Source organism: Hymenobacter terrestris (assembly GCF_013377905.1).
Classification (GTDB): Bacteria; Bacteroidota; Bacteroidia; order Cytophagales; family Hymenobacteraceae; genus Hymenobacter; species Hymenobacter terrestris.
This window is the reverse complement of record NZ_JABKAV010000014.1, coordinates 1-57,671: the sequence shown is the minus strand read 5'-3', so window position 1 is coordinate 57,671 and position 57,671 is coordinate 1. Positions and strand designations below refer to the sequence as shown.

48 protein-coding genes, 1 tRNA gene and 1 pseudogene (1 of these 50 running past the window's edge) are annotated in these 57,671 nt (G+C 60.6%); 25 read left to right on the top strand and 25 right to left on the bottom strand.

Annotated features, from left to right (window positions below; all coding sequences use genetic code 11):
- The 4 genes from HW556_RS07275 to atpD form a co-directional block, all read right to left on the bottom strand.
- Positions 1-145: the start of a DUF2147 domain-containing protein gene (locus HW556_RS07275; protein ID WP_176899360.1), read on the bottom strand. It extends 308 nt beyond the left edge of the window; the window shows 145 of its 453 coding nt (coding positions 1-145); its start codon is at positions 143-145; its stop codon lies off the left edge, out of view.
- Positions 146-430: 285 nt separating this feature from the next.
- Positions 431-1,564 carry a trans-sulfuration enzyme family protein gene (locus HW556_RS07270; protein WP_176899359.1) on the bottom strand — a complete coding sequence of 378 codons (1,134 nt, stop codon included), beginning with the start codon at positions 1,562-1,564 and terminating at the stop codon, positions 431-433.
- Positions 1,565-1,644: 80 nt separating this feature from the next.
- Positions 1,645-1,884, bottom strand: a complete 240-nt coding sequence (atpC, locus tag HW556_RS07265) for an ATP synthase F1 subunit epsilon (RefSeq protein ID WP_176899358.1) — start codon at positions 1,882-1,884, stop codon at positions 1,645-1,647.
- A 93-nt stretch (positions 1,885-1,977) separates the two neighbouring features.
- Positions 1,978-3,483 carry a F0F1 ATP synthase subunit beta gene (gene atpD / locus HW556_RS07260; protein WP_176899357.1) on the bottom strand — a complete coding sequence of 502 codons (1,506 nt, stop codon included), beginning with the start codon at positions 3,481-3,483 and terminating at the stop codon, positions 1,978-1,980.
- A 268-nt stretch (positions 3,484-3,751) separates the two neighbouring features.
- On the opposite strand from atpD, the gene HW556_RS07255 reads away from it, so the two are divergent.
- The 4 genes from HW556_RS07255 to pth all read left to right on the top strand — a co-directional run bounded on the left by HW556_RS07255 (position 3,752) and on the right by pth (position 6,576).
- A tRNA-Gln gene (locus tag HW556_RS07255) sits at positions 3,752-3,824 on the top strand.
- Between the two features lie 287 nt (positions 3,825-4,111).
- Entirely contained in the window at positions 4,112-5,041 is a 930-nt protein-coding gene (locus tag HW556_RS07250; RefSeq protein ID WP_176899356.1) for a ribose-phosphate pyrophosphokinase, read from the top strand.
- Between the two features lie 151 nt (positions 5,042-5,192).
- Positions 5,193-5,765 carry a 50S ribosomal protein L25/general stress protein Ctc gene (locus tag HW556_RS07245; protein WP_176899355.1) on the top strand — a complete coding sequence of 191 codons (573 nt, stop codon included), beginning with the start codon at positions 5,193-5,195 and terminating at the stop codon, positions 5,763-5,765.
- A 238-nt stretch (positions 5,766-6,003) separates the two neighbouring features.
- Positions 6,004-6,576: an aminoacyl-tRNA hydrolase gene (pth, locus tag HW556_RS07240; RefSeq protein ID WP_176899354.1), complete on the top strand. Its 573-nt coding sequence runs from the start codon at positions 6,004-6,006 to the stop codon at positions 6,574-6,576.
- Positions 6,577-6,823: 247 nt separating this feature from the next.
- Here the strand turns inward: pth and metG are convergent, their stop codons facing one another.
- Positions 6,824-8,869: a methionine--tRNA ligase gene (metG, locus tag HW556_RS07235; RefSeq protein WP_176899353.1), complete on the bottom strand. Its 2,046-nt coding sequence runs from the start codon at positions 8,867-8,869 to the stop codon at positions 6,824-6,826.
- Positions 8,870-9,080: 211 nt separating this feature from the next.
- Here metG and HW556_RS07230 point away from each other — a divergent pair, with 211 nt between their 5' ends.
- Positions 9,081-9,758, top strand: coding sequence for a hypothetical protein (locus HW556_RS07230; RefSeq protein ID WP_176899352.1), 678 nt, complete (start codon positions 9,081-9,083; stop codon positions 9,756-9,758).
- An 86-nt stretch (positions 9,759-9,844) separates the two neighbouring features.
- On the opposite strand, the gene HW556_RS07225 is transcribed toward HW556_RS07230, so the two are convergent.
- The 3 genes from HW556_RS07225 to msrB all read right to left on the bottom strand — a co-directional run bounded on the left by HW556_RS07225 (position 9,845) and on the right by msrB (position 11,786).
- The gene (locus HW556_RS07225; RefSeq protein ID WP_176899351.1) at positions 9,845-10,189 is read right to left on the bottom strand and encodes a hypothetical protein; all 345 of its coding nucleotides are present in this window, start codon (positions 10,187-10,189) and stop codon (positions 9,845-9,847) included.
- An 88-nt stretch (positions 10,190-10,277) separates the two neighbouring features.
- Complete coding sequence (locus tag HW556_RS07220) at positions 10,278-11,057, bottom strand: DUF3050 domain-containing protein (protein ID WP_176899350.1); 780 nt, start codon at positions 11,055-11,057, stop codon at positions 10,278-10,280.
- Positions 11,058-11,213: 156 nt separating this feature from the next.
- On the bottom strand, positions 11,214-11,786 hold the full coding sequence (msrB, locus tag HW556_RS07215) for a peptide-methionine (R)-S-oxide reductase MsrB (protein WP_218136879.1): 573 nt from the start codon (positions 11,784-11,786) through the stop codon (positions 11,214-11,216).
- A 241-nt stretch (positions 11,787-12,027) separates the two neighbouring features.
- On the opposite strand from msrB, the gene typA reads away from it, so the two are divergent.
- Entirely contained in the window at positions 12,028-13,836 is a 1,809-nt protein-coding gene (gene typA / locus HW556_RS07210) for a translational GTPase TypA (protein WP_176899349.1), read from the top strand.
- Positions 13,837-13,958: 122 nt separating this feature from the next.
- The gene (locus HW556_RS07205) at positions 13,959-14,471 is read left to right on the top strand and encodes a DUF6630 family protein (RefSeq protein ID WP_176899348.1); all 513 of its coding nucleotides are present in this window, start codon (positions 13,959-13,961) and stop codon (positions 14,469-14,471) included.
- 54 nt (positions 14,472-14,525) lie between these two features.
- Here the strand turns inward: HW556_RS07205 and HW556_RS07200 are convergent, their stop codons facing one another.
- Positions 14,526-15,329 (bottom strand): class I SAM-dependent methyltransferase, encoded by an 804-nt coding sequence (locus HW556_RS07200; protein WP_176899347.1) that lies wholly within the window; start codon positions 15,327-15,329, stop codon positions 14,526-14,528.
- Between the two features lie 172 nt (positions 15,330-15,501).
- Between HW556_RS07200 and HW556_RS07195 the strand changes: the two genes are divergently transcribed.
- Positions 15,502-16,248 carry a YqjF family protein gene (locus tag HW556_RS07195; RefSeq protein ID WP_176899346.1) on the top strand — a complete coding sequence of 249 codons (747 nt, stop codon included), beginning with the start codon at positions 15,502-15,504 and terminating at the stop codon, positions 16,246-16,248.
- Between the two features lie 10 nt (positions 16,249-16,258).
- On the opposite strand, the gene HW556_RS07190 is transcribed toward HW556_RS07195, so the two are convergent.
- Positions 16,259-16,537, bottom strand: coding sequence for an acylphosphatase (locus HW556_RS07190; protein WP_176899345.1), 279 nt, complete (start codon positions 16,535-16,537; stop codon positions 16,259-16,261).
- A gap of 196 nt (positions 16,538-16,733) precedes the next feature.
- Positions 16,734-17,543: a TrmH family RNA methyltransferase gene (locus tag HW556_RS07185; protein ID WP_176899344.1), complete on the bottom strand. Its 810-nt coding sequence runs from the start codon at positions 17,541-17,543 to the stop codon at positions 16,734-16,736.
- A gap of 221 nt (positions 17,544-17,764) precedes the next feature.
- On the opposite strand from HW556_RS07185, the gene HW556_RS07180 reads away from it, so the two are divergent.
- The 4 genes from HW556_RS07180 to HW556_RS07165 all read left to right on the top strand — a co-directional run bounded on the left by HW556_RS07180 (position 17,765) and on the right by HW556_RS07165 (position 20,160).
- A complete protein-coding gene (locus tag HW556_RS07180; protein ID WP_176899343.1) occupies positions 17,765-18,640 on the top strand; it encodes a hypothetical protein in 876 nt (291 codons plus the stop codon).
- Between the two features lie 187 nt (positions 18,641-18,827).
- Positions 18,828-19,595: an endonuclease III domain-containing protein gene (locus tag HW556_RS07175; protein WP_317170485.1), complete on the top strand. Its 768-nt coding sequence runs from the start codon at positions 18,828-18,830 to the stop codon at positions 19,593-19,595.
- 79 nt (positions 19,596-19,674) lie between these two features.
- Positions 19,675-19,875 carry a hypothetical protein gene (locus HW556_RS07170; RefSeq protein WP_176899342.1) on the top strand — a complete coding sequence of 67 codons (201 nt, stop codon included), beginning with the start codon at positions 19,675-19,677 and terminating at the stop codon, positions 19,873-19,875.
- Positions 19,876-19,878: 3 nt separating this feature from the next.
- Positions 19,879-20,160 carry a DUF167 domain-containing protein gene (locus HW556_RS07165; RefSeq protein WP_176899341.1) on the top strand — a complete coding sequence of 94 codons (282 nt, stop codon included), beginning with the start codon at positions 19,879-19,881 and terminating at the stop codon, positions 20,158-20,160.
- A gap of 1 nt (position 20,161) precedes the next feature.
- Here the strand turns inward: HW556_RS07165 and HW556_RS07160 are convergent, their stop codons facing one another.
- From HW556_RS07160 to HW556_RS07150, 3 genes are all read right to left on the bottom strand, one after another.
- A complete protein-coding gene (locus HW556_RS07160; protein ID WP_176899340.1) occupies positions 20,162-21,592 on the bottom strand; it encodes an ammonium transporter in 1,431 nt (476 codons plus the stop codon).
- A gap of 439 nt (positions 21,593-22,031) precedes the next feature.
- The gene (locus tag HW556_RS07155; protein WP_176899339.1) at positions 22,032-23,234 is read right to left on the bottom strand and encodes a threonine synthase; all 1,203 of its coding nucleotides are present in this window, start codon (positions 23,232-23,234) and stop codon (positions 22,032-22,034) included.
- Positions 23,235-23,478: 244 nt separating this feature from the next.
- Positions 23,479-24,387 (bottom strand): LysR family transcriptional regulator, encoded by a 909-nt coding sequence (locus HW556_RS07150; RefSeq protein ID WP_176899338.1) that lies wholly within the window; start codon positions 24,385-24,387, stop codon positions 23,479-23,481.
- A gap of 99 nt (positions 24,388-24,486) precedes the next feature.
- Here HW556_RS07150 and HW556_RS07145 point away from each other — a divergent pair, with 99 nt between their 5' ends.
- On the top strand, positions 24,487-25,530 hold the full coding sequence (locus HW556_RS07145) for an alkane 1-monooxygenase (RefSeq protein WP_176899337.1): 1,044 nt from the start codon (positions 24,487-24,489) through the stop codon (positions 25,528-25,530).
- Between the two features lie 202 nt (positions 25,531-25,732).
- Positions 25,733-28,819 (top strand): T9SS-dependent choice-of-anchor J family protein, encoded by a 3,087-nt coding sequence (locus HW556_RS07140; protein WP_176899336.1) that lies wholly within the window; start codon positions 25,733-25,735, stop codon positions 28,817-28,819.
- A 179-nt stretch (positions 28,820-28,998) separates the two neighbouring features.
- On the opposite strand, the gene HW556_RS07135 is transcribed toward HW556_RS07140, so the two are convergent.
- Positions 28,999-29,547, bottom strand: coding sequence for an RBBP9/YdeN family alpha/beta hydrolase (locus HW556_RS07135; RefSeq protein ID WP_176899335.1), 549 nt, complete (start codon positions 29,545-29,547; stop codon positions 28,999-29,001).
- A gap of 179 nt (positions 29,548-29,726) precedes the next feature.
- Here HW556_RS07135 and HW556_RS07130 point away from each other — a divergent pair, with 179 nt between their 5' ends.
- From HW556_RS07130 to HW556_RS07120, 3 genes are all read left to right on the top strand, one after another.
- Complete coding sequence (locus HW556_RS07130; RefSeq protein WP_176899334.1) at positions 29,727-35,375, top strand: alpha-2-macroglobulin family protein; 5,649 nt, start codon at positions 29,727-29,729, stop codon at positions 35,373-35,375.
- 311 nt (positions 35,376-35,686) lie between these two features.
- A complete protein-coding gene (locus HW556_RS07125; RefSeq protein WP_176899333.1) occupies positions 35,687-35,986 on the top strand; it encodes a hypothetical protein in 300 nt (99 codons plus the stop codon).
- Between the two features lie 48 nt (positions 35,987-36,034).
- Positions 36,035-36,913: a hypothetical protein gene (locus tag HW556_RS07120; RefSeq protein WP_176899332.1), complete on the top strand. Its 879-nt coding sequence runs from the start codon at positions 36,035-36,037 to the stop codon at positions 36,911-36,913.
- Positions 36,914-36,927: 14 nt separating this feature from the next.
- Here the strand turns inward: HW556_RS07120 and HW556_RS07115 are convergent, their stop codons facing one another.
- Complete coding sequence (locus HW556_RS07115) at positions 36,928-37,524, bottom strand: Uma2 family endonuclease (RefSeq protein ID WP_176899331.1); 597 nt, start codon at positions 37,522-37,524, stop codon at positions 36,928-36,930.
- Positions 37,525-37,603: 79 nt separating this feature from the next.
- On the opposite strand from HW556_RS07115, the gene pbpC reads away from it, so the two are divergent.
- The 4 genes from pbpC to HW556_RS07095 all read left to right on the top strand — a co-directional run bounded on the left by pbpC (position 37,604) and on the right by HW556_RS07095 (position 46,215).
- A complete protein-coding gene (pbpC, locus tag HW556_RS07110; protein ID WP_176899330.1) occupies positions 37,604-39,925 on the top strand; it encodes a penicillin-binding protein 1C in 2,322 nt (773 codons plus the stop codon).
- Between the two features lie 299 nt (positions 39,926-40,224).
- Complete coding sequence (locus tag HW556_RS07105; RefSeq protein ID WP_176899329.1) at positions 40,225-41,601, top strand: TolC family protein; 1,377 nt, start codon at positions 40,225-40,227, stop codon at positions 41,599-41,601.
- 173 nt (positions 41,602-41,774) lie between these two features.
- Positions 41,775-42,875 carry an efflux RND transporter periplasmic adaptor subunit gene (locus HW556_RS07100; RefSeq protein ID WP_176899328.1) on the top strand — a complete coding sequence of 367 codons (1,101 nt, stop codon included), beginning with the start codon at positions 41,775-41,777 and terminating at the stop codon, positions 42,873-42,875.
- A 127-nt stretch (positions 42,876-43,002) separates the two neighbouring features.
- Positions 43,003-46,215 (top strand): efflux RND transporter permease subunit, encoded by a 3,213-nt coding sequence (locus HW556_RS07095; RefSeq protein WP_176899327.1) that lies wholly within the window; start codon positions 43,003-43,005, stop codon positions 46,213-46,215.
- Positions 46,216-46,293: 78 nt separating this feature from the next.
- Here the strand turns inward: HW556_RS07095 and HW556_RS07090 are convergent, their stop codons facing one another.
- The gene (locus tag HW556_RS07090) at positions 46,294-46,572 is read right to left on the bottom strand and encodes a hypothetical protein (RefSeq protein WP_176899326.1); all 279 of its coding nucleotides are present in this window, start codon (positions 46,570-46,572) and stop codon (positions 46,294-46,296) included.
- A gap of 196 nt (positions 46,573-46,768) precedes the next feature.
- Here HW556_RS07090 and HW556_RS07085 point away from each other — a divergent pair, with 196 nt between their 5' ends.
- The gene (locus HW556_RS07085) at positions 46,769-47,287 is read left to right on the top strand and encodes a hypothetical protein (protein WP_176899325.1); all 519 of its coding nucleotides are present in this window, start codon (positions 46,769-46,771) and stop codon (positions 47,285-47,287) included.
- 109 nt (positions 47,288-47,396) lie between these two features.
- The gene (locus HW556_RS07080) at positions 47,397-47,861 is read left to right on the top strand and encodes a YybH family protein (RefSeq protein WP_176899324.1); all 465 of its coding nucleotides are present in this window, start codon (positions 47,397-47,399) and stop codon (positions 47,859-47,861) included.
- An 81-nt stretch (positions 47,862-47,942) separates the two neighbouring features.
- On the opposite strand, the gene HW556_RS07075 is transcribed toward HW556_RS07080, so the two are convergent.
- The 3 genes from HW556_RS07075 to HW556_RS07065 form a co-directional block, all read right to left on the bottom strand.
- Positions 47,943-48,359, bottom strand: coding sequence for a DUF779 domain-containing protein (locus HW556_RS07075; protein ID WP_176899323.1), 417 nt, complete (start codon positions 48,357-48,359; stop codon positions 47,943-47,945).
- Between the two features lie 37 nt (positions 48,360-48,396).
- The gene (locus HW556_RS07070; RefSeq protein ID WP_176899322.1) at positions 48,397-48,768 is read right to left on the bottom strand and encodes a hypothetical protein; all 372 of its coding nucleotides are present in this window, start codon (positions 48,766-48,768) and stop codon (positions 48,397-48,399) included.
- Positions 48,769-48,907: 139 nt separating this feature from the next.
- Positions 48,908-50,434, bottom strand: a complete 1,527-nt coding sequence (locus HW556_RS07065) for an aldehyde dehydrogenase family protein (RefSeq protein WP_176899321.1) — start codon at positions 50,432-50,434, stop codon at positions 48,908-48,910.
- Positions 50,435-50,719: 285 nt separating this feature from the next.
- On the opposite strand from HW556_RS07065, the gene HW556_RS07060 reads away from it, so the two are divergent.
- Positions 50,720-51,952 (top strand): MFS transporter, encoded by a 1,233-nt coding sequence (locus HW556_RS07060; protein WP_246289555.1) that lies wholly within the window; start codon positions 50,720-50,722, stop codon positions 51,950-51,952.
- Here the strand turns inward: HW556_RS07060 and HW556_RS07055 are convergent.
- The 5 genes from HW556_RS07055 to HW556_RS07035 all read right to left on the bottom strand — a co-directional run bounded on the left by HW556_RS07055 (position 51,949) and on the right by HW556_RS07035 (position 55,994).
- The gene (locus HW556_RS07055; protein ID WP_176899320.1) at positions 51,949-52,362 is read right to left on the bottom strand and encodes a hypothetical protein; all 414 of its coding nucleotides are present in this window, start codon (positions 52,360-52,362) and stop codon (positions 51,949-51,951) included. The two genes, HW556_RS07060 and HW556_RS07055, sit on opposite strands and share 4 nt — an antisense overlap.
- Before the next feature lie 131 nt (positions 52,363-52,493).
- Positions 52,494-53,351, bottom strand: coding sequence for a dTDP-4-dehydrorhamnose reductase (gene rfbD / locus HW556_RS07050; protein ID WP_176899319.1), 858 nt, complete (start codon positions 53,349-53,351; stop codon positions 52,494-52,496).
- Positions 53,352-53,400: 49 nt separating this feature from the next.
- On the bottom strand, positions 53,401-54,348 hold the full coding sequence (locus tag HW556_RS07045; RefSeq protein WP_176899318.1) for a TIGR03915 family putative DNA repair protein: 948 nt from the start codon (positions 54,346-54,348) through the stop codon (positions 53,401-53,403).
- A 99-nt stretch (positions 54,349-54,447) separates the two neighbouring features.
- Complete coding sequence (locus tag HW556_RS07040; protein WP_176899316.1) at positions 54,448-54,642, bottom strand: hypothetical protein; 195 nt, start codon at positions 54,640-54,642, stop codon at positions 54,448-54,450.
- An 83-nt stretch (positions 54,643-54,725) separates the two neighbouring features.
- Entirely contained in the window at positions 54,726-55,994 is a 1,269-nt protein-coding gene (locus HW556_RS07035; RefSeq protein WP_176899314.1) for a putative DNA modification/repair radical SAM protein, read from the bottom strand.
- A 385-nt stretch (positions 55,995-56,379) separates the two neighbouring features.
- Here HW556_RS07035 and HW556_RS07030 point away from each other — a divergent pair.
- A pseudogene (locus tag HW556_RS07030) lies at positions 56,380-57,671 on the top strand (hypothetical protein); the annotation flags it as partial.

Sequence of the window (57,671 nt, the reverse complement as noted above, 5' to 3'; positions counted from 1 at the left end):
CGCCGCTTTTGTAAATCTGAATCATACCCGTGCCCTCCCCGTTTTTCCACACGCCCACTACGGCATCGGGATTATTAGCCAGAGCCGCAACGGCGCTAAACAGGCAGACAAACAGAATCAACAGGCTCTTTTTTAACTGGTTCATGGGGATTGGGAAATGAGATAGAACAGTTAAAAGTATGATGCACAAACCCAAGATCAAAGCAATGCTATCGTCAAAAGCAGTTTTAATACTATTTTAATCTACAACTTTCCCCTTGAAGTGTGAATGCATCGAAGGGAAGGTTGACTAATAGAAGATTGGGATTCGATTCAAGAGAGAAAAGCCACTGCACGACAGTGTTTACGCTGGCTGTCAATAGCAAAAAAAAAGGCAGATGGGTACGCTCACCTGCCTCTTTCTGTAGCCCGCACTTACTGATGCAGCCGCTTAAAGTGCGGCCAGAGCCTGCTGCAAATCGGCCAGCAACTCCTCAACCGACTCGATACCCACGCTTAAGCGTACCAGCCCGGCCGTAATGCCCAACTGCTGCCGTTCTTCCTCAGCAAGGGCCCGATGTGAGGTGCCGGCCGGGTACGAAAGCGAAGAGTCGACGCCCGCCAGCGAAGGCGCGAACGGGAACCGCTGGCAGGCCCGCATGAAGCGGCTCACGGCCTCCGTCGTATCGTCGGCCAGCCGGAACGAAACCATACCCCCAAAGCGGCCGCCGCCCTGGCCGGCAGCCAGCTTGTGCTGCGGATGCCCCGGCAGGCCCGGATAAAATACCTCCCCTACCGCCGGGTGGCCTGCCAGCAGCTCGGCTACGGCCTGCGCGTTGCGGGAGTGCGCTTCTATGCGCAGGCGCAGGGTTTTAAGGCCCCGTACGGCCAGCCAGCTTTCCATGGGGCTTAGCGTTAGCCCAAACAGCGTCCCGACTTGCCGGAGCCGGGCGGCGTATTCGGGTGTGCGAGCTACTACCGCGCCAGCCGTCACGTCGGAGTGCCCGGCCAGGTATTTCGTTACGCTGTGCATCACCATATCGGCCCCATACTCCAATGGCCGGGTAAGTACAGGCGAGGCGAACGTATTATCCACCACCAGCTTCACGCCCAGCGCGTGGGCAGCATCTGCCGCGGCCCGCAGGTCGACGACGCGCAGCAGTGGGTTGCTAATAGTTTCGCAGAGCAACAGCCGGGTGCGGGGCTGCGCGTGGGCGGCCAGGTTGGTTGTCAGGTCGGCAAAGGGCACGTAGCTAACTGTAATGCCCAGCCGGCTTAGCTCCTGGCTCAACAGCGCCGATGAGCCGCCGTAGATATCAGCCGCGCACAGCACATGGTCGCCAGCCTCGCAACAGGCCATAATGGCCGCAAAAATCGCCGCCATGCCCGATCCGGTAGCCACCGCTCCGGCACCACCTTCCAGCTGCGTTACGGCCGCCGCCAGCTCGTCGGAGTTGGGGTTGCCGTTGCGCGAGTACAGGTAGCGGCTGCCCGGCTCCCCGAAATACAGCTCCAGTTCGTTGAGGTCCTCAAACTTAAAAACCGAAGTCTGATAAATCGGGGTGATTTTGGGGTGGATTTCCATGAATCGTTAACTCGGGCTGAAAAAGCAGAAAAGCCTTTCCTGCAAAGGAAAGGCTTTTCAATGTAAGCTGAAACCGAAGGTTACGCCGAAGCGCCCTCGGCCAGCACGATAACGTTGTTGCGCAACACTTCTACTACGCCGCCTTCTACCTGGAAGCGACTGGCACCGCCGTTGATGACGATTTCACCGGCTTTCAGCGCCGAAATAAGCGGGGCGTGGCCATTGAGAACTTCGAAAAGGCCATCGGCTCCCGGAAACCGGGCCGAGTTAACTTCGCCTTCGAACACCTTGCGGTCGGGCGTGATGATTTCCAGATACATAGTTTCTGAGCTGTTGGCTGTTGGCTGTTAGCTGATGACCGAAGTCAGCAATAGGCAGCTAACAGCTAATGGCCATCAGCTAACAACTCAAAATTACTTGGCTTCGGCAATCAGACGCTCGCCTTTGGCTACGGCATCCTCGATGTTGCCAACAAGGTTGAACGACGCCTCGGGGAGGTGGTCGTGCTTGCCGTCGATGATTTCGTTGAAGCCTCTGATGGTGTCCTTGATATCAACCAGCACCCCTTTAAGGCCGGTGAACTGCTCAGCCACGAAGAAGGGCTGCGACAGGAAACGCTGCACCCGACGGGCGCGGTTTACTACCTGCTTGTCCTCTTCGCTCAGCTCATCCATGCCCAGAATGGCAATAATGTCTTGGAGTTCCTTGTAGCGCTGAAGCAACTCTTTCACGCGCTGGGCGGTGTTGTAGTGCTCGTCGCCCAAGATGTCGGCCGACAGGATGCGCGAAGTGGAGTCGAGTGGGTCAACGGCCGGGTAGATACCCAGCTCGGCAATTTTGCGGCTTAGTACCGTCGTGGCATCCAAGTGGGCAAAAGTGTTAGCCGGAGCCGGGTCAGTCAAGTCATCGGCGGGCACATATACGGCCTGCACCGACGTAATGGAACCGCGCTTGGTGGAGGTAATCCGCTCCTGCATGGCACCCATCTCGGTGGCCAGCGTGGGCTGATAACCTACGGCTGATGGCATACGGCCCAGCAGTGCCGAAACCTCGGAGCCGGCCTGCGTGAAGCGGAAGATGTTGTCGATGAAGAACAGGATGTCGCGGCCGGCACCGGTGCCGTCGCCATCGCGGAAGCTTTCGGCAATGGTGAGACCCGAGAGGGCTACGCGAGCACGGGCTCCGGGGGGCTCGTTCATCTGGCCGAACACCAGCGTGGCCTGCGACTTCTCCATCTCAGCCATGTCCACCTTGCTCAGGTCCCAGCCGCCTTCTTCCATCGAGTGCTTGAACGCCTCGCCGTAGCGGATGATGTTGGCTTCGATGAATTCACGCAACAAGTCGTTGCCCTCACGGGTACGCTCACCTACGCCGGCAAACACCGACAGGCCTTCGTAGGCCTTGGCTACGTTGTTGATGAGCTCCTGGATGAGTACGGTTTTGCCTACGCCGGCACCGCCGAACAGACCAATTTTACCGCCCTTCACATAAGGAGCCAGCAAGTCGATTACTTTGATGCCGGTGAAGAACACTTCCGACGACGTCGCCAGCTCTTCAAAGGCCGGGGCCGAACGGTGAATGGACAGCGCGCCGTCGCTCTTGGGCTGCGGAATGCCATCGATAGCCTCGCCAATTACGTTGAACAGACGGCCCTTTACACCTTCGCCCGTAGGCATGGAGATGGGCGCGCCCAAGTCGCGTACGCCGGCACCACGGGTCAGACCCTCGGTCGAGTCCATGGCGATGGTACGAACCCGGTCTTCGCCTAGGTGCTGCTGCACCTCCAGCACGATCGTCTGACCGTTGCCTTTGGTTACTTCGAGAGCGTCGAGAATATTGGGAAGCTTGGAGTTTTCACCCGCGAAGCTCACGTCCACGACGGGACCGATAACCTGGGTGATTTTGCCGGTATTCGCCATTGCTATGTATAGGTTGGGATTGGGTGCAACGATTCAGGCCGCAAAACTACGGCTTAATCGTGGCATTGCCAAAGCCAGCGGCTACGGGCTTTGGTCAACTTTTTTTTCAGCGTCTGAAACCCTGATTTTCAGTCCTGAAAGCTCCCTCACTGCCCACTCCTTCCTAGATTCGGGTAAATTTTTTTCATTGGAAATTTGCCTTCAATAAAAGCCTCTGTACATTTGCACAACCAAACGGCACCGCTTACCCGGAAAGCCGCCCGGAAATTGTCCGATGGTGTAACTGGCAACACGCTTGATTTTGATTCAAGAAAGTCCAGGTTCGAGCCCTGGTCGGACAACTGACACAGCCAACGCGAAAGGCGCTGATTCTTCCTCCCCCGGAAGAGTCGGCGCCTTTCGCGCTTTAAATCACAGCTATCGCAAATGGTTAAATGCCGAAGCTGCCGACGGCCCCGTTGAGCCAGGCAGCGTAGCGCGGCGCTTCGTTCCTGACGAAAATCCAGTACCCCCGGCCGCTTCATTTGGCTGCATTTCCACGCTTGCCCAATTCTCCCCTCGCGCTGAACCGTCAGCCGGCGGGAGAATTTTTCATTTCCACCCCTTACCCTTTTAACACCTCTTTCTCATGGCTCAGCAAGTCAAGATTTTCGCCGGTAACGCCTCCCACGAGCTAGGCCAGAAAATTGCCGAAGCGTTCGGTCAGCCGCTCGGCGACCTGAGCATCCAGCGTTTCGCCGATACCGAACTCGGGCCCAGCTTCAACGAGAGCATCCGGGGTTGCGCCGTGTTCCTGATTCAGAGCACCAACCCGCCGGCCGAAAACCTGATGGAGCTCATGCTGATGGTAGACGCCGCCAAGCGCGCCTCGGCTGCCTCGGTAACCGTGGTGATGCCCTACTACGGCTACGCCCGCCAGGACCGTAAGGACAAGCCGCGCGTGAGCATCGGCGCTAAAGTAGTGGCCGATTTCGTGCAGAGCGTGGGCACCGACCGCCTGATGACCTGCGACTTGCACGCCGGCCAGATTCAGGGCTTCTTCGATATTCCCGTCGACCACCTCGACGGCGCCACCGTAATAGCGCCCTACATTCAGTCGCTGGGCCTCGATGATTTGATTTTCGCTTCGCCCGACGTGGGCGGCGTGGTGCGTACCCGGGCCTTCGCCAAGAAGTTCGGGGCCGAAATTGTGGTCTGCGACAAGATGCGTCTGCGGGCTAACGAAATTGCCTCGATGCAGGTAATCGGCGACGTAACGGGCATGAACGTGGTGCTCGTGGACGACATTGTGGACACGGCCGGCACCATCTGCAAAGCCGCCGAGCTGCTTATGGAGCGCGGGGCCAAATCGGTGCGGGCGGTGATTACGCACGGCGTGCTTTCGGGTCCGGCGCACGAACGAATCCGTACCTCGATGCTCGAGGAGTTGGTCATTACCGACACGATTCCGCTGCAGCAGGAAAACGCTAAAATTCGGGTTATCACGCTGGCTCCGCTGTTTGCCCAAGCCATCCGCAACGTAGTTACCCACGAGTCCATCAGCTCGTTGTTTATTTAAATTGAGGAAAGAAATCAACTGGCAAAAGGGTGTCATGCTGAGCATGACACCCTTTTTTGGCTTTTGCTCAGCTATTGCCAAACAATCCGCCTATCTTTGCGGCCCGTTTGCCTGCTGTGGGTGAGCGGATTTTCCTCCAAAGCACACTTTTATGAAAAGCCTCGAGATTGTAGGGTTTAAAAGAGCGAATCTCGGTAAGAAGGACGCCAAAGCGGTCCGCCTCGATTCGTACGTACCATGCGTACTATACGGCGGCGCCGAGCAGGTTCACTTCTCCGTTCCTGCCATTCTGTTCCGCGAGCTGCTGTACACCCCCGAGGTACACATCGTCGACCTCAACATTGAGGGCACCATGTACCGCGCCATCGTGCAGGATTCGCAGTTCCACCCCGTGAACGAAATGCTGCTGCACGTTGACTTCCTGGAGCTGCAGGAAGGCAAAGAAGTGAAAATGGAGGTTCCCGTGAAGTATGTTGGCGTATCGCCGGGCGTACTGGCCGGTGGCAAGCTGGTAAGCAAGCTGCGCAAAATCAAGGTAAAGGCCTCGCCTGAAAACCTGCCTGATTCGGTAGAAGTGAACATTTCGGAGTTGGCTCTGGGCAAGTCTATCAAAGTGAGTGCCGTGGAAGCCAAAGGCTATACCATCCTCAGCAGCCCCCAGGCTCCTATTGCTACCGTGGCCATCCCACGTGCTCTCAAAGGCACGCTGAACGCCGACAAATAAAGACATCGGGTTGGCCCAGATTCAACGGATTCCACATGTTTTGTGGACCATCCACTGAAACCGAGCTATCTAATGAAAACCAAAAGAGCCACCCTGACAACGGGGTGGCTCTTTTGGTTTTCGGTTATGCGGCCGGCATTGCGCAACTACGCCTACTTTTGCACCGGGAACTTACCACGGATTCCCGGCCGCAGCCAACTAAAAAATCCGTGTAATCCGTTAAAATCCGAGCTAATCTGTGGTCTTTTTGATTTTATGTCTGGGCAATATCGGGCCCGAATACGCCGACACGCGACATAACGTGGGCTTTATGGTGGCTGACTGGCTGGCCCGCAAGCACGAGGCCGCGCCTTGGCAACTGGGCCGCCACGCGTTCAGCACTGAGTTCAAGCACAAGGGCCGCCGGTTCGTGCTCGTGAAGCCCACCACCTACATGAACCTGAGCGGCAAGGCCGCCGCCCACTGGCTCAGCGCCCTCAAGCTCGAAAAGGCGCAGCTGCTGGTGGTCACCGACGACTTGGCCCTACCCTTCGGCAAGCTGCGGTTGAAGGCCAAGGGCTCGGCTGGGGGCCAGAACGGCCTCAAGCACATCCAGGAAACGCTGGGCACCGACGAATACGCCCGCCTGCGCTTCGGCATCGACTCCAGCTTCGGCCGCGGCCGCCAAGTGGATTACGTACTCAGCCCATTTTCGGAAGACGAGAGGATTGATTTGGAGGGACGGTTGGAGAAGGCCGGCGAGGCTGTGCTGGCCTTCGGGATGCAGGGCGTGGAGCGCGCCATGAACGTGGTTAATGTGAAGGAAGGATAGAAAAAAAGGCTCTTCCTATTTGATATAGGAAGGGCCTTTTTCTTTTCATAAGACACTGCTGCCAATGGCTAATAGAGCGGCAATCAGCAAAATCACATAAAAGCTGTTGTAGTCAATGTCGTCCTCCAACAGCTTTTTGTAGGGAACTTTGCCTCTGTGCCAAAGCCACCGGATACCGGCACCGGGATAAGAAAACATGAGGTCAACCAGAAGCTCAACGATAGATTCCACCAGCAAAAAAGGAGCTTTACGCCACCAGGCTACCCGGCCGTACGGCGCTGCTGGGCTGCATGAGGCTGAGCACGCCATCGGCGTTTTCGGCCATTAGCAGCATGCCCTGGCTCTGGATGCCCTTGATTTCGCGGGGGGCGAGGTTGAGCAGCACTTGCACCTGCTGGCCCACCAACGCTTCGGGCAGGAAGTGCTCGGCAATGCCCGATACAATGGTGCGGGGCTCGTCGAAACCTAAGTCCACGCTCAGCTTGAGCAGCTTTTTAGTTTTGGCGACCTTCTCGGCGGCTACAATGGTGCCGATGCGTAAGTCCATCGTCTGGAACTGCTCGAAGCTAATATCGTCCTTGGCGGGGGCCGAAACGGCGGCGGCCAGCTCGTTGGCTTTCTTCGTGTCGAGCAGCTTCTGGACCTGAGCTTCCACGGTGGCATCTTCGATTTTGGTGAATAACAGGGCGGCTTCGGCCAGCTGGTGGCCGGTGGCCAGCGCATTGGGGCGTCCGGCTGCTGTCCAAGAGCCTTTCTCGGTGTTCAGCATGCGGCCCAGGCGGGCGGCGGCTTCGGGCAGGAAGGGTTCGAGCAGCGTGACGAAGGCGGCCGTCAGTTGCAGCGAAACGTGCAGCACGGTGCCGGTGCGGGCTTCGTCGGTTTTGATGAGCTTCCAGGGCTCCTGGTCGGCCAGGTACTTGTTGCCAAGGCGCGAGAGGTTCATCAGCTCGTTCAGGGCGTCGCGGAAGCGGTAGTTTTCCAGCAGCTCGCCAATGCGGGCCGGGAACTCGCTCATTTGGCGCAGCACTTCCTTATCTTCGGTCGTGAAGCCGGCGCTGGCCGGTACCTGGCCACCGAAGAACTTGTGGGTGAGCACCACGGCCCGATTCACAAAGTTGCCCAGGTTGGCCACCAGCTCGTTGTTGTTACGGGCCTGAAAGTCTTTCCAGGTGAAGTCGTTGTCCTTGTTTTCGGGGGCATTGGCGCAGAGCACGTAGCGTAGCACATCGGCCTGGCCGGGGAAATCCTGCAGGTACTCGTGCAGCCACACAGCCCAGTTGCGGCTGGTGCTGATTTTGTCGCCTTCTAAGTTCAGGAACTCGTTAGCGGGCACATTATCGGGCAGGATATAGTCGCCGTGGGCCTTGAGCATCGTGGGGAAGATGATGCAGTGGAACACGATGTTGTCCTTACCGATGAAGTGCACGAGCTTCGTGCCGGCATCTTTCCAGTAGGTTTCCCAGGTATCGGGCAGCAGTTCTTTGGTAGCCGAAATGTAGCCGATGGGCGCATCGAACCACACGTAGAGCACCTTGCCCTCGCCGCCGGGCACCGGCACGGGCACGCCCCAGTCGAGGTCGCGCGTCACGGCGCGGGGCAGCAGGCCCTGGTCAATCCAGCTTTTGCACTGGCCGTACACGTTGGCTTTCCAGTCGTGCTTGTGGCCTTCCACAATCCACTCGCGCAGCCAAGGCTCGTACTGATCCAGGGGCAAGTACCAGTGCTTGGTTTCGCGCAACACCGGCTGGTTACCGCTCAGCATGGAGCGCGGGTTGATGAGCTCGGTAGGGCTCAGCGAGGTCCCGCACTTCTCGCACTGGTCGCCGTAGGCGTTGTCGTTGCCGCAGTTGGGGCAGGTGCCCACGATATAGCGGTCGGCCAGAAACTGGTCGGCCTGCTCATCATAGTACTGCTCGGAAACCTGCTCGATGAACTTGCCCTCGGCATGCAGCTTGCGGAAAAAGTTGCTGGCCGTTTCGGCGTGGACTTTCGAGGAAGTGCGCGAGTAGATATCGAACGATACGCCAAAGTCGCGAAATGAGTCGCCGATGAGTGCGTGATACTTATCCACGACCTGCTGCGGGGTTGTGCCTTCCTTCTGAGCCCGGATGGTGATGGGCACGCCGTGCTCATCGGAGCCGCAGATGAACTTCACGTCGCGGCCCTGGGCGCGCAGGTAGCGCGTGTAGATGTCGGCGGGCAGGTACACGCCGGCCAGGTGGCCGATGTGGACGGGGCCGTTGGCATAGGGCAGCGCGGCGGTTACAGTATAGCGTTGGGGCAGAGCAGACATATTCGGGAGCAGGAAATCAACTAAAAAAGCGGCCGGCCGGCCGCGGGAGTGCAAAGGAACGAGTAAAACCAGGAACCATGGCGGCCAGCGCCCCAGCACGAGGCATGCGTCGGCGGGCATTGGCAATAAGAAATGCGGTTAGGCAAACCGGCGGGGCAACGGGCCGTATCTATACTTATTCCTTTCTTTTTCAACATTTTCCGATCCAGTCATGAGCAAGTCCTCCAAAGAAAAGTCAGCTAAAAAAGAGAAGCCGAAAAAAGAGAAGTCGGCCAAAAAAGGCAAAACACCCAAAGCTGTTAAGGCGCCTAAAGCGTCGGATGACTCCGCTGAAAAGGCGCAAGCCAAAGCCGCTAAAGCACCGGCGAAAGAAAATAAGTCGGCTTCGAAAAGCTTAAGCGCTCAGCAGGCGAGCAAAAAAGGCAGCCAGAAAAAGGCGCTCAAGGAAGCCGCTAAGCAGCTGCAGAAAGAGTTGGACGGCCGCATCAACGAAGTAGTAAAGCGTATTCGGAAGGATACTAAAGCCAAGCTGCAGGAGGTGGTGAAAGATGCCACTCGTCGCCTTGACACCGATGTGGAACACCTTTTCGAGCAGGCGCTGCACACAATAGTACGCGGCCAGGAAACGGGAACATCCGCCGCTTCCAACAGCATCTCGGCCCTTACCGACTCAGCCGCAGCGCCTGCTACTGAAACGCCTGCCAAGGCAGCCCCAACCACCACGCGCCGCCGCACTACCAGCACAGCTGCCAACAAACCGGAGGCCAAATCGGCTACTAAACCAGCGGCTTCTAAGGCCTCGGGCACTACAGCAAGCCGCTCGCGTGCCGCCCGCAAGCCAGCAGCGGCAAGTCCTGCTACTGACTCAACAACTGAAACGGGTTCGTAAGCGTCACCAGTTGATTGCAGAATGCCCAACGGCTCGCTACTGCATTGTAGCGAGCCGTTGGGCATTCTGCAATCAACTGGTGACGCTTACGGAAGGCGCAGTGTGTCGGCCGGGGCTCCTTTCACCCGACGCAGGCGCGTTTCGGGCGTAGCCGTGTTGTTGATATCGGTGTTGAGAGTCTCAGGATTTTTCTGCGAGTTGATGCCGCTGGCCTGCTCGCCTAGCCTAACCCGGCCGGGCGTGGCATCGGGTGTGGCCCCACTGTAGCCGGCGTTGCTGTTGTAGGCGGCCTGCCGGTCAGCATCGGTCACGATTCGGCTCGGCACGCGCCGCACACTGGCTTCCTCGCTCACTGTTTCCTGCGAAGTGGTACACCCGGCGAGTAGCAGGGCAGCTGGCAGTAGAAGGCGAAACACAACGGCAGTATGCATGAGTGCAGGAAAAAGGAGCCGGCCCGGAATGGGGCGGCTCCTTTTCTAACGACTGTACGGAGGTGAAGTTGGTTTGACGAGAACCTTTTTACAGTGCGGCCCGGATTCCGTCCCACAGGGCCACCCGGGCACTCATGCAGCTCACGGCCGTTGCCTCGGCCTCGGCCCACCGTTGGGGCGAATCGTTGCATAAGTCGCGCACCATCTGCTGGGCAAGGGGTGTATGCACTTCCTCATCAAGCTGAATATGGCGGTCGAGGTAGTAGGTGAACGTGTCGAGCTGGCCGGGGAAACGCTGGCGCAAATCGTGTACGAGGTGGCGAAACATATCAGGTATCACATCTTCGCGCCCAAACGTAAAGGCGGCGGCCACCGCGTGCGGCTGTCCCGCCTCAATCAGGCGGAAAGTACCGAGTACGAACTCACGCACTGAAGCCGGCGCCTCAGCCGCGGCCAGTGCCTCGGCCACCGGCGCGCCGCCAGCCAGGGCAGCCAGCAGCCGCTCTACTGGCTTGGTATCGGCACCGCACTCGCGCATGGCCCGCAGATACAATTCAAAGTGGCTGGTAGGACGGCCTTCGGGGTCGAGGTCGGTTTCCTCTTCCAGCACGATGTCGTTGATGAGGCGGCGCGTAGCGGGGTTGCCACGCGGCACCCAGGGCAGCTCCACACAGGTCAGCTCCCGCTGCAGCGCCTTCAACAGCGACATAAAGTCCCAGACGGCAAAAACGTGGTGCTCCATAAACGTACGCAGATCGGCCAGCGAATGCAGCGACTGATACACACCATGGGCTACCAGCTGTGCCCGGGCCGGGGCCAGCGCAGCTTGCAGGTCAGAAATTGGATCGGTTTGAACTTGGACAGACATGTAACTGATGATTTGGAAATGGGCAAAAAGCGGCTTTCACTCCGAACAAGGCGGAAAACCAAGCTGGAATGGGTGTGTAAACCCATGTGATAATATCAACCCAGCCTGCTTGATTTGGTTGGACTGATAGCTTTATATCTCAGCGAAGCCCGGAACCTACTCGGCTTTCTTGAACGTCATGCCGTACGAATCCATGCAGTAGCGCAGTCCGGTAGGCTTGGGGCCGTCGTTGAAGACGTGGCCCAGGTGGCCGCCACACTTGGCGCACATCAGCCCGTCGCGGCTCATTCCGTAGCTGTTATCAACAACTATTTTCAGGCTGCTGTTGGCCGCGGGAGCCCAGAAACTAGGCCAGCCGGTACCCGACTCAAACTTGGTTTCCGACGAGAACAGCAGGTTACCGTCGGCGGCACAATAGTAGTTGCCCTTTTCATGGTTGTCCCAGAACGGATTGGCAAAAGGCTTCTCGGTGCCATGCTCGCGCAGGATAAAATATTGCTCAGCCGTGAGCTGCTTTTTCCACTCGGCATCCGTTTTCTGAACCGGGAATTCGCCGGGCTTGCCTGTGGCGGGCTGAGGCTTTGGGTACTCCTTACCCGCGGGTGCTGCGGCCGTGGTTGGACGGGCCGAATCGGCGGCATCCATCTTACTGTCGCGGGAGGTGGCCTGCGAGCAGGCAGTGTTGAAAGTGGCGGCCGAAAGCAGCAGCACTAGCAAAGAGAAACGCATGGGGAAGATTTTTTTTCTGTGGAGGTAAATCGGCGATGATAGCCGACACTTGCACAACATACGCAGGCCGCGTACGGTTCGGTTCGGGCCTGAAGCTGCCTGAAGGCCTATTCATGCGACTAGCAGCGGCTCAATGGGTTGACCGCCAGCGCCGGCTTATTTTTCTCGCTTCCGCTCGATTAGCGGGCCGGCTGAATTTACGCTCATTGTTTCGTACATTTGCACCCGCAAAAACCCCTGTATGCAGAACATTCGGAATATCGCCATCATCGCCCACGTTGACCACGGCAAGACGACGCTCGTGGACAAGATTATCCACGCCTCAAAGTTGTTCGACGAACACCAGCAGTTCGACGACCTCATTCTCGATAACAACGACCTGGAGCGTGAGCGGGGCATTACTATCGTCTCGAAAAACGTATCGGTTCGGTACAAAGACGTTAAGATCAACATCATCGACACCCCTGGTCACGCCGACTTCGGCGGCGAGGTGGAGCGCGTACTGAAGATGGCCGACGGCGTACTGCTACTCGTCGATGCTTTCGAAGGTGCCATGCCCCAGACCCGCTTCGTGCTGGGCAAAGCCATCGACCTGGGCCTGAAGCCCATCGTGGTTGTCAATAAAGTAGACAAGGAAAACTGCCGGCCCGATGAGGTGCACGAGCAGGTTTTCGACCTCATGTTCAACCTCGGCGCAAGCGAAGACCAGCTGGACTTCGTGACGCTGTACGGCTCTTCGAAGCAGGGCTGGATGAGCACCGACTGGAAAGAAAAAACCGACAGCATCATCCCGCTGCTCGACGCCGTTGTGGCTTCCATTCCGCCCGCTCCTACCCTGGAGGGCACGCCCCAGATGCAGATTACCTCGCTCGACTACTCGTCGTTCGTGGGCCGCATCGGCATCGGCCGCGTACACCGCGGTACGCTGAAGGAAGGCGCCAACATGAGCCTCGTGAAGCGTGACGGCACGATCAAGAAAGTTAAAATCAAAGAGCTGCAGGTGTTCGAAGGCTTGGGCCGCACCAAGGTTTCGGAAGTTAGCTCGGGCGAAATCTGCGCCGTAACGGGCATCGAAGGCTTCGACATCGGCGATACGCTGGCCGACGCCGAAAACCCCGAGGGCCTGTCGGTTATCAGCATCGACGAGCCAACGATGAACATGCTGTTCACCATCAACAACTCGCCCTTCTTTGGTAAGGAAGGCAAGTTTGTGACCTCGCGCCACCTGCGCGACCGTCTGTTCAAAGAAACCGAGAAAAACCTGGCCCTGCGCGTGAAGGAAACCGACCGTGAGGACAGCTTCCTGGTGTACGGCCGCGGTATTCTTCACTTGTCAGTACTCATCGAAACGATGCGTCGCGAAGGTTTCGAGCTGCAGGTAGGTCAGCCTCAGGTATTGTTCCAGGAAGACGAGAAAGGCAACCGTTTGGAGCCAATTGAGCACTTGGTAGTTGACGTACCCGAGACGACGGCCGGCAAGGTAATCGAACTGGTAACGATGCGTAAGGGTGAGCTGACCATCATGGAGCCTAAGGGCGACCTGCAGCACCTGGAGTTCAACATCCCGGCCCGTGGCCTGATCGGTCTGCGTAACAACGTATTGACGGCTACCGCTGGTGAGGCCATCATGAACCACCGCTTCTCGGCCTACGAGCCGCATAAGGGCGTGATTCCGGGCCGTATCGCTGGTTCGCTGATTTCGATGGACACTGGTATGGGCACGGCCTACACCATCGATAAGATGCAGGACCGTGGTGAGTTCTTCGTTGATCCGGGAGAAGAAGTGTACGCCGGCCAGGTTATCGGCGAGCACACCCGCCCGAACGATTTGACCATCAACATTCAGAAGGGCAAAAAGCTCACGAACATGCGTGCGTCGGGTACCGATGACAACGCCAAGATTGTTCCGAAGCGTCAGTTCTCGCTGGAAGAAGCTATGGAATACATCCAGAAGGATGAGTACTTGGAGGTAACGCCCAAGTCGATCCGGATGCGTAAAATCCTGCTCGACGAGAACGAGCGCCTCCGCTTCGCCAAGAAAGTCGACTAATTGCTAGTCAGCTACTTAAAAAAGGGGGTGCAGCCGATGGCTGCACCCCCTTTTTGTGTCTGCCTGAACTTACATACTTTTAAGCATAACAGCTGGCTTTTCAACTACCTCTACCCACCAACATGCATCCTGAACTCCTGCCTTTTATAAACATATTTACCCTGGGCGACAAAGCGGCAACCCAACGGCTGGCAGCCCGGCTGGACTTGGTGCTGACCGATGCAGCGGGCTATGCGGGGCAGTTTGCGGAGGAACTGGCCGAACGCGGTATTGAGAGCGAAATAGCATCTCAAGAGCTGCGCGACATTGCCCTGATTGATGCGCTGCTGGCCGAGGATTTGGCGGTCGAGTGCGATTGGAAAGAAACTGCCGGTGAAATAATCGATAACCTAAACCATGTGCTGAGCCAGCAAGAGCGTGCACTAGTGCTGGAAGCGCAGCATGTAGGGGCCGAAGAAGAACTTGGTCCGGAGCAGTTGGACCTTGTGCAGGATACACTGGAGCCACTCGAATTAGCCTTGGTGATGTTCGACCTCGATGGCGACTCGTATCCGCTGAGCGTAGTAGCGCAGGAGCAGGCCGAAGACTTGGCGGCAAAGGCGCAGCTGCTGGGTTTCAAGCTGCACCAGTGGTAAACCCGCCGCCACGATAAGCCAGCGTTGTGCTTACCGGCTGCCCCATGCGCTAGGTTACCGCTTGCGCAGCAGCCACACGTCCTGGCTGGCGGCGTCGCCCTGCCGCTCGCCCGGAATATGCTCCAGGATTTCGCACTGCTGCCCGAATAGTGCCTGCAAATACGCCGGAGGCTGGAAAGCGGCAAACACCCGATGCCCTTCGTCCACGTTGCTGCGAATCACGAGTTGGTCTGCATCGAAGATAGCGCGCTCGGGCTCGGTGAGGATGGCACGGAAGGCCGCGCCGTGGGTGGTGAACAGCAGCACCCCGCCGGAGCGGGTTACGCGCAGCAGCTCGTCGTACCAACGCTGGTGGCCGGCAGCAGAAAGGTGGGTGAAGATGGAAATGCCGTACACCGCATCAAACGTGGCCGCCGCAGCTTGCAAGGGCGGGTTGAGGCCGTTGAGCAGAAACTCGATGCCGGGCAGCTGCTGGCGGCACCACTCGATGGAGCGGGCATTGTAGTCGGTGCCGGTATAGCGGCAGCCCTGGCCTACTACCGCGGGCAAATGGCGGATAACCCGGGCCGGGCCGCAGCCCCAGTCGAGGATGTGCTGATTCTGCAGGTCGAGGTACCGGGCCAGATGGTCGCGCACCCACTCGGCGGTTTCCCGGCCACCCGCATAGTATTTGCGGTAGTTGAGCTGAAACGACTCGTACATCAGGTAATCCGGCGGCAGGGCCACGGCCGGGTGGGCGGCGCGGAACGCCTGGTTGGGCCGGCGGTTGCGGTAGCGCAGCAGCCCGTAGCGGAGCCGGTCGGCGGCGTGCATCAGGCCCGCGCGGCGGAGCAGAGTAGTGAGTAACGCTTTGTTCATTGCCGCAATATCCCACTTTAGCGGCAACGGGGCCAACTATCTTCTCCAGCTGCGGTAAGATCCAATCTACGCCATATGCCAGTTGTTGTTCGACGGGCGGGCAAACCGGGCAGTTTACTTGTTGTAGTACCCCGGTCCCGCAACGGCCAACGGGCCTGTACCCCTGTTATCCATGGCATTTACTTCCGTATCTCCTCGCAACCGCCGCCTGCCGCTGATGCGGCAGCGCTGGAGCAACCTGCTGTTTGCGCATTGGCCGGTGGCGCCCGAAATTCTGCGGCCTTACCTGCCGGACCGGCTGGAGCTGGATTTATTCGAGGGTCAAGCCTGGCTGGGCGTGGTGCCCTTCACGATGAGCCACATCCGCCCGTTGGGGTTACCGGCGGTGCCGGGCCTGAGTGCGTTGCACGAGTTGAACGTGCGCACCTATGCCCGCCTCGACGGGGTCCCGGGCGTGTGGTTCATTTCGCTCGATGCCACCCAGCCGCTGGGGGTATGGGCGGCCCGCACACTGTTCCACCTGCCCTACCTGCACGCCCGCATGACCCTCAGTAAAACCAACGGCCAGCTACGGGCCGTCGCCGAGCGCACGCACCGGGGAGCCGCCGCCGCCACTTTCGCCGCCACCTGGACACCGGGAGCGGCCCTGCCCGTAGCCCGGCCGGGTACGTTGGCCCATTTTCTTACGGAACGCTACCAGTTGTACACGGCCGGCCCTGATGTGCGAGCCGGCCACCACGGGCCGCATCTGTGGCGCGGGCAGCTCTGGCACGAACCCTGGCAGCTACACGAGGCCACGTTGCAGGAGTGGAACTCGACGCTGCTCGAAAGCCACGGCTTCCCTACACCGGTGGGCCCGCCCCTGCTCTACGCCGCCGAGCCGCTCGATGTGACCGTACAGAGCCTGCAGCGCGTGTAACCCGGGCTGGCTAATGGCGCACCTGAAACTGCGCGTAGCCCTGGACCTCACCGGCTGTTACCTCCACCTTGTCCACGCGGGCGGCAGGCGCACCACCCTGTCGGCACCAGCATTCCAGCGCGTCCAGCGCCTCAGCCGGACCTTCGGCCTCAATGCTGACGGTGCCGTCGGGGTTGTTGCGGGCGTAGCCGGTGAGGCCCAGGCGGCGGGCCTGCTGCTGGGTGCTTTGGCGGAAGAATACACCCTGCACGTGGCCATGCACGAGGAAATTGCGGTGTTCGACGGTCATATTTTCTTGAGTGAAAAGATAGGAAGCCGAAAACACGCCAGCGGCCTAGCTGACGGCACCAAACGCCGTGTTGGGCCACAAGGCTCTCATTGGGCGTGAAATATCGGAGAGGTACTACTGGTGCCTAAGTCGCTTACAACATTATGGTCGCCCACGGCCGGATGATTTGGCGGGCGGCACATCCAGCCGTGGGCGACTACATCCGCTGGCGCACGGCTTCAAACGTGAGAATGGCCGTGGCGGTGCTCACGTTGAGCGAATCGATGTAGCCCTGCATCGGGATGATGATGGTTTGGTCGCAGGCCTGCATGAGCTCGGGGGTGAGTCCATCGGCTTCGGTGCCCATCACCAGGGCCGTGGGGCCCCGGAAGTCGCAGGTGGTGTAAGGCACGGCCCGCTCGGTGAGGGCAGCGGCGTAGGTATGGATACCGTGGGCGGCGCACCAGGCCAGCAGCTCGGGGCGCGAAGTGGCCACGGTGGGAACCGTGAACGAGCAGCCGATGCTGCTGCGGATGGCGTTGGGGTTGAACAGGTCGGTGCGCGGGTCGCAGACGATGACGGCCGTGGCCCGGGCGGCGTCGGCGGTGCGCAGGATGGCCCCCAGGTTGCCGGGTTTTTCTACGGCTTCGAGTACCAGCAGCAGTGGGTTTTGGGGCAGCACGAGGCTTTCGAGGGTGTGGTGGGGCGGGCGGGCCAGGGCCAGCACTCCGTCGGAGCCTTCGCGGTAGGCCACTTTCCCAAACACAGCCTTCGACACGGACACCCACTCGGTATCGGAGCCGGCAAACAGGGCCTGTAGTTCGGCTTCGTGAGCCGGGCCGGCCAGTTCGGCGCACACAAACACGGTGGGCACCTGCACGCCATTGGCCCGGGCAATGGTCAGCTCGCGCAGCCCCTCGATGATGGTGAGGCCCTGACTGCGGCGCTCAGCTGATTTTTGCTGGAGTCGCAGCAGGTTTTTGATGCGCGGGTTTTGGGGCGAAGTAATGGCGTCGGAAGCAAACATAAGCAGGCAAAGCAGCCGGCAGAACGCGCCGGGCGGGGCCAAAGATAGGCACACCGCCCGTCGGGGCCGCCCAAGCCACGCAACGGGCTCCGCACAGCGGGCAACCCGGCATGAATATAGCAGGTAGCTGCCTGCAGGGCCGATGCTTGACAGGTGGCTCTGTTGGGAGGATAGTACGAGGCACTATCCGTATTTTCGGGCTTTCTACGTTATTTGCTCTTATGCTGCTTCGATTTCTCCCTTTGTTGGCGCTAAGCGCCTTTGTACAACCTGCGCTGGCCCAGCAAACGCCCCGCGAGTTGAACACAACACCCGCTCCTACCCCACCCGATACCACCCGCCCCGCAGCCCCGCCAGTACTGGCCCCGGCCCCCATTGCGCCGGCCCCCGACCCACGCCAGGCTCCGCTGCCGCCCGCCAACACCACCAGCTATAGCGTAGGGCTGAAATCGGGACAGGTGCTGCGCGGCTACGACGTGGAAGTTCGCAGTCCGGTGTTCGGGCGCACTTTTCTGCTGGTTGATGGTCAGCAGAAGCTCGACCTGAACGATGTGCGCTACTACGAAGACCAGAGCGGGTTTTACGTGCGCACCACCCTGCCCGGCCGTAGCAAGCGCGAAAGCACTCTGCGCCGCGACCGGGTGGGCCGCATCAGCCTGTATTCCATCACGCAACAGCAGTACAGCAACAACGGCATCGGCCCCGGCGGCTACAGCCCTTACGGGTACAACCCTTACGGCGGCTTAGGTGGTTTTGGCGGTTACCGCACGGTGCGCAACGAGTATTTCAGCAAAGACAACGGCCCGATTGAGGACCTGAGCATCCGCAACCTGCAGCTGGCTACCACCGACAACGCCGGTGCCCAGCAACTGCTGGCCAGTGCCCGCCGCTACCAAACTTTCACAACGCTTAGCTACGTGGGCGCGGGCGGCCTGCTACTGGCGGGCGTACTCTCGAGCTTGGGCGGCAGCAACGGCTTCTCGGTGTCGCCGCTGATGTATGCGGCCATTCCGCTGGCCATTGTGCCGCTGGCTATCGGGGGCAAGTCGCAGAACAACGTTAAGCAGGCCGTGCTTTTGTACAATACCGGCCGGTAGAGACTTGGGAATGAACGTCATGCTGAGCGAAGCGGAGCGTAGTCGAAGCATCTCTCCCGCAGCGGTAAACCCTGCATTAGGATTAGGATTGCAGTAGAGATACTTCGACTACGCTCCGCTTCGCTCAGCATAGCAACTACCAACTCATCACTAGTAACTACCAACACAAGCCTACGTAGGAGAGCGGGTGAAAATATCCCCTGCTTCTGCTACTGATTCTGCGCGGGCCGAACGCCAGGAACTGGCCTTATGGGCCCACGCGAAACTTTGCACCGAATACAGCTGTCCGGTAGCATTTTTTGCCACCAAAGACCCACTCAGCGAGCTTATCAGTTCGCTGCTCTCCCACCGCACCCGCAACCAGGATTCGCACCGGGCCTACCAGCAGTTACGGGCCCGCTTTCCGAGCTGGGATGAGGTGCGCGATGCACCCACGGCCGAAGTCGAAGCCGCCATTAGCCCCTGCACCTGGCCCGAGCAGAAGGCCCCGCGGCTCCAGCAGATTCTGCGCGAAGTGGGCCAGCGTTGCGCCGGCGGCCCTTGCGACCTGGCGTTTCTGGCCGATTTGCCTATTCCGGAAGCGCGGGCCTGGCTGGAGAAGCTGCCCGGCGTGGGCCCCAAAACCAGCGCCGCCGTGTTGCTGTTCAGCACCTTGCGCCGCCCCGCCATGCCCGTTGATAGCCACCACCACCGCGTGGCCCAGCGCCTGGGCCTTATCGGTCCTAAAGTGGGCGAGGCAGCGGCCCACAAGCAACTGGCGGCCCTGCTGCCCTCCGACTGGGACGCCCAGCAGGTGTACGACCACCACGAGGTGTTCATGTTTCATGGCCAGAAATGCTGCTACTTTCACACGCCCGCCTGCGGTCGTTGCACACTACTGGAGCGCTGCCCCTTCGGTCAGGCGCGGGTTCCAGGGGGAAAGCGTGAAGGGGATATTGAGCAGCCAGCCACCTAGCAAAAGCAGGCCGCTTTGATGCATATTGCTTCCTCGTTCTCCCTTCTCCCTATCACCATTCACTCCCTCACTCCTCTCTATGAACCAGACATATGGCTTACCCGCATTGGCTTCCATCTTTGTACCCGGCCTGGGCCAACTCATCAAGGGACAGTTTCTAAAGGCCTTTCTGATTTGGGCTGTTGGCGGCACCATTGGCTTTCTGCTGTCCTGGACGCTCATCGTGCCCTTCCTCATCTGGGCCTGGAACGTGTACGACGCTTACAACTCGCCTGCCTGAGTCTTGCCCATTCTGTATCTGAAAGCCAAGCCTAACGCCCGCCATAACCAGTTGGCAGTTGCTCTCGACGGCACCGTTACGGTACGGCTGCACGCCCCGGCCCAGGATGGCAAAGCCAATGCTTGCCTGCTGGCTTATCTGGCGGAAGTGTTCGGCGTAAGCAAATCCAGCCTTACGCTGCTCAGCGGCCACACTGCGCCCTTCAAGAAGGTGGAAATCGGGGGCCTTTCGGAGGCAATTTTTCAGGCTGTATTAGCGAAGTGCAGCAGTCGGCAATTGCCGTAGCTCAAGCTGGGCTTCGATAATTGCTGACTGCTGCACTGTTTGCTTGCTGGCCTTCTATAATCGGCGGCACAGCACGGCGATAGGTGCGCTCAAACTCCTCGTCGGTGTGGTAGGTTGATTCTTCATGCTGGCTTAGGTCGAGGCCCAGTTCTTCCTCGGGCAGTTGCACGCGCAGGCCCACGAGCCGGTCGGTGAGCTTGAGTAGGAGCCAGGAGCCGCCGAAGGAGTAGCCTACCACGATGCCCAGCCCCAGCACGTGGTAGCCGAACGTAGTGACCGAACCGTAAATGAGGCCCACTTTGTCGGCGAAGATGCCCGTGAGCAACATGCCCACGATGCCGCCCAGGCCGTGGCAGGGAAATACGTCGAGCGTATCGTCGATGGTAGTGCGGGCATTTTTCCAGTGCACGGCGGCGTGGCTGATGAGGGCAGCCAGGACCCCGAACAGGATGCTCTGGCCGTAATCGACGTAGCCGGCGGCGGGCGTGATGGCCACCAGGCCCACCACGGCCCCGGTGCAGGCCCCCACAGCGGTAGGCTTGCCCCCACGCACCACTTCCACCAGCACCCAGGCCAGCAGGGCAGCGGCCGAGGCCAAGTTGGTGTTCACAAACGAAAGGGCCGCCAGCTCGTTGGCTCCCAGCGCCGAGCCGGCATTGAACCCGAACCAGCCAAACCACAGCAAACCCGTGCCCAGCAGCACGTAGGGCACGTTGGGCGTCGAAAAGGAGGAGGTTCGGAGGCTGGCCGAGCGTTGCCCAAGTACCAGCGCCCCGGCCAGCGCCGCCACACCGGCCGAAATATGCACCACCGTACCACCCGCGAAATCCAGTACACCCCACTGCCGCAAAAAGCCCTCCGGGTGCCAGGTCCAGTGTGCCAGCGGGCAATATATTAGCAAGCTGAACAGCACCATAAAGGCTAAGTAGCCCTTAAAGCGCACCCGCTCGGCAAACGAGCCGGTTATGAGGGCCGGCGTAATGATGGCGAACTTAAGCTGAAAGGCGAAGAAGAGCACGAATGGAATGCCAGCCGCAAAGACCGGGTTGGGGGCCGTGCCCACGTCGCGCAGCAGGGCAAACGTGAGCGGGTTACCAATCAGCCCGTGCCAGGAGTTGCCATAACACAGAGAGAAGCCCACGAAATAGAACAGCACCGACACCACGCCCAGCGCCACAAAACTCTGGAGCATGGTACTGATGACGTTTTTGGGGCGCACCATGCCGCCGTAAAAGAACGACAGTCCCGGCGTCATCAGCAGCACCAGGGCCGAGGCCGTGAGCATCCAGGCAACATCGGCCCCGTTGAGCGAGCCGGGGGCCGCGGCCGGGTGCGGCACCCGCACGAAAGCAGCAATGAAGGCCAGTGCCACCAGCACCAGCAACAATAGCAAGGTGCGGCTCGACCGGAAGGAAGCAGCATGAGTGTTCATAACAAGTATTTCAGTGAAGCCCCCTCTTTTACAAGGTATATTTACTAAAATATTCTTATTTTATCAGAATACCCCCTTTCAAAAAATGCACATTCAGCACTAAAACTATATCAACCCGTACTTATACACTTCATTTCAAAGGGCATGCTATATCCGCTACTGATGAAGTAGACCAAAAAGGGCAGAATTATCCTGGACAACAGTCCGGCAACAGCGAGACTTTGCCGGTCAGTGACCAGCACAGCTAACCGGTGGAAGTATGGACAAAAGGACTTTGGCAGTGCGGACGAGAGAACTATTGCTGCACAACGCAGGGAAAACGCGTAGTCAGAGTATGCAAATGCCTTAATTAGTGGTAGCAAGTAGCCCGGTGCATAAGAAAGCCTGCCTGTCTCGTAACGAGACAGGCAGGCTTTCTTATGCACCGGGCTACTCCATCCTACTTTTCCCAGCGACCCTCCACGTTGTCCATATACTTCTGAGCCGAGCCGGTATTGAGCAGCAGGATTTGCTCGCCGGGGGCAATCCAGCCGGAGGCCAGCAGCTTGCGGGCAGCCATCCAAACAGCCCCTCCTTCGGGAGCCACGAACATACCTTCGTGGCGGGCCAACTCGCGCATTCCTTCCATCATTTCCTCGTCGGTGATGCTCAGGGCCGTGCCATTGGATTCGGCCAGCACGCGCAGCATCATCTGCTCACCCATCGGGTGAGGCACTGCCAGGCCATTGGCAATGGAAGGGCGGCCAACGTAGGCGTGGCAATTGGCCTGTTTGCCCGTATAGGTGGCTACCAATGGCTGGCAGGCATCGGCCTGCACGGCTACCATGCGGGGCAGTTTGGCATCGGGCGCCAGCCAGCCCAGCTGCTGCATTTCCCGGAAGGCCTTCCAGATACCGATGAGGCCGGTACCGCCGCCCGCCGGGTAAAGCAGCACGTCGGGCAGCTGCCAGTTAAGCTGCTCGGCCAACTCGTAGCCCATCGTTTTCTTGCCTTCAAGACGATACGGCTCTTTCAGGGTCGACACGTCAAGCAGCTGTTTGTCCGCGTTGTGCTGGCGCACCCAGGCGGCACAGTCGTTGATGAGGCCGTCGATGAGCTGCACTTCGGCTCCGTACCAATAGCACTCCTCCTTAAATGCCTTGGGCGTGTGGCGCGGCATAGCTACCACGGCCCGCAGGCCAGCCCGGGCGCAGTACGCGGCCAAAGCCACACCCGCGTTGCCGGCCGTTGGAATAATACAGCCAGTAGCACCCAATTCCTTGGCTTTGGAAACCGCCATGCTCAGGCCCCGGGCCTTAAACGAGCCGGTGGGGTTCTGGCCTTCGTCTTTAAGCAGCAGACTGGCCAGCTCGTAACGGCCGCCGAGGGTGGGCAGGTGCAGCAGCGGCGTCAGGCCTTCGCCCAGGCTCACCTTGTTCTTGTCGTCGAGCAGCGGCAGCAGCGCCCGGTAGCGCCACATAGACGGATCGGCCTGGTTGATGCCAGCGGCCGGGCTAAGCTGCGGCGACAGGTGGTAGGTAGCTACCAGCGGCATCTGGTGGCACTCCGACACGAGCTGTAGCTGGTGGGCGGAATGCGGCTGGCCGCAGACGGAGCATTCAAGCTCGTGCAGACAGCTAAGGGATTCGGTAGTAGAGTTCATAAGCAGAGAGTAGAACGCAAAATTCCCTGCACTATATGCCGAAAACAAATGGCTACTTGGAATAGGCTATGCCATTTGGGAATAATGATTAGAACCGTGTCAGGCTGAGCGCAGCTAAAGGCGAAGCCGAAGCATCTCTACCGCAGTGCTATTCCTGTTATCAAGGTTACTATTGTAGTATAGATATTTCGCCTCCGGCTACACTCAGCCTGACACTGCTCTTTTTGCTTCGTTTACTCGGCTTCTAGGCCCCAACACCTCCATAATACCGCCGTGCAAACTGCACAAAGGCTTTGTAGGGCAGGTTGTTTTCGGTGCCTTTGCGCTGCACAAACTCGAAGTGCCGTACCAGGTTCAGATCCAGAATAGGCACCTCAACCAGCTCGCCGGCAGCCAGCTCCTTCGTTACGGCCTGGCGGGGCAGAAAGGCCAGACAAGTATCCACGCGGACGAAGTTCTTGAGGGCCTCGGTGCCGCCCAAACGCACTTTTACCGGCAAGTCGGCGAGGCGGATGCCCTTGGCGGCCAGGGCTTCTTCGAGTACGGCCAGCGTGCCCGAACCGGTTTCGCGCAGGGCCACGGGCGTACGAAGCAGATCGGCGGCCAGTAAGGGTTGGCGTAGCAGGGGGTTGCGGCCCGAACACACGGCCACCACCTCGTCGGTGAGCAGAGGCGTGTAGGTGACGTGGCTAACCCGGTGAATGCCCTCGATAATGCCCAGGTCGATTTCGTGGTCGAGCAGGGCTTTAAGGATGTTTTCGGAGTTGCGGTTTTTGAGTGTGAGCCGGGTGTTGGGGAACTGGCTCAGATAGGCCGAAAGCACCGGCGGAATCACGTAAAGCGAAATGGTGGTACTAGCCCCAATCACCATGTCGAGCGGAGGCGAAAACGCCGGGCTGAGGGCCGCGAATTCGAGATGCAGCTCGTGCTGCAGCTGGCGGGCCAGCAGCAATTTCTGGTACAGCAGCTCGCCGGCCGGCGTGAGCTGCACACTGTTGCCCAGCCGCTCGAACAGGCCCGTTTTGTAGTGCTCCTCCAGCGCCCGCACCCGCTTACTCACCGCCGATTGGCTCAGAAACATCGTCTGCCCCGCTTTGGTAAAGCTGAGCTGGCGGGCAACTTCGAGGAAAACTTCGTGGGCTTGAGAGAGCATGGCGGCGACAAATTACGGCGGTTTCGCGGGTAGGCAGCACCCAGCCGTTGCCGCTGCCCGGATTTCTACTTACCTTCTGCTTCCCAAACACTTCCGCTTATGCGCCCCACCGACCTCCGCTACCTGAGTGCCTACCTCGTGCCGGCCTCCGTGGCCGTGGGCCTGGTCTGGCGGGGGCCCTGGGCCTGGCTCACACCGCTGTTCGTATTCGGGCTGGTGCCGTTGCTGGAGCTGGCGTGGCCGCCGCGTAACGTCGTCAGCAACGCGCCGGCTACGGCCGGGGCCCCGCACCACCCGTTTTTCGATTGGCTGCTGTACCTGTGCGTGCCGCTGCACGTGGGCCTGCTGGTCTGGTATCTGGCGGTGCTGACGCGGGTGCCACTCATGGGCGCGGAAACGGCGGGACTGGTGCTGAGTATGGGCATTTGTGGCGGCTCGCTGGGCATTAACGTGGCCCACGAACTGGGGCACCGCAGCCGCGGCTACGAGCAGCGGCTGGCGCAGGTGTTGCTGGGCAGCGCGCTGTATCTGCACTTTTTCATTGAGCACAACCGGGGCCACCATCGCCACGTGGCCACGCCCCTCGACCCCGCCACTTCGCGCTTCAACGAGCCGTTCTGGCGGTTTTTGCCGCGGGCTTTGGGCGGGGAGTTGCGCTCGGCCTGGCACCTGGAGGCAGAGCGGCTGCGACGACTAGAAGTGCCGGCCTGGAGCGGGCAGAACCAGCTGTTGCGGTTTATGGCGGTGCAGCTGGCAGCGGTAGTGGGCGTAGGTCTGGTTTTCGGTGGGTTGGGGCTGCTGGCCTGGGCGGGTGCGGCGCTGGTGGGCGCGGTGCTGTTTCAGCTGGTGAACTACGTGGAACACTACGGACTGCTGCGCCACCGCACAACCGGCGGGGTATACGAGCGGGTGCAGCCCCATCACTCCTGGAACTCGGAGCACGCCGTGGGCCGCATCCTGCTCTACGAGCTCACCCGCCACTCCGACCACCACTACCTGGCCTCGCGGCCCTACCAAACGCTGCGCCATCAGCCGGCCTCGCCCCAAATGCCCACCGGCTACCCGGGCATGATGCTGCTGGCCGCCGTGCCGCCGCTCTGGTTTAAGGTGATGAACCGGCGAGTACCGGCTGTTCAACAATAGTATCTGCGCAGGTAAGCGGAAGAATGCGCAGAGCCTTGCTGGCCTGTTGGCAGCCACGGGTGGCAGGAAGTCGCAGGTTAACAAATTGGGCATTTGCTGCACTAAAGGCATTTTCGGGGTACCTTTACCAGGTGTTTCACCGAACGCAAGCAGCTCAATCTGAGCCGCTTGTTTTGTCTGCCTTTTAAAGTTTCTTTCTATGATGAAACGTTTTCTCCTGCTAAGCTGGGCCAGTTTACTAACCATGGCCTCGTTGGAAGTCCGGGCTCAGGTTACGCTCTCGAACAGCCCCTACGTCGAAACCTTCGACGGGCTGGCTGGCGGCCTGCCCGCCGGCTTCAGCATCTACACCAATGCCGGCCCCAACCAAGTTGGCACCGCGGCCACGCTCACCACGGCCCCCACCACCTGGGGCAACAGTAGCGGCGCATTCAAGAACTTCGCCTCGGCTACCGGCCTCAAAAGCACCGCCTCGTCGGCCGCCCAGGCTGCCAGTCTCAACCGAGCACTGGGCCTGCGCCAGACCGGCAGCTTCGGCGACGGTACCAGCACGACCACCGGGCCCGGGCCGGCGTTTGTGTTTCAGGTGACAAACACGCTGGGCAAAACCGATTTCGAGCTAAATTTCCGGCTACAGTCGCTCGATAGCACGATTGGGCGCACCGCTACCTGGCAGGTAGAGTATGGCTTTGGAGCTACGCCCACAGCCTTTACGGCAGTGGGCACTACGGCCACCACCGGCCCGTTCTTTGCCAACTCTGCCCTTAAAGTCGGCTTCGGCGGGGCACTCGACAACAAGACCGGCCCGATCTGGATTCGGATTGTGGCCCCTACTCCTACCACGGGCCCGGGCAGCCGGCCCAGCTCGGCCATCGATGATTTTGCCCTGAGCTGGAACGCCAACCCCAACGCGCCGGTACTGGCCGTGGCGCCGGCCGCGCTCGACTTTGGCAAGCAAACCATCAATGCACCTTCCGAGCCGCGCACTTTTACCCTGACGGGCACCCGGCTTACAGCCGATGCCCGCGTGCGCACAGCGGCTCCGTTTGCCGTTTCCAAAGATGGGGTAGCCTTCGACAGCGTGGCCGTGTACTCGGTAGCCGAGCTGGCCCAGCCCCGGCTGGTATATGTGCGCTTTACGCCCACCACTTTAGGCCAGGCCAGCGGCGCGGTAAGCGGTACGGCCACCGTGAGCAGCGCCGGTGCCAGCAGCCGCGCCGTAGTTTTGCGCGGAGCCGGCAACGACCCCTCCCAGACCGTATTCGATTTTAATGACTGCAACGCAACGGCGCTGGCCGATGGCTGGATACAGTTCAGCGTAACCGGCAGTGCCCAAGCCTGGGCCTGCACCAGCTTCGGCCGCAACCCCACCGACCCCACCGACTCGGCGCCCAACCCCAGCGCCGTGCAGATGAACGGCTTTGCCAACGGCGGCAACGTGGCCAACGAAGACTGGCTGATTTCGCCCGCCCTCAACCTGACCAGCACCAGCTTCCCGCTGCTGTCTTACTGGACCCGTACGGCCTTCAATGGCCCAGGTCTGCGCCTGTTGGTTTCCACTACCTACTCCGGTACCGGCAACCCCAACGCCAGCGGCGTAACCTGGACCGATTTGAGCGCCAACTTCCCCGCCCAGAACTCAAATGTGTGGCAAAACAATAGCCTCGACCTGAGCGGCTACAAGCGGACCGGCGTGTACGTGGCCTTTGTGTACACCTCTACCACCAACGGAGCTGCCCGCTGGACTGTTGATGATGTGGTGTTGACCAATTCGGCCACGCCCTCGGCGCCCACTGTGCGCCTGAGCACCCAGAACCTGGCTTTCGGTTACCAGCCGGTGAACACGCCAGCGTACCGGAACATCGTGCTGACGACAACCAACCTGACCGGGCCGCTGACTATCACATCGCCCGACGCTGCCTTTCAGCTCTCGAAAGACAGCCTGGTGTTCAGCCCCAGCCTGACTTACACTCAGGCGGAAGCCAGCAACCGGCAGCTACCCGTACGGGTGCGTTTTCTACCCACGCAGGCCTCTGCCGATTATGCCGCTACGCTGAGCGTGACCACGGCCAACGTGCCGACGCTGACCCCGAGCCTGCGCGGCAACACCTACGACGCGACGAAAACCCTGGAGGTGGTAAACTGGAATGTGGAGTGGTTTGGCTCGACAGTTGCCGGCCAAGGACCGACCGATGTGGATCTGCAGCAAACCAATGCTACCGCCATGCTGAGGGCCCTTGCCGCCGATGTGTATGCGCTGCAGGAAGTGGTGGACACGGTGCGCCTGCGTAACCTGGTAGTCGCCCTTTCAGCGCAATCGGGCGTACAGTACGCCTACAAAACCGCCGATTTTGGCTCGCGTGCCGACGATGCCGCCGACTCCGATTATGCCTCTACGCAGAAGCTGAGCTTTATTTACCGCCCGGATGTGGTGCGGCCCGTGAAATTTGAAGGGCTGCTACGCTGCCCGGAGTCGCAGAACTGTCCCGCCTTCAATGCCTGGTCGTCGGGCCGCTTTCCCTACCTGATGGCCGCCGACGTAACGCTCGATGGCCGGACACAGCGCGTCAACTTCGTGAACATTCATGCCAAGGCGAATATATCGGCTACTTCGGCCAACGATTACGCCCGTCGCAAAGCGGGGGTTGAGCAGCTGAAAACCCTGCTCGACACCAGCTACCCCGGTTCCAACACATTGGTACTCGGCGACTTCAACGACGTGCTCGAAGGCACTATTGCCACGGGCGTTACGCCGGCCGTATCGTCGTACAACGTCTTCGTAGCCGACCCCAACTATGTGGCTCTCACCCTGCCACTGGCCCGGGCCGGTGCCCAGAGCACGGTGGGCTTCGGAACGGTGATTGACAACGTGCTAGCCAGCAAGCCGATGGCCACCTACTACATCAACGGCTCGGCGGCCATTCGCACCGATCTGGCCGCGGGCATTGCCAACTACGCCAGCACCACCACCGACCACTACCCGGTGTTCACGCGCTTCTCGCTGACCCAGACGCCGCTGGCCACCACCCGCGCCACGGCCACTGCCCCGCTGAACCTGTACCCGAACCCGGCCACCAGCAGCCTCCGGTTTGAGGTGCCGGAAACCGGCTCCGGCCTGCGCCTGAACGTGTACACCATCACGGGTCGCCTCGTGCTGGAAGGCAGCGGTTCGGCCGAGCAGTTGAACAAGCAGCTCAGCCAGCGTGTGGCCGGCCTGAGCAACGGCCTCTACGTGGTGCGCGTAGTGGGCGCCAAGCAGACCTACGTGAGCCGCTTTCAAAAGCTGTAAAGACTCCTGTTTCGTGGATATAGAAAGCGCCCCGGCCGGTTGGTTGGGGCGCTTTTCGTTGAGTTGAATTTGTGTCGTGAGAACAGCTGTAGCGCGAAGCTTCCACTTCGCGTGTCGTTGCTGACTTTGCTGACTGCCAGGCGTCATCGTTCAACGGTACGCGAAGCGGAAGCTTCGCGCTACAGCTGTTCTACAGAACCGGCAACCAGCTCCTGCACCAGCTCCCACCCGATCGGCCACAACCCCAGTCCCGACTCGGAGTTGAGGTGGCCCAGCGCGCCCACGTTCACCAGGCGGCTACCCCAGGCGGCGGCAAACTCCTGAGCGCGGGCCAGCGTCACGTACTCGTCGTTTTCGCTGGCTACTACGATGCTGGCAAACGGCAGCCGCGCCGACGGCATGGGCGCGAACCCGCGCACTTCGGGCAGCTGCGCCCGCCGGTCTACATCGGCGGGACCGACGAGCAGGGCGCCGGCCACTGGGCGGGTGGCGGTGGCGGCCCAATGGGCCACCGTGGCGCAGGCCAGGCTGTGGGCCACCAGCACCACCGGCCCCGCCACGGCAGAAACGGCCGCGTCGAGGGCGGCCACCCAGTCGGCGCAGACGGGCTGTTCCCAATTGTGCTGCTCTACGCGCCGGCAGCCATGCTGCTGTTCCCAACGGGTTTGCCAGTGCTGCGGGCCGGAACTGCCCAGGCCGGGCACGGTAAGGATGGTGAGGGGTTTCATCCGGTGATTATAAGGCTAGCTTGAACGCTCATTAGCAGAGGGCATGAATTATTTACCATTTTCCTATACGAAGGTGTTGGATGAATAATTATTCCCATCCAAACCTATACAGAACCACATAACATTGCCCTTTTTCTATACCTTCCAGTATCCTGCTACGCTCCTCCTTATCCCCTGCTATGCCTCTCCCCCGACTTGCCCGTCAGCCGCTGCTGGTGTTGCTGATGCTGCTTGGTGTCGCCTGCTCGCGCTCCGAGGAGAGGGCCGCCGACCCTAACGGCGCGGAAATCGACCCGTACCAGAACATCGTGTTTCAGTTTGCCGATGCGGTAGTGGGGCCCGAACAGTTGGACCGCTGGGATACTACGCGGGTAGTGGCGTTCGAGCCGGCCATGCGCGGCAAGTTCAAGTGGACGACGGACCGGGAGCTGGTGTTTTCGCCCAACGTGCCGCTGCGCCCCAGCACGGCTTTCACGGCCAAGCTAGTGAACGAGGCTCTGCCCGAAGGCACGCGCCGGGACACCGAGCTGCCCGAAGACCGCCAGAAATTCCATACGCCTTATCTGGCGCTACAAACGCCTCAGGCTTTCTGGGCGCGCTCGGAACGGGCTGCGGGCACGGCTGAGCTGCGGGTGGAACTCCCCTTCAATTACGCCGTGAAGCCCGCCGACGTGAAGCCGCTGCTGCGCCTGACCCAGGACGGCGAGCCGGTAGCCTTTGAGGTGGCCGGCACCGAGGCGGGTCAGCAGGTGCGCCTGAGCCTGAAGCAACAACTACGACCCGGCACGCCCCTGAAACTGGCGCTGGCCCCCGGCCTGAGCGCAGTGGGCAGCGACAGGCCCACCGACCAGACCACCGAAACCGAGCTGACCGTGCCCGACCCCCAGGCGCTGGAAGTAACGGCCATCAACGGCACGCTGCAGGGCGCCGACCCGGTTATCACCATCCAGACCAACCAGCCGGTGAGCGGGATGGATTTGCGGAGCGCCGTGGCCGTGTCGCCGCAGGTGGCTTTTGAGGTGGAGGAGCGGGAAAGCGGCGTGCGCCTCAAGGGCGGCTTTGCGGTGGGCAAAAGCTATCAGGTGCGCCTGAGTAGCGGCCTGCGCGGCAGCCTGGGCGGGCAGCTGAACGACGACGTGACGCAGACCGTGAGCTTTTCCGACGAGCGGCCTACCATCAGCTTCGCCAGCGCCGATAAGGCGCTGTACCTCGACGCGCTGGGCGCCCGCAACCTGGGCATCCGCATCAACGAGGTAGACAAGGTGAAGGTGACCATTACCAAGGTGTACGCCAACAACATTCAGCAGCTGCTACGCGGCGGCAGCCAGTATGGCTACCCCGAGTACGACGGCGAGGACGACAGCAGCAACCAGGACGAAAACGGCGAGTATGTGGACCGCTCGTTTCAGTACTACGACGTCGAGAATTTGGGCAACGTACTGTCGGAGCGCACCTACACGGTGGCCGGCATGCCCAAGGAGCAGGGCCTGCGGCTGCTGAACCTGAGTTTAAAAGACCTGGAGTTTTCGGCGGGCCTCAAGGGGCTCTACGTGATCCGCGTGCAGGACACCGAGCGGCAGTGGCTGCAGGTAAGCAAGCTGGTGGCCGTGTCGGATATTGGCCTGATTGTGAAGCAGGGCGCGGCTGGCAGCACCATGGTATTTGCCAACTCGATTCGGGAGGCTAAGGCCCTGGGCGGGGTCGAAATCAGCTACCTGAGCTCCAACAACCAGGTAATGGGCACCGGCGTCACCAATGGCGCGGGCGTGGCTAAGTTCGACTCGACGGCCCAGAATGCGCGGTTCCGGCTGGGCATGGTGGTGGCCCGCCGCGGCGACGACTTCACGTTTCTGGACCTGAACCGGAGCCGGGTGGAAACCTCGCGCTTCGAGATAGGCGGCCTGCAAAGCAACGCCGCCCGCTACCAGGCCTTTCTGTACGGCGACCGGGACCTGTACCGCCCCGGCGACACCATCCAGACCAACACCGTAGTACGCACCGAAACCTGGCAGGCCCCGCCCAAAGGCCTCCCGCTGAAGGTGCGCCTGCTGCTGCCCACCGGCAAAGAGTACGCCAGCCTGCAGAAAACGCTGAACGCCGAGGGCAGCACTGAGGCCCGCTTCATTCTGCCCCCCAGCGTGATGACCGGCCTCTACACGCTCGAAATACTGACCGCCAACGACGTGCTGCTGACTTCGCGCCAGTTGTCGGTGGAAGAGTTTATTCCGGACCGCCTGAAGGTAACGGTGAAGGCCAGCCGGGCCGTGGTGAAGCCCGACCAGACTGTGCAGGCCCTCATTACGGCCCAGAACCTGTTCGGTCCGCCTGCCGCCGACCGCAAGTTCGAGGTGGAGTTCTCGCTCAGGGAAAAGCCGTTCAAACCCAAAGATTACCCCAATTACAGCTTCGCCATCAACAGCGGCGACCGGCGGCGCGGAAATTATGGCGACCTGGAATCGACCCCGATTGCCGACCGCTTCGAGAAAACCGTGCGCGAGGGCACCACCGACGCCGCCGGCCGCGGCACCGCTACCTATCAGGTGCCCGACTACCCCGATCTGGGCACCCTCGAAGGCGCGGCCTTCACCACGGTGTTCGACGAAACCGGCCGCCCTGTGAACCGGCTGGCCACGTTTGAGGTGCAGACCCAGGCGGTCATGTTCGGGGTGCAGAACCTCAGCGAGTTGGTAAAAACCCGCGAAAACCTGCCGGTGCGGCTGGTGGCCCTCACGCCGGCCGGCCAGCCCACTACCGCTCAAGCGAAAGTGCAGGTGGTGCGCCTGCTCTGGGAAACCGTAATTGAGCGCCGCGGCGGCCGCTACACCTACAACTCGCAGAAGCGCGAAGAGGTGGCCCTAAGCCGCAACGTACAGGTTTCCGGCAGTGGCACCGATGCCAACCTGGGCTTTGCGCCGCAGTATTCGGGCGAGTACGAAATCCGGGTTTCGCGGCCCGGCGCGGCGACGTACGTGGCCCAGCGGGTGTACGCCTACGGTTACGGCGATACTCAGAGCAACTCCTTCGAGGTGAACAACGAGGGCGAAGTGACCATTGAGGCCGACCAGACCCAGTACGAGCCCGGCCAAACGGCCCATCTGCTGCTCAAAACGCCCTTCCCTGGCCGCGTGCTGGTGACGGTGGAGCGGGACCGGGTGCTCGACCATTTCTACGTGGACACCGACGAGAAATCGGCCAAGGTGGACATTCCGATTCGCGGCGGCCACGTGCCTAACATCTACGTAACGGCCACCGCCATCCGCCCCATCAAAGACAACCGCCTACCCCTGACCGTGGCCCGCGGCTTCGTGCCGCTGACGGTGGAAAAGCCCGGCTCGCGGCTGTCGGTGGCCATTAAGGCGCCCGCGCTGAGCCGCTCGCAAACCAGCCAGACCATTGAGGTAAGCACCGCGCCGGGGGCCCAGGTTACGCTGGCCATGGTGGACGAGGGCATTCTGCAGATGAAGGATTTCCGCACGCCCGACCCGCACGGCTACTTCTACCAGAAGCGCGCCCTCGAAGTGGCGGCCCACGATGTGTACCCCTTCCTGCTGCCCGAAATCGGCACCAGCTCCACCGGCGGCGACGTCTACGACCTGGCCCGCCGCACCACGCCCGTACCCTCGCGCCGCGTGAAGCTGCTGGCCAAGTGGAGCGGCGTGCTCACGGCCGACGGCAACGGCAAAGTCCGCTACAAGCTCCAGGTGCCCCAGTTCAGCGGGGCCATCCGCATCATGGCCGTAGCCTACAAGGGCGACGCTTTCGGCTCGGCCGAGCACACCATGCGCGTCGCCGACCCAGTAGTTATCAGCACCGCCCTACCCCGCTTCCTGAGCCCCGGCGACACGATTGATGTGCCGGTTACGCTGAACAACACGACCGATAAACGCCTCAAGGTTAAGCTCACTATTGATACCAAAGGATTAGAACGGAAGGCTATTTCCACATCTAGTTATGTCATCAAAATTCCGAAGGGCCCAATTAGCAACAAGGATATATCTGTTCCTCTTCAGTCTTCTATATACGCGGAAGATGGGATGGATGAATTAACGTTATTGCCGAACACAGAGCGCAGATTTGTATTCACAAACATATATGGAAAATCAATCGGCAATGCCTCGATAAAGATTAGAGCAAGTGTATTGAATTATCGTGAGCTTCCTAAAGAACAGCCGAATCCTGCTCAACAAGAAAGGAAAGGGATACAGAGTGATTTCACCGAAACCATCGAACTCCCCGTGCGGCCCGCTTCGCCGCTGCAAAAGCGTACCGGCAGCGGCTCACTGGCAGGCGGCGGCAAGGCGCAGCAGCTGAATCTGAAGACCGATTTCATGGCGGCCTCATTGCGGAGCCAGCTGGTGGTGAGCCGCTCGCCGATGGCCGAATTTGCCCGGGATTTGCGCTACCTGCTGCAGTACCCCTACGGCTGCCTGGAGCAAACCGTGTCGGCCGCCTTCCCCCAGCTTTATTATGGTGATTTGGTAGCGACTTTGGGCCAGAAAACCGGCGTCAAGGGCAAGGCGGGTCAGTTCAACCCCAATTACCACGTGCAGGAGGCCATCCGCAAGGTGGAGGCCCAACAGATGTACAACGGCTCACTGAGCTACTGGCCCGGCGGCGACTACGACAACTGGTGGTCCACGGCCTACGCCGCCCATTTCCTGCTCGAAGCCCGGCAGGCCGGTTTCGAGGTGAATAAGAACGTGCTCGACCGGGTGCTCGGCTACCTCGAAGCCCGCACCCGCCAGCGCGAAACCGAAACCTACAACATCATCCAGACCGGCGGCGTAATTCGGCCCGTTACGCTGGCCAAAAAGGAAATTCCGTACTCGCTCTACGTACTGGCCCTGGCCGGCCGGCCCACGCCCGTAGCGCTCAACTACTACAAAGCCAACCGCCCCCTGCTGGCCGACGATTCGCGCTACCTGCTGGCGGCGGCCTTCGCCCTGAGCGGCAACCAGCGCGCTTTCCAGCAGACGGTACCCGCGCGCTACGGTGCGGCTCCAAGCATCGCGAGCCGCGAGCTGGGCGGCTCCTTCGCCTCACCCATCCGCGACATGGCCCTGGTGCTCAACGCCCTGCTCGCCGCCGACCCTAGCAACCCGCAGGTGCTCAACCTGAGTCGCCAGCTGAGCCGCCGCGTGCAGCAGGCCGGCTGGCTAAGCACCCAGGAGCGCGCCTTCTCGCTGCTGGCCCTGGGAAAACTGGCCAAGACCAACGCCAACAGCACCGCCACCGCCCAACTCCTGGCGGACGGCAAGAGCATCGGCGCCTTCACCGGCAAAGACCTCGCGGTAAGCAACGTGGCCAACCGCCAGATTACGTTGCGGCCCACCGGCAAGGGCAGCCTTTACTACTTCTGGGAGCTGGAAGGCATTTCGCCCACCGACCGCGTGGCTGAGGAGGACGCTTACCTAACTGTGCGCCGCCAGTTCCTAGACCGCAACGGCAACCCGCTGAGTTCGGCCACCTTCCGCCAGAACGATTTGGTAGTGGTGCGCCTCACGCTCCAATCGGCCGAAAGCGCGGGCGAGGTGCCCAACGTGGCCATTACCGACCTGCTGCCCGCCGGCCTCGAAATCGAGAATCCCCGCATCGGGGCCGTCCGCGACTTGGCCTGGGCCAAGAACGCCGCCCAGCCCGACTACCTCGACGTGCGCGACGACCGCCTGAACATCTTCACCACCGCCACGCCTAAACCCAAGGCGTTCTACTACCTGGCCCGCGCCGTGAGCAAAGGCACCTTCCGCCTCGGCCCCGTCAGCGCCGACGCCATGTACAACGCCGAATACCATTCGTATTCGGGGGCGGGAGTAGTGAGGGTGCGGTAGGGTAATTGAACTGCAATGTGGCACGGACTTCAGTCCGTAGCCCGCCATGATGAACAGTTCATTGCCGGCGGGGTACGGACTTCAGTCCGTGCCACAGTATCTTGCCGCTTTCTTGTAATGACATGAGCACCTTTTGGGCCGACCTCCCTTGGTATCTGCTGGCAGCGGGGCTCTGTGGATTGCCCGTACTCGCCGTAGCATTTATAGCGATGCGCTCTGGCATCGACCGTTTTCGGCCCCGGCAGCCCCACCCCAACTACTCGGCCCTGGCAGCTGCCGGGCTGGCGACGCTGCTGCTTTTCTGGGGTAGCTTGCAGCTGCTGGGGTTTGGTTTCTTCCACCATCCGCACCGGGATTTCACTGCCGCCGAATGGGCACGCAGCCCGCAAAAACGGCATGAAATGGTGAATGGGCTTCAGGATTCGCAGCAACTCATCGGCCTCAACCAACATCAGGTTTCGGCCCTGTTAGGCCAGCCCAATCAGCAACGAGAAGAAACCTGGCTTTATTATTTAGGCATGAAGCCCGGCATCCACCCCGTTGACGCTGATTATCTGCGTCTGGAATTTAGCGACGGCAAAGTAGCCCGACTTGGCTACAATCAAAACTAAGCAGCCTTGCTTAGTGGGACAAATACGGTAATGTGCGTAATTCACCTCATGAACTACCTCATCTACCTCGCCCACGGTCCGGCCGCCATCAAACACGAGGCGCTGTACAGCCTGCTGACGTATTTTGAGGTAGCACCCGCGCCGCCCGCTACGGTGCTGGTGTACACCGATACGCCCGACGTTTTCCGGCAGGTACTCGGCGAGCGGGCCGACGTGCTGTACCCGGCTGTAACGGCCGAACAGTGGCGGGACTGGCGCGGGGCGGCCGATATGGTGTACCTGCTCAAAATCGGGGTGCTTCAGTACGCGGCGGCCCACTACCCCGGCAACCTGCTGTTCACCGATACCGATACGCTCTGGCAGCACGACCCTACCCCAATTTTCGACCAGATTGCGACGGGTGTCCGTTTTATGCACCTCAACGAAGGCGTGATGCGCACCGGCAACACCCTTAGCCGCAAGGTGTACCGGCGGTTACAGGGCCGCGAGTTTGCGGTGGGCACGGGCCGCGTGCGCATCGGCCCCGAAACGCCGCTCTACAACTCCGGCATCATCGGTTTCCAGAGCCAGGACGCGGCGCTGTTGGGCGATATAACTCCGCTGGCCGACCAACTCTACGCCACCTACAACAAGCATATGATGGAGCAGCTGGCCACCGGGCTGCGCCTGGGCCTCGACAGCCCCCTGCGCGAGGCGGCGCCCTACGTGCTGCACTACTGGAACCTCAAAGCCATTCGTCCGGCCCTCACGCGGGTGTTCGGGCAGTACGTCAGCCAGGGCTTACCCACCCTCCGCCGCCACCTCAACGCGCTGGACATTGCGGGCCAGCACACCGCCGAACTGGCCTACCGGGAACTGCCCGGCTGGCGCCGGACGCTGCTGAAACTATTAGGTCGGCAGTGGCGGATTACGGACGAAACGGAGTAGCCCGGAAACGGCCGCTATAGTCCTTCGAATACCTCTGCCCACTCCAGCGTCGTACCGGGCAGTGTGGCTACCGGTATCGGGCCGGGCTGGTAGAACTCGCCTTGCAACTGGTATTGGTCGTTTTCGAGAACGTATACCATCACGTTTTTGAGGCCGGGGTCCACCATCCAGTATTCGCGCACGCCGTTTTCCTCATAGAGGTCAAATTTGGTTTTGCTGTCGTGGGCCACGTTGCCGGGGCTCAGGATTTCAATAATCCAGTCGGGCGCGCCTACGCAGCCGAACTCGTCGAGCTTGGCCCCGTCGCAGATAACGCACAAGTCGGGCTGCACAACGGTGCTGATTCGCGCGTCACCATCGGGGGTGCTCTTCAGTAGTCGTACATCAAACGGCGCGGCAAAGCCTTGGCAGGCACCTCCGCGCAGCAAGCCACCAATCAACGTACTCAGGCGAAATGAAACTGACTGGTGCCGCACTCGCGGAGCGGGACTCATCTGACGCACCTTACCCCGAATCAATTCCACGAATTCATCTAGCCGCCACGTCAGGTAATCGGCGTAGGTGTACGTTTTGGTAAGGTCGAGCTGGGAAATATCGGTGATGACGGGCATGGCGGCGGCATTTTGTGGACTGACGAATATACGCAGGGCCAACGGTTAAGAAGGCCGCAGCAAGCTGTATCTTGCCCTTATGAAACGGCGCACCGCCATTCGCACTCTGGAAATTCTGGCCGGACTGGCGTTGCTGCTGCTGGCCCTCGACCGGCTGTTCCCGCTGCCGGCCGCCCCGCGCTACTCGCCCATCGTGCTGGCTGCCGATGGTACGGTGCTGCACGCCTACCTGAACCCCACCCAGAAGTGGCGGATGAAAACCGAGCTGAGCGAGATTACGCCGGTGCTGCGCCAGACGATTATCGAGAAGGAGGACCGCTGGTTTCGCTGGCATTTTGGGGTGAACCCGCTGGCGCTGGTGCAGGCCGCCGGGCGCAACGTATTTGGCAAAGGGCGCACCACTGGGGCCAGCACCATCACGATGCAGGTGGCGCGGCTACTGGGGCCCAAGCCGCGCACGCTGGGCAACAAGCTGCTCGAAATGGCCCGCGCCACCCAGCTCGAAGTGCACTACAGCAAGGATGAGATTCTGCAGCTCTACTTGAACCTGGTGCCCTACGGCGGCAACGTGGAGGGCGTAAAGTCGGCCGCGCTGCTCTACTTCCAGCAGCCGCCCAACTTCCTGTCGCTGGCCCAGACCGTTACGCTGGCCATCATCCCGAACCGCCCCCGGGCCCTGGTGCTAGGCCAGAATAATGAGGCCGTGCGCCGCGAACGGAACCGCTGGCTCCGCCGGTTTGGGGCCGCCGGGCTGTTTGCCCGACAGGATATTGCCGATGCGCTGCTGGAGCCGCTGAACGTGCGCCGCCACGCCGCCCCTACGCTGGCCCCGCACCTATCGCGGCGGCTGGTGCGGCAGTTTCCGCACGAGGCCATCATCCGCAGCAGCCTGCAACGCGCTAAGCAAAGCCGGGCCGAGGAGCTGACCGGCAACTACGTGCGCCGCCTGCACGAGCTGGGCATTTCGCAGGCCTCAGTACTGGTAGTCAACAACCGCACCCGGCAGGTGGAGGCCTACGTGGGCTCGGCCGATTTTCGCGACTTTCGGGGCCAGGGCCAGAACGACGGCGTGGCGGCCGTCCGCTCGCCGGGCAGCACGCTCAAGCCCTTCCTCTACGCCCTGGCTCTCGACCGGGGCTTGGTCACGCCCAAGCTGCAACTGCCCGACGTGCCCACCAACTTCCAAGGCTACCGCCCCGAAAACTTCGACAAGCACTGCCAGGGCGAGGTAACGCTGGAACGCGCCTTGTCCTTCTCGCTCAACATCCCCGCCGTGCGCGTGCTGCAGGACTACGGCGTGCCTGCCTTCACCGAAAAGCTCCAGCAGGCCGGTTTCCAAAGCGTGGCCCGCAGCCGTGCCCGGCTGGGTCTGAGCAGTATTCTGGGCGGCTGCGGGGCTTCTTTGGAAGAGCTTACCGGACTGTACGCGGCGCTGGCAAACGGGGGCGATTATGTGGCATTGGGGCTGACATCGGCTGCTGACTCCCTGCCAGAGAGGAATACAAAGCGCGAGCTACCGCTCGTTTCCCCCGCCGCCGCGTTCCTCGTTACCGATATCCTGAGCCAGCTGACCCGGCCTGACTTGCCGCTGGGCGCGGCCCGCAGCACCCGGTTGCCCAAAATTGCCTGGAAAACCGGCACCAGCTATGGCCGGCGCGACGCCTGGAGCATTGGTTACAACCGCGACTATACCATCGGCGTGTGGGTGGGCAACTTCAGCGGCCAGGGCAGTCCGGCCCTCACTGGCTCCGACGTGGCCACGCCGCTGCTGTTCGACCTGTTCAATTCCCTGGCCTACAACTCGCCCAACGACTGGTTTGTGCCCCCCGCCAGCCTCGACTTCCGGCTCGTGTGCACCGAAACCGGCCTCGTGCCCGGCGAAAACTGCCCCGACCAGGTAATCGACTACTTCCTGCCCAACCAAAGCTCGGGGCGGCGCTGCCAGCATCAGCGCGAGGTATTGGTGTCGGCCGACGGGGGCTTTACCTACTGTCGGGCCTGCGCGCCGGCGGCTGGCTTCCGGCGCGAGCTGTACCCAAATTTGCTGCCCGAGGTGGCGGCCTATCGGGTAACACAGGGCCTACCCTACCGCCGTCTGCCGCCCCACAACCTGCTTTGCCAGCGGGCCAGCAGCGGCTCCGAGCGGGCGCCCATCATCACCTCGCCCACTCCTAACACCGAGTACGTCCTCAATGCCCGCGAGCAGCCGCAACTCCTACTCAGCTGCACCACCGACGGCGAGGTGCGGCAGGTGTATTGGTATGTGAATGACCAGTTTCTGCGAGCGGCGGCAGCCAACGAGCGGGTATTTTTTCGGCCGACGCCCGGGCCGCTCAAAATCTCCTGCGCCGACGACCATGGCCGCAACACCGACGTGCTGGTGACGGTGGCCGAAATATAGCTCTAGGCTTTTCAATAACCCGTTTGCCCCACTCATTCCAGCATATATAGCCTGGCCTGAAGCGGGTGGCCCGGCCGGCGCTACACCGGACTTTCCAATCAGATGCTACCGTCCGGGCCGAGTGGCGCGCCAACAATTCTGCCCCCCGCGGGTTCTGGCAGCTTGGGTTTTATTGTTGAGTCTACTCGGGGGTCAGCTTAACAAGGATTTGCTGACTGTCGGCAGCGGCGGCTTCATCCCATTCTTTCTGACCACTTCCTTCCTGTTCGCGTAAGCAGGTAGCTGCTTATGTCTTCTGTATGAACCAACCGCTTCGCGCTTTTGGGCTGCCAGGTTTACTCCTGCTGCTACTCCTGCTGCCCCTGCTGAGCCGCGCCCAGGTAACGGCTCCAGTCCCGGCCCTGCCCAGCCAGCCGCTTTCTCTTACCGAATGTCTGCAATATGCCCTGCAGAATCAGCCACTGGTGCGCCAGGCGCGGCTCGATGAGGCCATTGGCGAGCGGCAGATTCGGGTGGGCCTCTCGGCCTGGCTGCCCCAGATTCAGGGCACGGGCACTTACACCCGCAACTTCCAACTGCCGGTAGCGGTGCTGCCCAACTTCACCGACCCCACGGCCCCGTCCCAGGTGCGGCGCATTGGCCTACAGAACACTTCGAACCTGGGCTTGCAGGGAAACCAGGTGCTCTACAATGCGGATGTGTTGCTGGCGGCCCGCTCGGCCCGCTACGTACGCCAGCAAAACGGCCAGAACACCGTCAGCTTCCAGATTGACGTGGTGCGCAACGTGAGCAAGGCGTTCTACGACATCCTGCTCACCAACGAGCAGCTACGGGTACTCGACGAGGCCATCAAGCGCCAGCAGCAGCAGTTCAAGGATGCCTTTGCCCAGTACGAAGTTGGTCTCAAGGATAAGATTGACTACAAGCGGGCCGAAATTGCCGTAAAAAACGCCGTAACCGACCGTAAGGCCACGGCCGAAAACCTCAAGGGCAAATACGCTACCCTACGCCAGCTAATGGGTGCCCCGCCCGAGGCCGCCCCCGTTACCCTAGCCTACGACACGCTGCAGCTGGCCCGCGAAACCATGCTCGACACGCTGGAACCACTGGCCTTCGAGCGCCGCATCGAGTTGCAGCAGCTCTTGACCCAGCAGCAGCTTCAGCGCCTCGATATCGACTACTTCCGACTGGGCTTTCTGCCCACGCTTTCGGCGTTTGGCAACTACGTGAAGGTGTACCAGAACAACGCGTTTACGGAACTCTACAAGCAGGCCTTCCCTACCTCGCAGGCTGGTTTGCAGCTGGGCCTCCCGATTTTCACCGGCACCCGCCGCCTCCAGAACCTCAAGATTGCCGAGTTGCGTCAGGACCGCCTGAGCCTACAGGTGCTCGACACCAAAAACCAGATTTCCACCGAGTACGAGCAGGCTTTGGCGCGCTACAAGGGCAACTTCCTCGACCTACGTGCCCAAGGCCAGAACCGCGACGATGCCCGCGAAATCTACAAAATCATCAAGCTGCAGTACGACGAAGGCATTAAAACCTACCTCGAAGTGATAGTAGCCGAAAACGACCTCCGCACTTCCCAACTCAACTACTACAACGCCCTCTACGCCGTGCTGGCCGCCAAACTCGACGTGCAGCGCGCCCTCGGCACGCTGCCGGTGGCCTACTGATTTATACGTACCCAGAACGTCATGCTCAGCGTAGTCGAAGCATCTCTACCGCAGAGCTAGTCCTGTCGTTGCCATGGTAGCATGAAGTCAGATTTACCATTGTGGTAGAGATGCTTCGACTACGCCTTAGGCTGCGCTCAGCATGACACGGCTCTTCTCCAAACACTCAATCCATGAAGCACCTCGTTCCCTCTCTTCTGGCTCTGCTACTGCTGGCGGGCTGCGGCTCCGATGAGGCCGATAAGCCGGCCGGGCCGCCGCCCCCCACGCCCGTAACGCTGGTGGCGGCGCGCACCACCAGCGCCGTGTACTACGATGAGTATCCGGCTACGGCCGTGGCCCTCAACAGCGTGGAACTGCGCAGTCAAGTGGGCGGCTTCATCACGGGCCTGTTTTTTCAGGAGGGCGAATTGGTGACCAAGGGCCAGAAGCTCTACGAAATCGATAAGCGCGTGTACGAGGCGGCCTACCAGCAGGCCCAGGCGGGGCTGCGCAGCACCCAAGCCACGGTGCAGAATGCCAAGCTCAACCTCGACCGGTACCAGCGTCTGGCGGAGCAGGACGCCATTGCGGGCCAGATTGTAGACAACGCCGCCACTGCCTACGCCACCGCCCAGGCCCAGGTGGCCCAGGCTCGCGCGGCCGTAGCCCTGGCCCGCACCGATTTAAGTTTTTCCACCATTACGGCGCCGTTCAGCGGGCGCATCGGTATTTCACAGGTGCGGCTGGGAGCCCAGATAAGCCCCGGCAGCACGCTGCTCAACACCATCAGCGCCGAGAATCCGATGGGCGTTGATTTCGTCATCAACGAGAGCGACTTGCCCCGCTTCACGGCGCTGCAGGCTGCCAAATCTGCGCCCGATTCGCTGTTCCGGCTGGAGCTGTCGGATGGCAGCATGTACCCGCAGTCGGGCCGCATTAAGGCCATTGCGCGGGGCGTGGAGCAGCAGACGGCTACGGTACAGGTGCGGGTGGAGTTTGCCAACCCCGAGCGCCGCCTCAAGGATGGCATGAGCGCCGTGCTGCACGTACTCAACCGCCAATCGGGCCAGCGCCTCGTGATTCCCTACAAAGCCGTATCCGACCAGATGGGCGAGAGTTTCGTGTTCGTGGCTGGCGACAGCAGCAAGGCCCGCCAGCGCAAAGTGCAGCTCGGCCCCCAGTTGCGCGACCAGATTGTAATACTCGAAGGCTTGAAAGCCGGCGACCAGGTGATTACCGAAGGCTTCCAGCGCCTGCGCGACGGCAGCCCCGTGCAGGCCGGCAGCCGCTAACCCCACCCCCGACCCCTCCCCTCCGGGAGAGGGGTGCGTTCAACGAATCTTTCAACTCACGTCTGGCACCCCTCTCCCGGAGAGGAGGGGCCGGGGGTGGGGTGTGCCGACAGAACAGCTCCTAAAAATGATTGCAGAAACCTTTATCCGCCGGCCCGTTACGGCTATTGTTACCTCGCTGGTGCTGCTGTTGCTGGGCGTGCTGGCCATCCTGAACCTGCCGGTGGGCCAGTACCCCGAAATCACCCCACCCACTGTGTCGGTAACCGGCAGCTACATTGGAGCCGATGCCCAGACCGTGGAGCAGACCGTGGCCACGCCCGTGGAAGTGCAGGTGAACGGTACGCCGGGCATGACTTACCTGCAGAGCAACAGCACCAGCAATGGCCAGATGAGCATGACGGTCAACTTCGAGCTGGGTACCGACGTGAACATTGCCGCCCTCGACGTGCAGAACCGCGTGGGCATTGCCCTGCCCACTTTGCCCCAGGAAGTACAGCGCCTGGGCCTGACGGTGCGCAAGCGGAACCCCAGCATCCTGATGCTCGTGGCCCTCTACGCCCCCGAAGGCACCCACGACAACACCTTCCTTGACAACTACGCCAACCTGTTTGTGAAGGACGCTCTGCTGCGTACCAAGGGCGTGGGCGACATCGTGAGCCGGGCCGACGACTTCGCCATGCGCGTCTGGCTCAACCCCGATAAACTCTCGCAGCTCGGCATCACGGCCCAGGAGGTAACGGCAGCTATCCAGGAGCAGAACGCCCAGATTGCGGCCGGCTCGATTGGAGCCCCGCCCGCCAACGCAGGCCAGACCTACGAGTACATCGTGTTCGTGAAGGGCCGCCTGAGTACGGCCGAGGAGTTCGGCGACATCATCATCCGCACCCGCCCCGAAACCGGGGCCATCGTTTACCTCAAAGACGTGGCCCGGGTGGAGCTGGGCAAGTTCAACTACGCCAACAACTCGTTTGTCGATGGCAAGCGTGCCGCCTACCTGCTCGTGTACCAGGCCCCCGGCGCTAACGCCCTCGAAACCTACGACAACGTAGTGGCCACCATGGAGCGGCTCAAGCAGCAGTTTCCCACCGACCTCACCTACATCATCCCCTTCGAGGCGGCTACCGTGGTGAAGGTGTCGATTGAGGAGGTGCTGCACACGCTGGGCGAGGCGCTGGTGCTCGTGATTATCGTGGTATTCCTGTTTCTGCAGAGTTGGCGCTCCACGCTAATTCCGGTGCTGGCCATTCCGGTGTCCATCATCGGCACGTTCATTTTCTTCATTCCGCTGGGCTTCACCATCAACACGCTCACCATGTTCGGCTTCGTGCTGGCCATTGGTATCGTGGTCGATGATGCCATTGTGGTGGTGGAGGCCGTGGAGCACAACATGAACGCCCGCAAAATGCCCGTGCTGGAAGCCACGCTGGAAGCCATGCGCGAGATTTCGGCCCCCGTTATTGCCATTGCGCTTATTCTGGCGGCCGTGTTCGTGCCGGTGGGCTTCATTCCGGGCATCACCGGGCGGCTCTACCAGCAGTTCGCCATTACCATCGCCATTTCAGTGGTGATTTCGGCCTTCGTAGCCCTCTCGCTCACGCCAGCGCTGTGCGTGCTGCTACTCAAGCCCCACGAGCGCAACGAGGAATCGAAGGGCTTGGACAAGTTCTTCTTCAAGTTCAACCGCTGGTTTGAGCGCGTAACCGGCAAGTACGGCAAGGGCGTGCAGCGCGGCATCAAACACGCACGGCTAGTGGTTATCCTGCTCGTGTGCATCGTGGCGGGCACCGGCCTGCTCTACGTCAATAAGCCCACGGCTTTCATCCCGACCGAGGACGAAGGCCGGATTTTCATCACCTACAACCTGCCCGAAGCCTCCTCCACCGACCGCTCAGTAGCCACACTCAAGGGCATTATGCAGGAGTTGGATTCCATCCCGGGCATTGCCCACTATGCCGGTTTGGGCGGTTTGAACGTGATTAACTTCTCGTCAAAATCGAACAGCGGCACCATTTTCTGCCAGCTCAAGCCCTGGGCCGAGCGCGAGGATGAAGCGCTGCAGCTGGAGGGACTGAAGGCCACCGTGCAGCAACGCCTGAGCAAGTTCAAGGAAGCCAACGTCGTCGTGATTTCACCGCCGCCCATTCCGGGTTTGGGCAACAGCGGGGGCTTCTCGTTTATCCTGCAGGAGCGCGACGGCGACGGCCAGATTCAGACCTTCGACCGCAACCTGAAGGCATTTCAGGCGGCGCTGGCCAAGCGGCCCGAAATCGTGCGCCCCTTCTCGTTCTTCACCGCCAGCACGCCCGGTTACCGGCTCACCATTGAGCGCGAGCAGGCCAAGAAACTAGGCGTGTCCATTGCCGATATTGGTACCGCGCTACGCACCTACTTGGGCTCGGCCTACGTGAACGACTTCACGCTTTACGGCCGCAATTTTCGAGTGGTGGCCCAGGCCGATTCGGGCTACCGGGGCAGCATCACCAACCTCAACCAGTACTACGTGCGCAATAGCAGCGGCGGCATGGTGCCGCTGAGCACCGTTACGCGCTACGAGAAGGCCGAGTCGGCCCCGCTGATTTCGCACTACAACCTGTTCCGCTCGGCCGAAATCAACGGCAGCCCCGCCCCCGGCTACTCCTCAGGCGATGCCCTGCAGGCCCTCAAGGAAGTGGCGGCCGAGTCGCTGCCCCAGGGCTACGGCTACGAGTTTTCGGGCCTGACCCGCGAAGAACAGCTGGCCGGCGGGCAGACGGTGTACATTTTCGGCCTCTCGCTGCTGTTCGTGTTCCTGCTGTTGGCAGCCTTGTACGAGAGTTGGTCGGTGCCGTTTTCGGTGCTGCTGGCCGTGCCGCTGGGCGCCTTCGGAGCCATCTTGGCCCTCACGTTCCTGCCCAAGCTCACCAACAACGTGTACGCCCAAATCGGCCTGATTACACTCATCGGCCTCTCGGCTAAAAACGCCATCCTCATCATCGAATTCGCCAAGGAGCGGGTGGATAAGGGCATGCCGCTGCTCGAAGCCACGCTCGAAGCCGTGCGCCTGCGCCTGCGCCCCATCGTGATGACCTCACTGGCCTTCATCCTGGGCGTAACGCCGCTGGTATTCGCCTCCGGAGCCGGGGCCATCAGCCGCCAAACCATCGGCTGGACGGTACTCGGCGGCATGCTCTCGGCCACGTTGCTAGCCATTTTCATCGTACCGGTGCTCTACGTGCTCATCACCCGTTTCGCCTACGGCAAGGAGAAACTAGCCGAGTTGGAAGCCAATTATAAGCCCGGCGAGGAGCACGGCGGCCCCACACCACTAGGCGAAGGCGACCACTCGTTGGCGAGATAGTGAGGCGGAAAACGAGTTAAAGAAGCCCGTTATCCAGCCTAAAGCGGTGAATAACGGGCTTCTTTAGCTTTCAACTATTCATCCCACCAGCCACACTTCCGTTCCAACAGGTACAACTGCGGCGCTTGGTTGCGTGAGCAGTAGCGCCCGAAAGGCGGGTTCGCCGACGCGGGCCACTTCCTCAACGCTAGCCGTAGCGGAAAACTCCTGTTTATAAGGGAAAACCATTCGAACTGCCAGGCTCGTATGCAACTGCATCGAGGCCAGAGTTTCGGGTGGTACGGCGGGTAGCAGCAGTACGCCCAGGCCCGTGAGCACCCGGCTTTCGGCCACTCGCAGTAGAAATATTGCTTTCATCAGATAAAAAACGCGAAATTGTGCGACACTAGCTTCTGAACAGGCTTTTATCCGCCTGAGAGACCAACGCGCAGCCTGCAAAAATTAACCTATTGGCGCTTAACCTCCACCACGAGATGAGCGTATTGGCATGGTGCTTGTAAATCACCTTGTAACTCCGGGCCACCAGCGCCCTTCCACTTTAAATCTCTTGACCATGAAAAAGGGAAGTCTGCTTCTCGCATTTGTCCTGTTCCTCACTACGGTCTTCACTGGCTTCGCTCAGGATCGTAAGGTTAGCTCCAGCGCCAAGGGTGCCGTAATCGGTGGCCTGGGTGGTGCTGCCGCCGGAGCAATCATCAACAAGAAAAGCCGCGTATTGGGCGGGGCCGTAGGTGGCGCTGCTGGTGCCGGCTTGGGCTATAGCATTGGCCGCACCGCCGACAACAAGCGCCGCGCCGAGGCCGCCCGCGTAGCCGCTGCCCGTCGGGCCGAGGCTAACCGTCAGGCTTCTTACCGCTCGGGTATTGCCCAGGGTAAGGCTTCGGCCGCCCGGGCCAATGCCGCTACCATGGCTGCCGCTCCGGCCGCTGCCCCTGCCATGATGAGCAGCTTTGCCGCTCCCGGTGCTGCCCCCGCTGCCTACGCCATGAGCTCGGGCTACCTGCCCAACGAGGCTTACGGCAAGCGCGAAGCCGCTTACCCAACTTCCGAAGTTCGTCGCAAGAGCTGGTAGTCCGGCCCATTTGCGTAGTTTCAAAGCCCAGGTCTGCGGACCTGGGCTTTTCGCGCCTCTGGCCCTATTGCCCGCTTTGCTCCCGTTTTTTTTACCTTAACATCTTCCCATGAAACGCATTTTTGGCCTCCTGCTGGGAGGTGCCCTGCTTGCCGGCTGCTCCGAAACCAAAACCGATGCCGCCGCCGACGTGAACGTGCAAAGCCTCAACCAACAGTTTATTGGGGCCTGGAACGCCAAAAACACCGTGCAGCTCGACTCGCTGCTGGCCGACGATGTTCAGTACGCCCAGGGCGCCACGCGCTTCAGCGGCAAGTCGGAGGTGTCGGATAAATGGGTACGCGCTACCATGGGCACCATTGCCGACCTGAAACTTTACACCACTACCTCGGGTAGCGGCCCAGCCATGGCCTACGAGGCCGGCACGTTCTCGACCGAGGTACTGCCCGAAATGGCCGATCAGCCCCGCGGCGAAGGCGAAGGCAACTTCATCCTGGTTTGGAAGAAGAACGCCAAGAACGCCTGGAAGCTCAGCTACGTGCAGCTCGAAGGCTTGCCCGTAAAGGCGAAGTAAGCTTCAATTTATTAAGCACCGAAACGCCCCGCCAGCAACTGCTGACGGGGCGTTTCACGTTTTGGTGGCGGAGTTGGCGCGCTATTGCGCCAACTCCGGGCGGGTCAGATATTCTTCGCCGTCGTACACCGGGGCCATCTGTTTGGATTCTTCCTCGGTGAAAATGCGGGAGCGAATGAGGAACCGGACGCCGAGTGGGATTTCGAGCGAGAAGCTGGCCCCGCGACCCTTCACCACATCGACGGTGAGTTGGGTGTGTTGCCAGTACTCAAACTGCGCGGCACTCATGAAAAAGTCGCAGTCGTAAATCTGGCCCAGCCATACGTCGTTGCTGCCCACCCGGAACTCGCCCTTATTAAAGCACATCGGCGACGAGCCGTCGCAGCAGCCGCCGCTCTGATGGAACATCAGCGGGCCGTGCTCATCGCGCAGCAAATCGATGGTGGCTTCGGCGGCGGGCGTTACGAGGACGCGGGGCGTTAGGGCAGTTTCGGACATGAGCAAGTGGTAAATTGGCCGGAGCCGGGCGGTGGTATCAGAGGAATTTGGTGGCAGGCAACGGCTGGGGCTGCGCGCCGCGGCGATGGAAACGGTAGTAAGTATTCGTCGTGCGGTCGTGAAGCCAGCCTTCGTCAACGTTATAAAACACGCCCGTTCGCCGGTCAAAGAAGCTCAGCAGTTTCTTCGTTTCACCATTGTAAGTGCCACTCCGCACGGCATCTGCCGTTGAGGCCGTTTTGTCGGGCGCGGCCCAAATACCGGCCGTGGGCATCCCAGTCAGCGGTGGCACTTTTTGCAATATCCAGTCGGAATTCTTAGCTCCCGGAACCGGAAATTGCTGGGCTTGGGCCACGGCCGCACTGCCTATCAGGCAAGCAGTCGGCAAGGAAGAAAACAGGAAGCGCATAACGGTAACGAATTGGTTGATAGCCACCAGAGAGACGTACGCCGCGCGCACCTGGTTGCGCCATAAACCCGAATGGTGAGCCAACACCCCGCCCAACGGCAGAACATCGGCTCACCATAGTTTCCGGTTACTTTACGGCCTAAAAGAAGCCGAGCTTCTGCTGGCTGTAGCTGATGAGCATGTTCTTAGTCTGGCGGTAGTGACCGAGCATCATCTTGTGATTCTCGCGGCCGAAGCCCGAGTTTTTGTAGCCACCGAATGGCGCACCGGCGGGGTAGTCGTGGTAGCAATTCACCCACACGCGACCGGCCTGAATGGCGCGGGGCACCTGGTAAAGCTCATGCGCGTCGCGGGTCCAGACACCGGCGCCGAGGCCGTAGAGCGTGTCGTTGGCCAGTTCGATGGCCTCGTCCATGTCCTTGAATGTCGTCACCGACACCACCGGGCCGAAGATTTCCTCCTGAAAGATGCGCATTTTGTTATGGCCCCGGAACACGGTGGGCTTGATGTAGTAGCCCTCGGCCAGCGCCCCATCTTCCTGCGTGAAGGCCTCACCGCCGCACAGCACCTCCGCTCCTTCGTCCTTACCGATTTCGAGGTAGCTCAGGATTTTCTCGAACTGGTCGTTGCTGGCCTGCGCGCCCATCATGGTTTCCATATCGAGCGGGTTGCCCAGCTTGATAGCCTTTACGCGTTCGACCACGCGGGCCATGAACTCGTCGTAGATGTCCTCCTGCACCAGAATCCGCGAGGGGCAGGTGCAGATTTCGCCTTGGTTGAGCGCAAACATAACCGCACCCTCAATGGCCTTGTCGAGGAAGTCGTCGTCGGCGTCCATCACGCTTTTGAAGAACACATTGGGCGACTTGCCACCCAGCTCCATCGTAACCGGAATCAGGTTTTCGGCCGCGTACTGCATAATGAGGCGGCCCGTGGTGGTTTCACCTGTGAACGACACCTTGTTGATGCGCGGCGAGGAGGCCAGCGGCTTGCCGGCTTCCAGCCCGAAGCCGTTCACCACGTTCACGATGCCGGGCGGCAGCACGTCCTGGAGCAGCTCCATAAGCACCATGATACTGGAGGGCGTCTGCTCGGCGGGCTTCATCACCACGCAGCAGCCGGCGGCCAGAGCCGGGGCCAGCTTCCAGGTGGCCATCAGCAGCGGGAAGTTCCAGGGAATAATCTGGCCCACCACGCCCAGCGGCTCTTCAATAATGAGCGACAACGTATTACTGTTCAATTCGGTAGCCGAACCTTCTTCGGCTCTAATTACGCTGGCGAAGTAGCGAAAGTGGTCCACCACCAGCGGCAGATCGGCCAGCATGGTTTCGCGGATGGGCTTGCCGTTTTCCACACACTCGACAGCCGCCAAGTGGTGCAGGTTTTCCTCGATGATGTTGGCGACCTTGTTAAGGATATTGCTGCGCTCGGTGGCCGAGGTTTTGCCCCAGGTCTTGAACGCCTCATGGGCCGCGTCGAGAGCTAGATTGACGTCTTCTTTAGTGCTGCGGGCTACTTTGGTGAACACTTTGCCATCGATGGGCGAAATGTTATCGAAGTACTGCCCTTTCACCGGAGCCACCCACTTGCCACCGATGAAGTTATCGTAATGGTCCTTGAACTTGGGGCGCTCTACGAGGGTGCTGGGTTTTTCGAGGGTTTCCATTGACAAGCGGGGTTAAAGGTTAGGAATGGTTTAAGTTAGGCATTCTGTTGGGCAGAAGCAGCACAGTAGTAGCATTGTTTTCAGCAACATACAAGGGGGTGTGAGTGCTTACTTACCCAAAATTCCAACTACCAGCAGCAGCAGATGTTTCGGCCGTTCCCGGATGAGCAGCATGGGAGCCGCTGGCGCAACTTTTGTCGGTTCCGGCTGGTTGCAGAAACCGTATCTTTGCCCGCCATTTACTTCCGCCGTCCCGGACTTTTCCCGGGCGGCGCTTTTCGTTTTATGCCTGATATCATCACTGCCAAAGTTCCCGAGCCGGCTCCCATTCAACCTACTTCCACGGCTCTTACCGCTGCTCCACTGGCTCCTTCTCAGGTCTGGCTGATGGCCATAACCTGCGGAATGGTAGTGGCCAACCTCTACTACAACCAACCGCTACTGGCCGAAATTGGCCGCACGTTTAGCCTGACGGAAAACCGCGTGAGCTGGGTGGCCACCGTAACGCAGGTGGGCTACACGCTGGGCCTGCTGCTACTGGTACCGCTGGGCGACAAGTGGGAGCGGAAGCGCCTGATTATGGCCCTGACAGTTTTGGCGGCCGGCTGCCTGGCGGTAGCCGCCTACGCGCCCACGTTTGGGGTGCTGGTGGGGGCCTCGCTGCTGCTAGGCTTCTTTTCGGCCGTACCGCAGTTGCTGGTGCCCATGGCGGCCTCGCTGGCTTCCGATGAGCAGCGGGGCCGGGTGGTGGGCAAGGTGATGAGCGGGCTGCTAATCGGCATTCTGGTTTCGCGCACCATCAGCGGTTACGTGGGGCTGCATTTCGGCTGGCGCACCATGTTTTGGGTGGGCACCGGCCTGATGCTGGTGCTGGTGGCCGTGCTGGCCCGGATGCTACCCCGCAACCAACCTCACTACGCGGGCAGCTACGGCAGCCTGCTTCGTTCGCTGGGCACGCTGGCCCGCGACCTGCCGGTGTTGCGCCGCTCGGCCCTCGTTGGGGCCTGCCTATTCGGCGGATTCAGCGCCTTCTGGACCACACTGGTGTTCTTTCTGGAAAGCGACGCCTACGGCTATGGGGCCGACGTGGCCGGACTATTCGGCCTCATTGGGGCCACCGGGGCCTTTGCTGCCTCCTACGCCGGCAAGTCGGCCGACCAGAAAGGGCCGGGCTTTGCCTTGCGCATCGGGCTGGCGCTGTTTCTGGGCGGCTACCTGCTAATGGGCTTCGGCGGCTACTACCTGGTGGGCCTCATTGCAGGTGTGGTGGTGCTCGACGTAGGCCAGCAAATGGCCCATATTGCCAACCAAACCCGCGTATTCAGCCTGCGCCCCGAAGCCCGAAGCCGCCTCAACACCGTGTACATGACGGCCTGCTTCATCGGGGCCGCATCGGGCTCCCTGCTCGGCGGCCTAGCCTGGCACCATTACCAGTGGCCCGGCGTATGCGCCGTAGGCTTCGGGCTGGTGGCGCTGGCGTACGGCGTGAACCGGTTTTATGGGCGAACTGAACGCTAATAGCTAGTTATGGCAGCCTTTCCGTGTTTGTAGTTAGTAACTTTACTCAAGACTAACGCGCCTTTAGGGTTAGAAGTAAACGTCTTTACTATCGAGTCAGAGGACTCCTCATTGCGGTGATAGAGGTAACGTTCGGTAAATTGTAGGCTACCCTTATTAACACGATAGGCACCCTGTATAAATAATTTATTACCGCGCTCAGCCAGCTTGATTGAACTGCATAACTCCTTGTTATCCCTGACTGATTTAACGATGTAATAGGTCACATCTGCATCGTCGTCGTGGCTGTATAGTTTCTTTAGCTGAATAATGTAGTCATATTTTCCAAGCTCGAAACGCTGAACTAGTACTTGGGAAAGAGAGAAGCTAGTTAACAGAAGTAGGGCAACTCCAAAAGCGAGAAAGCGCATCTTTGAGAAAGTAATTTTCCAGGAATCAGCTCTATGTTTACTAGCTTATAAATATGGAGCTACAACTCCTCACTCGTTACTCAACAAATGAGTAGTTGTAGCTTGCAACTGCTCGGATTTACAAGGCTAGGCTACTCCCCTAACCGCCTCATGCACGCCACCAAACTGGCCCGCCAGTGCGGAATAGCCAGGCCCAGCGCGGTTTTGGCTTTGGTCTTGTCCATTACCGAGAAAGCGGGGCGAGTAGCTTTGGTGGGGTACTCGGCGGTGCGGATGGGCACGGTGCGGGTGGGTAGGCCGCCCAGCTCAAAAATGGCCACCGCGAAATCGTACCACGAGGTAACGCCCTCGTTGCTGTAGTGGTAGAGGCCGTAGGCGGTGCTGCCCGATTCGATGATGTGCAGCAGTGCGCCGGCCAAATCGACGGCGTAGGTAGGCGTGCCCAACTGGTCCCAGATGACGCGCATCTCCTCGCGCTCCTTGCCGAAGCGCAGCATCGTTTTCACGAAGTTGCCGGCATACTCCGAGTACAGCCAGCTAGTGCGCAGGATGAAATACTGCGCGGTATGCTGAGCAATTACCTGCTCGCCTTCGAGCTTCGTGAGGCCATACACACTGATGGGCGCGGTTTCATCGGATTCCAGCAGCGGCTCGTTGCCGGTGCCGGCAAACACGAAGTCGGTGGAAATGTGCAGCATTGTAGTGCCAAATTCCCCGCAGAGGCGGGCCAGGTTCTCGGCCCCGTCGCGGTTCACCTTCCGGGCCAGGTCCACCTCGTCCTCGGCCTTGTCGACGGCGGTGTAGGCGGCGCAGTTGATGATGTAGGCCGGGCGGTGCTGCTCGAAGGTTGCCCACAGGGTCTCCTGATTCAGGATATTCGCTTGCTCTTCAGCCAGAAATACGATGCTGGTAAAGTTGCGCTGCTGGGCAACGTGTTGCAGGCACTGGCCCAACTGGCCGGAGCCACCGAAAACGAGGGTTTTGTTCATAGTAAGCAGGGAGAAATCGACCGCAAATTACGGCTTTCCCGCTTCCCTCCTATCCCGATGCCTGCCCACCCGCGCCCAGCGCCGGGCCACCGGGCTGCACGGGGCGCTTATTGTTGATGGGCTGGAAAGGACGCTCCCGAGGCTGCTTTTCGCTCAGGTACTTCCAGTAACGCAGCGGCATGTGGCGGCGGTGCAGCTTCATGTTTTTGCGCTCCGGGATGTTCACATGGTCGAAATACGCCTGCCAGAGCACCTGAAACAGCGGCTCCCGCTCGTCGAGTACGGTGGCCGACACGGCGGCGCGGCGCTGGGGCGCGGTATCGGCGTCGAACTGCACGATATCGGTGCGGTGCAGGTCGTAATAGAGGCCGTAGGAGCGGCGGCGGTCAAAAATCAGCCAGCGCTGGTCGGCATAGCGCTTGGTGAAGTGGGGCGCGATGAGCGGCAGCACGTCGAAATCGGGCTCGATGGTGGCGTGAAACAGGCCGTCGGCGGTTTTCTCGAAGCGTACGAAGGCCTCCATGCGGTGCTTTTCGCGGTACATCTGCTGAGCCAGCCGCTGCACCCGGCGCACGTTGTCGTCGGAGTAGTTTTCGGCAATGTCGCGGCCGGCGCGCATGGCGGTGTCGGCGTAGCGGAAAACCAGCAGCTCACGGTTGGCGTCCTCGCTCAAAAACACGTGAAATAGCCGTGTGCGGGCCTCTTTATCCATGTAGCGCAGCAACCCGTCCCAGACGCGGGCAGCGGCGGCCTCGTCGGTATCCACCTCTACTGGCTGGGCAAACAGGCCGCCCTGAACCGCCCCCAGCGGCTGGATGCTGTTGGGCGCAGCCTTGCGGTCGTACACCTGAAAAAGCACCGACAGCAGCCCCTCAAACGAGCCATCGTAGGCGTAATCGAGGGGCGGCTGCGTGAGTTCGGGGGCAGCGCGGTGGCGAGTGGTGGCCGCAGCCACTGCCTCGGTAGCCGAGCGGCGCGGGATTAGGGAACGAGACATGGGCAGGAATGGACGACCACGCGCCCCGGGTCCTCAAGGCCAAGACCCTGGGCTAGTCAGCGGTGAAGTGGGATGGAAAAACCTGCAGCGGTAGTTTCACTACGCCGCTCGCCGTGGCTGGCGAAACTTGCCGTTGTTGCGGGCGGCCTCCTGGTGCATGCGCAACACAATTGGCAGCAAGTCAGAAAGCTTGCAGCAGCAGGCCACACGAGCCACTTTTAACGGCAGGGAGGCCTGCGGCGAAGCAACAGCAGAAGCTTCGGTAGGAGCGGCAGTGCGGTGCGAAACAGTCATATCAGTTGTCAGTTGATAATTGCCAGTTGTCAGGCCGTTCTTCAAGTAGTTCTGCAAGAATAGCCTGACAACTGGCAACTTATTTAGGAGGCTTGAGCAAATAAATCGAGCTGCTGGGTGACGAGGGCGGAGCGGACGGAGCCGGCGCCGAACAGAATCTGGCGGCGAATGGTCTGCTCATCGTAGTCGCGCTTCTCCAAAGCCTTGCCGCGGCAGGTAAGGAAGAACTTGGCCCGCTTGAGCACCACCCCGAACTTGTGCAGGTGGTCGAGGCCCAGCGGCGTGAAGCGGCGGGCGGCCACGATGCGCTTGGCCGAACGCGCCCCCACACCCGGAATCCGCAGAATCATCTCGAAGTCGGCCGTATTCACATCTACCGGGAATACGTGGCGGTTGCGCAGGGCCCAGGCCAGCTTGGGGTCCACTTCCAAGTCGAGGAATGGATGGGCGGGGTCCAGGATTTCGTCGGCCTGGAAGCCGTAGAAGCGCATCAGCCAGTCGGACTGGTAGAGGCGGTGCTCCCGAATTAGTGGCGGCTGCGTCACCTGGGGCAGGCGGGCGTCATCGGTGATGGGGATGTAACCCGAGTAATACACCCGCTTCAGGCCGTAGCCCTTGTATAGCGAGTCGCTCAGGTTGATGATCTGTAGGTCGTTTTCTTCCGAAGCACCCACAATCAGCTGGGTACTCTGGCCAGCTGTGGCGAACTGGGGCACTTTCTTGAACAGCGCCTTTTCCTCCTTGGTGCGCGTAATGCCGTCCCGAATCTGGGCCATCGGGGTCAGAATCTCCTCGTAATTCTTCTCGGGTGCCAAGTTCTGGAGCGCCATTTCCGAGGGCAACTCGATGTTCACGCTCAGCCGGTCGGCATACATCCCGGCTTCATGAATAAGCTCCTCCGAAGCCCCCGGAATAGCCTTAACGTGAATGTAGCCGTTGAACTTGTGCTCGGTGCGCAGCTTCTTGACGATGCGCACCAGCCGCTCCATCGTGTAGTCGGGCGAGGAGAAGATGCCGCTGCTCAGAAACAGCCCCTCGATATAGTTGCGGCGGTAGAAGTTCATGGTCAGGTCCACTACCTCATCAACCGTAAAGGCGGCGCGCTTCACGTTGTTGCTCTTGCGCGACACACAGTACGCGCAATCGAAAATGCAGTGGTTGGTGAGCAGAATCTTGAGCAGGCTTACGCAACGGCCGTCCTCGGTATAGCTGTGGCAGATGCCCATGCCCTCAGCATTGCCCAGGCCCTTGTCGGTGTTCTTGCGCTTGCCGCCGCTGCTGCTGCACGACACGTCATACTTGGCGGCGTCTGCCAATATACTTAGCTTCTCCTGAATGCGCTCTTCGTTCATAAGACCGATTTATGGCTTAAAAATAGTTTCTATCGCGCACACACGCAAGCTTTATAAGACTAATTACGTTGGAATCGTTCCGAATTTCAGCAGTAAAGTCAGGTTGTTTCTAGTTTGTTTGGAGGGGCACGTTTGCACCGTTTTAATGTTGTAGGGGCAGAGCTTATCCCCGCCCGCCGTTCGCACCATTTCAACAATTTTGTTCAACGGCGGGCGGGGACAAGCCCCGCCCCTACGTCGTTCCGGCTTCCCCGTTTTGGTGGTACCGTTCACTGGCGGGTGGGAATAAGCCCCGCCCCTACGTTGTTCTGTCGCCCCCTGGTATCAGCCTTGGTGTACCCCAAACCCGGGCCGGCGTCGTACCTTGTTTCTTTCCTGCGTCCGGATGATAAAGTGCGTGCTACGGCTGCTGATTTTGCTGCTCTGGCTGGGGGCCGGCCTTGCGCCGGCCACTGCCCAGACGGGCCCGCCGTTGCCTCCCGACAGCACCAGCCTGCCGCCTACCAGTGTCCGCCCCGACTCGCTGCGTCGCCGCTTCGACCAGGAGCGCATGCTCAATGGGCTCAAAAACTACACCCGGCGCAAAACCATTCTGGGGCGGGCGGCGGCGGCTGTGTTTTCGTTCCGCGAGCGGCGCGAAGATCAGGCCGGCATCGACGCGGCGCTGCTCGACCGGCAGTTTGAGCAGCACAACTACAAAATCGTGCGCCGCATCCGCATTACGTCCCTCGACGCCTTTGGCTACAGTATCTCCGACTCGCTGCGGGTGCCGCGCAATATTTTGGAGAAAACCGGCAACACGTTTCACATGAAAACCCGGCCCTCGCGGGTGCGGCAGGTGCTGCTGTTTCGCGAGGGGCGCGAGCTGGAGCCCCAGGCCCTGGCTGAATCAGAACGTCTGCTGCGCCAGACCGACGAGATTCTGGACGCCCGTGTGTACGTGGACGAACGCACTGATACCGACGACAGCGTGGATGTGGTGGTGATTACCAAGGACCTGTTCAGTCTGAGTGGCTCGTTTCAGCTGCGCGACGTGGGTTCGGGCGTGGCCGGGCTGCGCGACGTGAACTTCCTGGGCATGGGCCACCAGTTCAGAAACCGTTACGCCTATGGCCGCACTGACACTGGACCGCGGGCCCAAACCTGGTCGTACCAGGGCAGCTACCGGATACCGTTCCGTGACTTCGTGTATGCCGGAGCCACCTACCGCGACGAAACCCGCCGCCGTGAAGGCAGCATCGGCATCTCGCGCGACTTCTTCTCCATCAACACCCGTTGGGCTGGGGCCGTCAGCTACAGTTTCTTTGACTGGCTCTACCTTACTGGCGGCGAAGGCTCGGTGGAGAAGCCCTACGAGTATCAGGCCCTGCGCTACAACACCCAGGATGCCTGGGTGGGCCGCGCTTTCCAGCCCCGCAGCTACGATTTGGGCTACGAAAGCCCCGGCCGCATTATTGCGGCTGCTCGCGTGGTCCGGACTTCGTACCAGGAGAAGCCCTTCGACTTTCTGCAGAGCGCCAACCTGATGCTGGGCACGGTGGGCTACAGCGTGCGGCGCTACTATAAGGATAAGTACCTGTTCGGTTTCGGCCGTACCGAGGACATTCCGACCGGCTCGCTGGTGAGCTTTACGGCGGGGTACGAGGTTAAACCCGCCGCGGACCCCCGCTACTTCCG

Coding starts and splice junctions, on each gene's coding strand:
- HW556_RS07270 (WP_176899359.1), bottom strand. CDS start 1,564: ATGGAAATCCACCCCAAAATCACCCCGATTTATCAGACTTCGGTTTTT.
- atpC (WP_176899358.1), bottom strand. CDS start 1,884: ATGTATCTGGAAATCATCACGCCCGACCGCAAGGTGTTCGAAGGCGAA.
- atpD (WP_176899357.1), bottom strand. CDS start 3,483: ATGGCGAATACCGGCAAAATCACCCAGGTTATCGGTCCCGTCGTGGAC.
- HW556_RS07250 (WP_176899356.1), top strand. CDS start 4,112: ATGGCTCAGCAAGTCAAGATTTTCGCCGGTAACGCCTCCCACGAGCTA.
- HW556_RS07245 (WP_176899355.1), top strand. CDS start 5,193: ATGAAAAGCCTCGAGATTGTAGGGTTTAAAAGAGCGAATCTCGGTAAG.
- metG (WP_176899353.1), bottom strand. CDS start 8,869: ATGTCTGCTCTGCCCCAACGCTATACTGTAACCGCCGCGCTGCCCTAT.
- HW556_RS07230 (WP_176899352.1), top strand. CDS start 9,081: ATGAGCAAGTCCTCCAAAGAAAAGTCAGCTAAAAAAGAGAAGCCGAAA.
- HW556_RS07225 (WP_176899351.1), bottom strand. CDS start 10,189: ATGCATACTGCCGTTGTGTTTCGCCTTCTACTGCCAGCTGCCCTGCTA.
- HW556_RS07220 (WP_176899350.1), bottom strand. CDS start 11,057: ATGTCTGTCCAAGTTCAAACCGATCCAATTTCTGACCTGCAAGCTGCG.
- msrB (WP_218136879.1), bottom strand. CDS start 11,786: ATGCGTTTCTCTTTGCTAGTGCTGCTGCTTTCGGCCGCCACTTTCAAC.
- typA (WP_176899349.1), top strand. CDS start 12,028: ATGCAGAACATTCGGAATATCGCCATCATCGCCCACGTTGACCACGGC.
- HW556_RS07205 (WP_176899348.1), top strand. CDS start 13,959: ATGCATCCTGAACTCCTGCCTTTTATAAACATATTTACCCTGGGCGAC.
- HW556_RS07200 (WP_176899347.1), bottom strand. CDS start 15,329: ATGAACAAAGCGTTACTCACTACTCTGCTCCGCCGCGCGGGCCTGATG.
- HW556_RS07195 (WP_176899346.1), top strand. CDS start 15,502: ATGGCATTTACTTCCGTATCTCCTCGCAACCGCCGCCTGCCGCTGATG.
- HW556_RS07190 (WP_176899345.1), bottom strand. CDS start 16,537: ATGACCGTCGAACACCGCAATTTCCTCGTGCATGGCCACGTGCAGGGT.
- HW556_RS07185 (WP_176899344.1), bottom strand. CDS start 17,543: ATGTTTGCTTCCGACGCCATTACTTCGCCCCAAAACCCGCGCATCAAA.
- HW556_RS07180 (WP_176899343.1), top strand. CDS start 17,765: ATGCTGCTTCGATTTCTCCCTTTGTTGGCGCTAAGCGCCTTTGTACAA.
- HW556_RS07170 (WP_176899342.1), top strand. CDS start 19,675: ATGAACCAGACATATGGCTTACCCGCATTGGCTTCCATCTTTGTACCC.
- HW556_RS07160 (WP_176899340.1), bottom strand. CDS start 21,592: ATGAACACTCATGCTGCTTCCTTCCGGTCGAGCCGCACCTTGCTATTG.
- HW556_RS07155 (WP_176899339.1), bottom strand. CDS start 23,234: ATGAACTCTACTACCGAATCCCTTAGCTGTCTGCACGAGCTTGAATGC.
- HW556_RS07150 (WP_176899338.1), bottom strand. CDS start 24,387: ATGCTCTCTCAAGCCCACGAAGTTTTCCTCGAAGTTGCCCGCCAGCTC.
- HW556_RS07145 (WP_176899337.1), top strand. CDS start 24,487: ATGCGCCCCACCGACCTCCGCTACCTGAGTGCCTACCTCGTGCCGGCC.
- HW556_RS07140 (WP_176899336.1), top strand. CDS start 25,733: ATGAAACGTTTTCTCCTGCTAAGCTGGGCCAGTTTACTAACCATGGCC.
- HW556_RS07135 (WP_176899335.1), bottom strand. CDS start 29,547: ATGAAACCCCTCACCATCCTTACCGTGCCCGGCCTGGGCAGTTCCGGC.
- HW556_RS07130 (WP_176899334.1), top strand. CDS start 29,727: ATGCCTCTCCCCCGACTTGCCCGTCAGCCGCTGCTGGTGTTGCTGATG.
- HW556_RS07120 (WP_176899332.1), top strand. CDS start 36,035: ATGAACTACCTCATCTACCTCGCCCACGGTCCGGCCGCCATCAAACAC.
- HW556_RS07115 (WP_176899331.1), bottom strand. CDS start 37,524: ATGCCCGTCATCACCGATATTTCCCAGCTCGACCTTACCAAAACGTAC.
- pbpC (WP_176899330.1), top strand. CDS start 37,604: ATGAAACGGCGCACCGCCATTCGCACTCTGGAAATTCTGGCCGGACTG.
- HW556_RS07105 (WP_176899329.1), top strand. CDS start 40,225: ATGAACCAACCGCTTCGCGCTTTTGGGCTGCCAGGTTTACTCCTGCTG.
- HW556_RS07100 (WP_176899328.1), top strand. CDS start 41,775: ATGAAGCACCTCGTTCCCTCTCTTCTGGCTCTGCTACTGCTGGCGGGC.
- HW556_RS07095 (WP_176899327.1), top strand. CDS start 43,003: ATGATTGCAGAAACCTTTATCCGCCGGCCCGTTACGGCTATTGTTACC.
- HW556_RS07090 (WP_176899326.1), bottom strand. CDS start 46,572: ATGAAAGCAATATTTCTACTGCGAGTGGCCGAAAGCCGGGTGCTCACG.
- HW556_RS07085 (WP_176899325.1), top strand. CDS start 46,769: ATGAAAAAGGGAAGTCTGCTTCTCGCATTTGTCCTGTTCCTCACTACG.
- HW556_RS07080 (WP_176899324.1), top strand. CDS start 47,397: ATGAAACGCATTTTTGGCCTCCTGCTGGGAGGTGCCCTGCTTGCCGGC.
- HW556_RS07075 (WP_176899323.1), bottom strand. CDS start 48,359: ATGTCCGAAACTGCCCTAACGCCCCGCGTCCTCGTAACGCCCGCCGCC.
- HW556_RS07070 (WP_176899322.1), bottom strand. CDS start 48,768: ATGCGCTTCCTGTTTTCTTCCTTGCCGACTGCTTGCCTGATAGGCAGT.
- HW556_RS07065 (WP_176899321.1), bottom strand. CDS start 50,434: ATGGAAACCCTCGAAAAACCCAGCACCCTCGTAGAGCGCCCCAAGTTC.
- HW556_RS07060 (WP_246289555.1), top strand. CDS start 50,720: ATGCCTGATATCATCACTGCCAAAGTTCCCGAGCCGGCTCCCATTCAA.
- HW556_RS07055 (WP_176899320.1), bottom strand. CDS start 52,362: ATGCGCTTTCTCGCTTTTGGAGTTGCCCTACTTCTGTTAACTAGCTTC.
- rfbD (WP_176899319.1), bottom strand. CDS start 53,351: ATGAACAAAACCCTCGTTTTCGGTGGCTCCGGCCAGTTGGGCCAGTGC.
- HW556_RS07045 (WP_176899318.1), bottom strand. CDS start 54,348: ATGTCTCGTTCCCTAATCCCGCGCCGCTCGGCTACCGAGGCAGTGGCT.
- HW556_RS07040 (WP_176899316.1), bottom strand. CDS start 54,642: ATGACTGTTTCGCACCGCACTGCCGCTCCTACCGAAGCTTCTGCTGTT.
- HW556_RS07035 (WP_176899314.1), bottom strand. CDS start 55,994: ATGAACGAAGAGCGCATTCAGGAGAAGCTAAGTATATTGGCAGACGCC.